General features: G+C 44.8%; 45 protein-coding genes, 1 tRNA gene and 3 rRNA genes (1 of these 49 only partly in view). 38 read left to right on the top strand and 11 right to left on the bottom strand.

Features of this window, described 5'->3' with window-relative positions; all coding sequences use genetic code 11:
- The first annotated feature begins 90 nt into the window (after positions 1-90).
- The 22 genes from SVI_RS20610 (at position 91) to cyoE (ending at position 22487) form a co-directional block, all read left to right on the top strand.
- On the top strand, positions 91-879 hold the full coding sequence (locus SVI_RS20610; protein WP_013053597.1) for a ParA family protein: 789 nt from the start codon (positions 91-93) through the stop codon (positions 877-879).
- Between the two features lie 15 nt (positions 880-894).
- The gene (locus SVI_RS20605; RefSeq protein WP_013053596.1) at positions 895-1782 is read left to right on the top strand and encodes a ParB/RepB/Spo0J family partition protein; all 888 of its coding nucleotides are present in this window, start codon (positions 895-897) and stop codon (positions 1780-1782) included.
- 224 nt (positions 1783-2006) lie between these two features.
- Positions 2007-2390 carry an ATP synthase subunit I gene (locus tag SVI_RS20600; protein ID WP_013053595.1) on the top strand — a complete coding sequence of 128 codons (384 nt, stop codon included), beginning with the start codon at positions 2007-2009 and terminating at the stop codon, positions 2388-2390.
- Positions 2391-2402: 12 nt separating this feature from the next.
- The gene (atpB, locus tag SVI_RS20595) at positions 2403-3185 is read left to right on the top strand and encodes a F0F1 ATP synthase subunit A (protein WP_013053594.1); all 783 of its coding nucleotides are present in this window, start codon (positions 2403-2405) and stop codon (positions 3183-3185) included.
- Positions 3186-3251: 66 nt separating this feature from the next.
- On the top strand, positions 3252-3503 hold the full coding sequence (gene atpE / locus SVI_RS20590) for a F0F1 ATP synthase subunit C (protein ID WP_011639455.1): 252 nt from the start codon (positions 3252-3254) through the stop codon (positions 3501-3503).
- A 38-nt stretch (positions 3504-3541) separates the two neighbouring features.
- The gene (gene atpF / locus SVI_RS20585) at positions 3542-4012 is read left to right on the top strand and encodes a F0F1 ATP synthase subunit B (protein WP_013053593.1); all 471 of its coding nucleotides are present in this window, start codon (positions 3542-3544) and stop codon (positions 4010-4012) included.
- 16 nt (positions 4013-4028) lie between these two features.
- A complete protein-coding gene (atpH, locus tag SVI_RS20580) occupies positions 4029-4562 on the top strand; it encodes a F0F1 ATP synthase subunit delta (protein WP_013053592.1) in 534 nt (177 codons plus the stop codon).
- Positions 4563-4576: 14 nt separating this feature from the next.
- Positions 4577-6118 carry a F0F1 ATP synthase subunit alpha gene (gene atpA / locus SVI_RS20575; protein ID WP_013053591.1) on the top strand — a complete coding sequence of 514 codons (1542 nt, stop codon included), beginning with the start codon at positions 4577-4579 and terminating at the stop codon, positions 6116-6118.
- Positions 6119-6166: 48 nt separating this feature from the next.
- A complete protein-coding gene (gene atpG, locus SVI_RS20570; protein WP_013053590.1) occupies positions 6167-7027 on the top strand; it encodes a F0F1 ATP synthase subunit gamma in 861 nt (286 codons plus the stop codon).
- A gap of 35 nt (positions 7028-7062) precedes the next feature.
- The gene (gene atpD / locus SVI_RS20565; RefSeq protein WP_013053589.1) at positions 7063-8439 is read left to right on the top strand and encodes a F0F1 ATP synthase subunit beta; all 1377 of its coding nucleotides are present in this window, start codon (positions 7063-7065) and stop codon (positions 8437-8439) included.
- 43 nt (positions 8440-8482) lie between these two features.
- Entirely contained in the window at positions 8483-8911 is a 429-nt protein-coding gene (locus SVI_RS20560) for a F0F1 ATP synthase subunit epsilon (protein WP_013053588.1), read from the top strand.
- A gap of 368 nt (positions 8912-9279) precedes the next feature.
- The gene (locus SVI_RS20555; RefSeq protein WP_013053587.1) at positions 9280-9636 is read left to right on the top strand and encodes a DsrE/DsrF/TusD sulfur relay family protein; all 357 of its coding nucleotides are present in this window, start codon (positions 9280-9282) and stop codon (positions 9634-9636) included.
- Between the two features lie 319 nt (positions 9637-9955).
- Entirely contained in the window at positions 9956-11320 is a 1365-nt protein-coding gene (glmU, locus tag SVI_RS20550; RefSeq protein ID WP_013053586.1) for a bifunctional UDP-N-acetylglucosamine diphosphorylase/glucosamine-1-phosphate N-acetyltransferase GlmU, read from the top strand.
- 256 nt (positions 11321-11576) lie between these two features.
- A complete protein-coding gene (locus tag SVI_RS20545; RefSeq protein ID WP_041420142.1) occupies positions 11577-13754 on the top strand; it encodes a TonB-dependent receptor in 2178 nt (725 codons plus the stop codon).
- Positions 13755-13947: 193 nt separating this feature from the next.
- Positions 13948-14718 (top strand): DeoR/GlpR family DNA-binding transcription regulator, encoded by a 771-nt coding sequence (locus tag SVI_RS20540; RefSeq protein WP_013053584.1) that lies wholly within the window; start codon positions 13948-13950, stop codon positions 14716-14718.
- Positions 14719-14769: 51 nt separating this feature from the next.
- Positions 14770-16599: a glutamine--fructose-6-phosphate transaminase (isomerizing) gene (gene glmS / locus SVI_RS20535; RefSeq protein ID WP_013053583.1), complete on the top strand. Its 1830-nt coding sequence runs from the start codon at positions 14770-14772 to the stop codon at positions 16597-16599.
- Between the two features lie 524 nt (positions 16600-17123).
- Positions 17124-17510, top strand: a complete 387-nt coding sequence (locus tag SVI_RS20530) for a hypothetical protein (protein ID WP_041420141.1) — start codon at positions 17124-17126, stop codon at positions 17508-17510.
- A gap of 188 nt (positions 17511-17698) precedes the next feature.
- Positions 17699-18601 carry a ubiquinol oxidase subunit II gene (cyoA, locus tag SVI_RS20525; RefSeq protein WP_013053581.1) on the top strand — a complete coding sequence of 301 codons (903 nt, stop codon included), beginning with the start codon at positions 17699-17701 and terminating at the stop codon, positions 18599-18601.
- A gap of 2 nt (positions 18602-18603) precedes the next feature.
- Positions 18604-20589, top strand: a complete 1986-nt coding sequence (gene cyoB, locus SVI_RS20520) for a cytochrome o ubiquinol oxidase subunit I (protein WP_013053580.1) — start codon at positions 18604-18606, stop codon at positions 20587-20589.
- A complete protein-coding gene (gene cyoC / locus SVI_RS20515) occupies positions 20586-21209 on the top strand; it encodes a cytochrome o ubiquinol oxidase subunit III (RefSeq protein ID WP_013053579.1) in 624 nt (207 codons plus the stop codon). The genes cyoB and cyoC overlap by 4 nt, the downstream gene beginning before the upstream one ends.
- Positions 21209-21544, top strand: a complete 336-nt coding sequence (cyoD, locus tag SVI_RS20510) for a cytochrome o ubiquinol oxidase subunit IV (protein WP_013053578.1) — start codon at positions 21209-21211, stop codon at positions 21542-21544. The genes cyoC and cyoD overlap by 1 nt, the downstream gene beginning before the upstream one ends.
- A gap of 10 nt (positions 21545-21554) precedes the next feature.
- Positions 21555-22487 (top strand): heme o synthase, encoded by a 933-nt coding sequence (gene cyoE / locus SVI_RS20505; protein ID WP_041420140.1) that lies wholly within the window; start codon positions 21555-21557, stop codon positions 22485-22487.
- Between the two features lie 34 nt (positions 22488-22521).
- Here the strand turns inward: cyoE and SVI_RS20500 are convergent, their stop codons facing one another.
- On the bottom strand, positions 22522-24420 hold the full coding sequence (locus SVI_RS20500) for a M1 family metallopeptidase (RefSeq protein ID WP_157608740.1): 1899 nt from the start codon (positions 24418-24420) through the stop codon (positions 22522-22524).
- 42 nt (positions 24421-24462) lie between these two features.
- A complete protein-coding gene (locus tag SVI_RS20495; protein WP_013053575.1) occupies positions 24463-25842 on the bottom strand; it encodes a sodium-dependent transporter in 1380 nt (459 codons plus the stop codon).
- A 426-nt stretch (positions 25843-26268) separates the two neighbouring features.
- Between SVI_RS20495 and SVI_RS20490 the strand changes: the two genes are divergently transcribed.
- Positions 26269-28938, top strand: a complete 2670-nt coding sequence (locus SVI_RS20490; RefSeq protein ID WP_041420139.1) for a collagenase — start codon at positions 26269-26271, stop codon at positions 28936-28938.
- A gap of 316 nt (positions 28939-29254) precedes the next feature.
- Positions 29255-31954, top strand: a complete 2700-nt coding sequence (locus tag SVI_RS20485) for a TonB-dependent receptor plug domain-containing protein (protein WP_013053572.1) — start codon at positions 29255-29257, stop codon at positions 31952-31954.
- A gap of 167 nt (positions 31955-32121) precedes the next feature.
- Here the strand turns inward: SVI_RS20485 and SVI_RS20480 are convergent, their stop codons facing one another.
- From SVI_RS20480 to SVI_RS20460, 5 genes are all read right to left on the bottom strand, one after another.
- Positions 32122-32871: a LytR/AlgR family response regulator transcription factor gene (locus SVI_RS20480; protein ID WP_013053571.1), complete on the bottom strand. Its 750-nt coding sequence runs from the start codon at positions 32869-32871 to the stop codon at positions 32122-32124.
- Positions 32864-33940 carry a sensor histidine kinase gene (locus SVI_RS20475; protein WP_013053570.1) on the bottom strand — a complete coding sequence of 359 codons (1077 nt, stop codon included), beginning with the start codon at positions 33938-33940 and terminating at the stop codon, positions 32864-32866. The genes SVI_RS20480 and SVI_RS20475 overlap by 8 nt, the downstream gene beginning before the upstream one ends.
- Positions 33941-34266: 326 nt before the next feature.
- Positions 34267-34461 carry a DUF2061 domain-containing protein gene (locus SVI_RS20470; RefSeq protein WP_013053569.1) on the bottom strand — a complete coding sequence of 65 codons (195 nt, stop codon included), beginning with the start codon at positions 34459-34461 and terminating at the stop codon, positions 34267-34269.
- 254 nt (positions 34462-34715) lie between these two features.
- Positions 34716-35621, bottom strand: a complete 906-nt coding sequence (locus SVI_RS20465; RefSeq protein WP_013053568.1) for a 1,4-dihydroxy-2-naphthoyl-CoA synthase — start codon at positions 35619-35621, stop codon at positions 34716-34718.
- A 145-nt stretch (positions 35622-35766) separates the two neighbouring features.
- Complete coding sequence (locus tag SVI_RS20460; RefSeq protein ID WP_013053567.1) at positions 35767-36120, bottom strand: hypothetical protein; 354 nt, start codon at positions 36118-36120, stop codon at positions 35767-35769.
- Between the two features lie 86 nt (positions 36121-36206).
- Between SVI_RS20460 and ccoG the strand changes: the two genes are divergently transcribed.
- The 7 genes from ccoG (at position 36207) to SVI_RS20430 (ending at position 45402) form a co-directional block, all read left to right on the top strand.
- Complete coding sequence (gene ccoG / locus SVI_RS20455; protein ID WP_013053566.1) at positions 36207-37640, top strand: cytochrome c oxidase accessory protein CcoG; 1434 nt, start codon at positions 36207-36209, stop codon at positions 37638-37640.
- Between the two features lie 611 nt (positions 37641-38251).
- Positions 38252-39796, top strand: a 16S ribosomal RNA gene (locus SVI_RS20450).
- A 306-nt stretch (positions 39797-40102) separates the two neighbouring features.
- Positions 40103-43007, top strand: a 23S ribosomal RNA gene (locus tag SVI_RS20445).
- 152 nt (positions 43008-43159) lie between these two features.
- A 5S ribosomal RNA gene (gene rrf, locus SVI_RS20440) occupies positions 43160-43275 on the top strand.
- The 16S, 23S and 5S rRNA genes sit together here with 1 tRNA gene alongside, the layout of an rRNA operon.
- 104 nt (positions 43276-43379) lie before the next feature.
- Positions 43380-43456, top strand: a tRNA-Asp gene (locus SVI_RS20435).
- 1214 nt (positions 43457-44670) lie between these two features.
- Positions 44671-44922 carry a YkgJ family cysteine cluster protein gene (locus SVI_RS20855; protein ID WP_013053565.1) on the top strand — a complete coding sequence of 84 codons (252 nt, stop codon included), beginning with the start codon at positions 44671-44673 and terminating at the stop codon, positions 44920-44922.
- Between the two features lie 21 nt (positions 44923-44943).
- On the top strand, positions 44944-45402 hold the full coding sequence (locus tag SVI_RS20430) for an Rrf2 family transcriptional regulator (RefSeq protein ID WP_013053564.1): 459 nt from the start codon (positions 44944-44946) through the stop codon (positions 45400-45402).
- A gap of 26 nt (positions 45403-45428) precedes the next feature.
- Here the strand turns inward: SVI_RS20430 and SVI_RS20425 are convergent, their stop codons facing one another.
- From SVI_RS20425 to gpmM, 4 genes are read right to left on the bottom strand one after another with little or no spacing between them, the layout of a single operon-like run.
- The gene (locus SVI_RS20425) at positions 45429-46199 is read right to left on the bottom strand and encodes a divergent polysaccharide deacetylase family protein (protein ID WP_013053563.1); all 771 of its coding nucleotides are present in this window, start codon (positions 46197-46199) and stop codon (positions 45429-45431) included.
- Between the two features lie 44 nt (positions 46200-46243).
- On the bottom strand, positions 46244-47464 hold the full coding sequence (locus SVI_RS20420; RefSeq protein WP_013053562.1) for a S41 family peptidase: 1221 nt from the start codon (positions 47462-47464) through the stop codon (positions 46244-46246).
- A gap of 32 nt (positions 47465-47496) precedes the next feature.
- The gene (locus SVI_RS20415) at positions 47497-48582 is read right to left on the bottom strand and encodes a murein hydrolase activator EnvC family protein (protein WP_157608909.1); all 1086 of its coding nucleotides are present in this window, start codon (positions 48580-48582) and stop codon (positions 47497-47499) included.
- A 58-nt stretch (positions 48583-48640) separates the two neighbouring features.
- Positions 48641-50185: a 2,3-bisphosphoglycerate-independent phosphoglycerate mutase gene (gene gpmM / locus SVI_RS20410; protein ID WP_013053560.1), complete on the bottom strand. Its 1545-nt coding sequence runs from the start codon at positions 50183-50185 to the stop codon at positions 48641-48643.
- Between the two features lie 240 nt (positions 50186-50425).
- Here gpmM and SVI_RS20405 point away from each other — a divergent pair, with 240 nt between their 5' ends.
- The 7 genes from SVI_RS20405 to SVI_RS20375 all read left to right on the top strand — a co-directional run.
- Positions 50426-50860: a rhodanese-like domain-containing protein gene (locus SVI_RS20405; RefSeq protein ID WP_013053559.1), complete on the top strand. Its 435-nt coding sequence runs from the start codon at positions 50426-50428 to the stop codon at positions 50858-50860.
- Between the two features lie 106 nt (positions 50861-50966).
- On the top strand, positions 50967-51458 hold the full coding sequence (gene secB / locus SVI_RS20400; RefSeq protein WP_013053558.1) for a protein-export chaperone SecB: 492 nt from the start codon (positions 50967-50969) through the stop codon (positions 51456-51458).
- A gap of 106 nt (positions 51459-51564) precedes the next feature.
- The gene (gpsA, locus tag SVI_RS20395) at positions 51565-52584 is read left to right on the top strand and encodes an NAD(P)H-dependent glycerol-3-phosphate dehydrogenase (RefSeq protein WP_013053557.1); all 1020 of its coding nucleotides are present in this window, start codon (positions 51565-51567) and stop codon (positions 52582-52584) included.
- A 1025-nt stretch (positions 52585-53609) separates the two neighbouring features.
- On the top strand, positions 53610-54794 hold the full coding sequence (locus SVI_RS20390) for a BaiN/RdsA family NAD(P)/FAD-dependent oxidoreductase (protein ID WP_013053556.1): 1185 nt from the start codon (positions 53610-53612) through the stop codon (positions 54792-54794).
- A 158-nt stretch (positions 54795-54952) separates the two neighbouring features.
- A complete protein-coding gene (locus SVI_RS20385; protein WP_041420495.1) occupies positions 54953-55444 on the top strand; it encodes an NlpC/P60 family protein in 492 nt (163 codons plus the stop codon).
- Between the two features lie 167 nt (positions 55445-55611).
- Positions 55612-56145, top strand: a complete 534-nt coding sequence (gene mog / locus SVI_RS20380) for a molybdopterin adenylyltransferase (protein ID WP_013053554.1) — start codon at positions 55612-55614, stop codon at positions 56143-56145.
- Between the two features lie 794 nt (positions 56146-56939).
- Positions 56940-57671, top strand: the 5' portion of a protein-coding gene (locus tag SVI_RS20375; RefSeq protein WP_041420138.1) for a methyl-accepting chemotaxis protein. The gene runs 927 nt beyond the window's last position; only the first 732 of its 1659 coding nucleotides appear in the window; its start codon is at positions 56940-56942; the stop codon falls past the right edge of the window.

Below are 57671 nucleotides of genomic sequence, written 5' to 3'. Positions count from 1 at the left end.
TGTTTCAGTTGCTTTCTTTTAGTGATTCAAGCAACTTGGTATTGAATTCTATTGCGTCGATAATATATACGCGACATACAGGATGGTATTGTGGGTAAAGTGATTGCCGTGGCTAACCAGAAAGGTGGCGTCGGAAAAACAACAACTTGTGTCAACTTGGCAGCATCTTTGGCTGCCACAAAGCGCAAGGTGCTCTTAATTGATCTCGATCCCCAAGGTAATGCGACCATGGGAAGTGGTATAGACAAGTACAGTGTCGAAAATACCGCTTATGAGTTGTTAGTCGACGAAAAACCTTTCGATGAAGTTGTCTATAGAGATACGAGCGGGAAATATGATCTGATCGCGGGTAATGGTGACGTTACAGCTGCAGAGATTAAGTTAATGGAGTTCTTTGCTCGTGAAATTAGATTAAGAAATGCATTAGCACCGATAAAAGACGATTACGACTTCATCTTTATCGATTGTCCCCCCTCACTGAACATGCTGACAGTGAATGCTATGTCTGCTGCCGATTCGGTTCTGGTTCCCATGCAGTGTGAATATTATGCACTGGAGGGCTTAACGGCCTTAATGGATACCATCAGTAAGATCGGCGCCATGATTAACCCTGGTCTGCATATCGAAGGGATTCTTCGTACCATGTACGATCCAAGAAATCGTCTGTCTAATGATGTGTCCGATCAGCTCAAGCAGCACTTCGGTGAAAAAGTCTATCGTACCGTTATTCCAAGAAATGTCAGGTTGGCTGAGGCTCCTAGCTTTGGTGCTCCGGCCATGTATTACGACAAATCGAGTGCGGGTGCTAAGGCATATTTAGCCTTGGCCGGCGAAATAATTCGCAGAGCTGAACAGCATCAAGATCTAGAACAAGCTTAAATAAAGGCAGTGGAAATGACATTGAAAAAACGTGGGCTGGGTAAAGGTCTGGATGCACTACTCAGTACTAGCCATGCGGCAACTAAGAAGCTGAATGCAGTTGAAAATGCCGCTGAAGTGACTGTTAAAACAGATGACTTATTAATGCTAGACATAGATTTGATGCAGCCTGGTAAGTACCAACCGCGTAAAGATATGTCGCCCGAGGCACTGGAAGAGCTTGCCGAGTCGATAGTTGCTCAAGGCATAATACAGCCGATTGTTGTGCGTAAAGTTTCAGCTAGCATGTTTGAAATTATCGCCGGTGAACGTCGCTGGCGTGCGGCTCAAATAGCTAAGTTGGATAAGGTGCCCTGTATCGTTAAGCAGGTGGCTGATGAAGCCGCCGTTGCTATCTCACTAATTGAAAATATTCAGCGTGAAGACCTCAACGCGATGGAAGAAGCGATTGCGTTAGATCGATTAATGCGCGAATTTGAGCTGACTCATCAACAAATTGCTACGGCAGTGGGTAAATCTCGTGCGACAGTGTCGAATTTACTGCGTCTCAATGGCCTCAATGAGCCTGTAAAACGCATGTTAGAATATGGTGATATAGATATGGGTCATGCCAGAGCATTACTCGCCATAGAGGGTGATGAACAAACAAATATTGCCAGATTAGTAGCTGCTAAAGAACTAACCGTCCGCGAAACTGAGCGTTTAGTCACAAAAACATTAAACCCACCCCAAATAGCGGATAAACCCGCGAAAGATCACGATGTCACTCGTCTTGAAAGCCTATTAATCGAAAGATTAGGCGCTAAGGTTTCAATTACCCATAATAAAAAAGGTAAGGGCAAACTGGTAATTAATTATCAGGATCTCGACGAATTAGACGGTATTATCAATAGAATCAACTAAATATCTTAAGTTAACGCTATATTATGTAATTTTGTGACAAGTGTTAACTTTTCGCTTTTGCATATTTGGCGTTAGATCACGTTAAAAGAGTCGATTATCCTCAGCTTAAACTTGCTTTGAAGGCCCGAAAAGGTATACTTTCGCTAGCTTTTTGTCATTCGTCATCGTCTGGGTTTTTGTAGTCCGGTCATCGAAACAAAAAGTATTAATGCGGAGAAGAAGAATTGAGTAAGATTTTAGCACGTCGTGGCCGGTGGTCTGCCTATAAATTGGTTTTGATGCAGGCGGCGGTGGCTGGGGGTGCTTCAATTGTCTTTTTCGCTTTGTGGGGAGTTCAGTATGGTTTATCTGCTTTGGCAGGTGCTGCTATCGCTGTTCTCCCTAATTTTGTATTCGCAACCCTAGCTTTCTCTCATACGGGAGCAAGTTCATCGGTGAAAGTTGTTAAAGATTTTTACTGGGGGGAAGCGGTAAAGTTGCTGTTAACCATAGCTATGTTTTCGCTGGTGTTTATCAATTGGAAGGTCGGTTTTATGCCACTTTTCGTTTGTTATACCTTAGCGCTAATCGTGCATTGGACGGCTCCTTTATTTTTCAAGCAAAGTTAAGTGGGATGAATCATGGCTGCACAAACATCGCAGGGCTATATCCAGCATCACCTAACCAACTTAAGTGTTGGTGAAGGCTTCTGGACATGGCACATTGATTCGTTGTTCTTTTCGGTTGGGCTTGGTGTTCTGTTCTTATGGCTATTCCGTAGCGTTGGTAAGAAGGCTACTACTGGTGTTCCTGGCAAACTTCAATGTTTTGTCGAGATGATCATTGAGTTTGTCGATTCTAGCGTGAAAGAAACCTTCCATGGCCGCAATCCTGTTATTGCTCCGTTGGCACTGACTATTTTTGTTTGGGTATTCATGATGAATTTCATGGATATGGTTCCAGTTGACTGGATCCCATCACTAGCTGCTGCAGCTGGTATCCCTTACATGAAAGTCGTACCTACGACCGACTTAAACATTACCTTTAGCATGGCTATCGGTGTGTTTTTGCTGATTATTTATTACAGCATTAAAGTCAAAGGCGTTTCAGGTTTTGTTAAAGAGCTGACTATGCAGCCTTTTAACCATTGGACAATGATACCCGTCAACTTCCTGTTAGAGTCTGTTACCTTGATTGCTAAGCCAATTTCATTGGCACTGCGTCTGTTTGGTAACTTATATGCAGGTGAGTTGATATTCATCCTTATTGCGTTGATGTACGGTGGAAATATGGCGCTTTCAGCTCTAGGTGTAACATTACAGCTAGGTTGGTTGATCTTCCATATTTTGGTTATTACCTTACAGGCGTTTATCTTCATGATGTTAACCATTGTTTACTTAAGCATGGCACATGAAGATCATTAAGGATTGCTGTAAAACTTTTTTTACTAAATCATAAACTAACTAGATTTAGAATATTTGGAGATAGAGATGGAAACTGTATTAGGCATGACAGCTATCGCTGTTGCTCTACTAATTGGTATGGGTGCTCTTGGTACCGCTATCGGTTTTGGCCTACTAGGTGGCAAGTTCTTGGAAGGCGCTGCGCGTCAACCAGAAATGGCTCCTATGCTGCAAGTTAAAATGTTCATCGTTGCGGGTCTTTTAGATGCAGTAACTATGATCGGTGTTGGTATCGCATTATTCATGCTTTTCACTAACCCTCTTGGTGCAATGCTGTAATAAAACGCTTCTGTCTTTAAACTAAATAGGAGGCTGTTGTGAATATCAACGCTACCCTAATCGGTCAGACGGTTGCCTTTATTCTCTTCGTGTGGTTCTGCATGAAGTTTGTTTGGCCACCTTTGATGAATGCCATCGAAGAACGCCAAAAAAGGATTGCCGACGGTTTAGCTGATGCTGACCGCGCCGTAAAAGACCTTGAGTTGGCACAGGCGAAAGCCACTGACCAGCTAAAAGAAGCTAAAGCTACTGCTAACGAGATCATTGAGCAAGCGAACAAACGCAAAGCTCAGATCGTCGATGAAGCAAAAGCCGAAGCAGATACTGAGCGTGCGAAAATCATCGCTCAGGGTCAAGCAGAAATTGAAGCTGAACGTAATCGCGTTAAAGAAGACTTGCGTAAGCAAGTTGCTGCTCTTGCCATAGCTGGTGCAGAGAAGATTCTTGAGCGTTCGATTGATGAAGCCGCCCACAGTGACATAGTTAATAAACTAGTTGCTGAACTTTAAATAAGGAGTTTGAGTTATGGCTGAAATAACTACCATCGCTCGTCCTTACGCAAAGGCAGCTTTTGACTTTGCCATTGAACAAAATGCAGTAGATAGTTGGGTAGAAATGCTCAACTTCGCGGCTATGGTTAGTGAAAACGACACCATTAAGCCTCTGCTATCTGGCGCACTTTCCAGTGATAAACTGGGCGAACTCTTTATCGGAGTTTGTGGTGAGCAGATCAATGTGCAAGTTCAAAACTTGTTAAAGGTAATGGCTGAAAACGGTCGTTTAGTTACACTACCTGCTGTACTTCAACTATTTGTTGAAATGAAACATGAATGGGCAAAAGAGATTGAAGCTAATGTAGTTTCAGCTATTGAGCTTACTTCAGTTCAGCAACAGGATATTAGTGTTTCTTTAGAGAAACGTCTAGCACGCAAAGTTAAGCTTAATTGCAGCATAGATGCCAGCCTTATTGCTGGTGTAATTATCACGGCAGGAGACCTAGTCATAGATGGCTCGGTTCGCGGAAAACTTTCGCGTCTGTCTGATTCGCTGCAATCGTAATTGGGAGTTTGAGCATGCAACTGAATTCCACTGAAATCAGCGATCTGATTAAACAGCGGATCGAGCAGTTCGAAGTCGTTAGTGAAGCTCGCAACGAAGGTACAATCGTTGCAGTAAGTGACGGCATCATTCGCATCCACGGCCTAGCCGACGTGATGCAGGGTGAGATGATCGAACTGCCTGGTAACCGTTATGCAATCGCGTTGAACTTAGAACGTGATTCTGTAGGTGCCGTAGTAATGGGTCCTTATGCCACTTTGGCAGAAGGCGATAAAGTTAAAACAACTGGTCGTATTTTGGAAGTCCCAGTTGGCCGTGGTCTATTAGGCCGCGTAGTCAACACATTGGGTGAGCCAATCGACGGAAAAGGACCTATCGACAACGATGGTTTCTCTCCTGTTGAAGTTATCGCACCAGGTGTTATTGAACGTAAATCAGTATCTCAACCAGTGCAAACTGGTTATAAAGCCGTTGATTCTATGATCCCAATTGGTCGTGGACAACGTGAATTGATTATTGGTGATCGCCAAATCGGTAAAACCGCTTTAGCAATCGATGCCATCATCAATCAGAAAAATACTGGTATCAAGTGTGTATACGTAGCTGTAGGACAGAAAGCTTCTACTGTTGCTAACGTTGTACGTAAGCTTGAAGAGCACGGCGCATTAGCGAACACCATTGTTGTTGTTGCTACAGCTTCTGAAGCTGCTGCACTGCAATACTTGGCTCCATACTCTGGTTGTTCAATGGGTGAGTACTTCCGCGACCGCGGTGAAGATTCACTGATTGTCTATGATGATCTTTCTAAGCAAGCAGTTGCTTACCGTCAGATCTCATTGTTGCTTAAGCGTCCACCAGGACGTGAAGCATACCCAGGTGATGTATTCTATCTTCACTCTCGTCTGTTAGAACGTGCTTCACGTGTTAACGTTGAGTATGTTGAGAAGTTCACTAAAGGTAAAGTTAAAGGCCAGACTGGTTCTTTGACTGCTCTACCGATTATTGAAACTCAAGCGGGTGATGTATCTGCATTCGTACCGACTAACGTAATTTCGATTACCGATGGTCAGATCTTCCTTGAAACTGACTTGTTTAACTCTGGACTACGTCCTGCTGTTAACCCAGGTATCTCGGTTTCTCGTGTTGGTGGTGCGGCTCAGACTAAGATCATCAAGAAACTGTCAGGCGGTATTCGTAGCGCACTTGCACAGTATCGTGAGCTTGCTGCGTTCTCACAGTTTGCTTCTGACTTAGATGAGGCTACTCGTGCTCAGCTTGAGCATGGTGAGCGTGTTACCGAACTTATGAAGCAAAAGCAATACGCACCTATGAGCGTTGCCGACCAAGCTGTGTCTATTTTCTCAGCTGAAAAAGGTTACCTTCAGAGCGTTGAGCTGAATAAAATCGGTGATTTCGAAGCATCTCTGCTCTCATATATGAACAGCGAGCATGCTGACCTGATGAAGACCATCAACGATACTGGCGACTACAATGCCGACATCGAAGGTGAGTTGAAGGCTGGCCTCGATAAGTTCGTCGAAACCCAAACCTGGTAAATCGAAGAGGTGTCGTAAGGCGCCTCAGGTCCAGATTGGAGAGTAAAGATGGCTAACGCTAAAGAGATTAAAACCAAGATCGCGAGTGTGCAAAACACTCAGAAGATCACGTCTGCAATGGAGATGGTTGCTGCGAGCAAAATGCGTAAAGCACAAGAGCGCATGGCAGCGAGTCGTCCATATGCAGAAAATATGCGTAAAGTTATCGGTCACGTGGCGCAAGGTTCTCTCGAATATAAGCATCCATATTTGGAAGTGAGAGAGGCTAAGCGTGTTGGTTACATAGTAGTGTCAACCGACCGTGGTCTTTGTGGTGGTCTTAACGTCAACCTTTTCAAAAAGGTTGTCGCAGACGTGAAGAAGCAACGTGAAGCCGGAGCAGAAGTTGAATTCTGCGCCATTGGTGCACGTAGCATACAATTCTTCAATAACTTTGGCGGCCCTGTATCTGCTTCTGCATCGGCTCTTGGAGACGCTCCGGCGTTGAAAGATCTGATTGGAACAGTACGTGTCATGCTAGAAGCATACAACGAAGGCAAGCTGGATCGTCTGTACGTGGTATTTAACAAATTCGTTAATACCATGAGCCAGACTCCTGTGATCGAGCAGCTGCTACCTTTGCCTAAGTCAGAAAGTGATGTGAAAACGCATCGCTGGGATTACCTATACGAGCCAGATCCAAAAGAACTTTTGGATACCTTACTGGTACGTTATGTGGAGTCTCAAGTTTACCAAGGTGTTGTCGAGAATATTGCATCTGAACAGGCGGCTCGTATGGTCGCCATGAAAGCTGCAACAGACAATGCTGGTGATCTTATCACTGACTTGGAGTTGGTCTATAACAAGGCCCGTCAGGCTGCGATTACGCAGGAACTGTCGGAAATTGTTTCAGGTGCCGCTGCCGTTTAGGCTAGGTAACGAATACAAGTTTTAGAGGATTAATCATGAGCACAGGTACTGTTGTCCAAGTTATTGGCGCGGTTGTGGACGTTGAGTTTCCACAAGATGCCGTACCTCAGATATATGACGCTCTAGAGATCAAAAGTGAAGGCTTGGTGCTGGAAGTCCAGCAGCAAATCGGTGGCGGTGTAGTTCGTACTATCGCCATGGGTTCTTCAGATGGTCTGCGTCGTGGTCTTGAGGTGACAAATACAGGTTCACCAATTACTGTTCCGGTTGGGTCTGTGACCCTAGGCCGTATCATGAACGTATTGGGCGAGCCTATTGATGAAGCGGGTCCAATTGGTGGAACAGATCACTATGTGATCCACCGTGAAGCTCCTACATTTGAAGATCAATCAAGCTCGACTGAACTTTTAGAGACTGGCATCAAGGTTATTGACCTTATCTGTCCGTTTGCTAAGGGTGGTAAAGTTGGTCTGTTTGGTGGTGCTGGTGTTGGTAAGACCGTCAACATGATGGAACTTATTAACAACATCGCTAAAGCACACTCAGGTTTATCTGTTTTTGCCGGTGTAGGTGAGCGTACTCGTGAGGGTAACGATTTCTACTACGAGATGAAAGATGCTGGTGTTCTCGATAAGGTGGCCATGGTTTATGGTCAGATGAACGAGCCTCCAGGAAACCGTCTACGTGTGGCATTGACCGGTCTGACTATGGCTGAGAGATTCCGTGACGAAGGTAAAGATGTTCTTTTCTTCGTTGATAACATCTATCGTTACACCTTAGCAGGTACTGAAGTATCTGCACTGCTAGGCCGTATGCCTTCAGCAGTAGGTTACCAGCCAACTTTGGCTGAAGAGATGGGTGTACTTCAGGAACGTATTACATCGACTAAATCAGGGTCTATTACCTCTGTGCAAGCCGTATACGTACCAGCGGATGATTTAACGGATCCGTCACCAGCAACAACTTTCGCTCACTTAGATGCGACTATTGTATTGTCACGTAACATCGCTTCTATGGGTATTTACCCAGCGGTTGACCCATTGGATTCGACTTCACGTCAATTAGATCCTCTGGTTGTTGGTCAAGAGCATTATGATGTTGCTAACGGTGTACAAACCGTACTTCAGCGCTATAAAGAGCTGAAAGATATTATTGCGATTCTAGGTATGGATGAATTATCTGATGAAGATAAGACTACCGTAGCTCGTGCTCGTAAGATTGAAAAATATCTTTCACAGCCTTTCTTCGTAGCTGAAGTCTTCACCGGTTCTCCAGGTAAGTACGTTTCTCTTAAAGACACCATTCGTGGCTTTAAGGGCATTCTAGAAGGTGAGTTCGATCATCTTCCTGAGCAAGCGTTCTACATGGTTGGTTCTATCGACGAAGCCGTTGAGAAAGCTAACAAAAAATAACTAGGTGCTCTGCAAATGCAGGGTACTAGTTTAAGGAGAACTGATGGCAGCCATGACAGTACAGCTTGATATTGTAAGTGCAGAAAGCAGCATCTACTCTGGTCTTGTAGCACACCTACAAGTTACCGGTGGAGAAGGCGACCTGGGTATTATGCCTGGTCACGCACCACTGCTTACTAATATCAAACCTGGCATGGCGCGCATCGTCAAGCAAGACGGAAAAGAAGAGGTGTTCTACCTTTCGGGTGGTATCCTGGAAGTACAACCTTCTTCTGTTTCAGTATTGGCTGACGTCGTTATGCGTGCCGATGAAATTGACGAGCAAGCAGCTGTAGAAGCTAAACGCCACGCCGAAGCCGCTATGGCCGAAGCTGGTGCAGACTTCAATTATGCAGCAGCAGCAGTTGAGTTAGCTCAGGCTATGGCTCAGTTGCGCGTTGTCGAAACCATCAAGAAGAACTTTGCCAGATAAGGTTATTGTTTGATGAAAAAGGGCGCTTATCGAAAGGTAAGCGCCTTTTTTGTGTCTGGAACACTCATGTAAATTTCTCATGGATGGAAAAAAATTGACCTTGTGTCTAAAGGAAGGACGCTTGCTGCGCTCTCTGTAAGTAACAGCATAGCCAAATTATGAGTGACCTCGTCTTTCTCGTCTTTCCGGCGTAGGCCGGAATCCATGCTTTAGCCAGCTCGTAAGCGTCGAACAGGCGCAGCCGTCGTCGTAACCTTTCTCCCTATAGCTTCTTATTTCTTGTTTTATTAGCGTGATCTAGGCTGAGACCTGACAAAGGGTTGGGTGTTACCATTTAGCCACTAATTTAAGGCAAGAGTATTTCTCCTATGCAACAGGTTTTAATTATCGTCAACGACGCTCCTTACGGCTCAGAGCGGTTATTTAATGCTTTGCGTTTAGCTATTCAGCTTAATGAGCAAGAGGAGTCACTAGCTAAGGTGAGTTTGTTTCTGCTGTCAGATGCTATTACCGCTGTTCTACCAAAACAGTTACCGGCAGAGGGCTATAATATTCAGCAAATGTTGGAGATTCTTATTGCACAAAAGAGTGAAGTTAAGTTCTGTGGTTCCTGTATGCATGCCCGTGGTTTGACTGATTTGAGTGTGATCGAAGGCTGTGAAGTGGCGACTATGGATGACTTGGCTGTTTGGGTACTCGCAGCGGATAAAACGTTAACCTTTTAATGTTAAAAAAGGACGCTTGCGGCGCAAGCTGTAAGGACGGGATTTGCCCTTTAAGACGCTTCGCTATAAGGACGTTCGCTGTGCTCTCTGTAAGTAACAGCATAGCCAAATTATGAGGGAGCTTGTCATACTCCTCTCTCTCGTCTTTCCGGCGCAGGCCGGAATCCATGTTTTAGCCAACTTGTAGACGTCGATTAGCCGTAGCCCTTGTCATTACCTTCTTCTTAGCTTTTCCGGCGATTTTCCGTTAAAATCAGCCCCACAAAATTTATACCTCATTTTCTTTATTTTTTATAAGCATTAGCTCAAGGATAACTCCATGGCATTGAACGTAGTGATTTTGGCCGCAGGCAAGGGAACCCGCATGCGCTCAGATCTTCCTAAAGTCTTACACCCTATTGCACATAAAAGCATGGTGCAGCATGTGATCGATACCGCTCATAACGTGGGCAGTGATGGGATCCAGTTAGTGTATGGCTATGGTGCGGATAAGCTACAGAGTGTCTTAGGTGAGCAGCAGCTTAACTGGGTGCTTCAAGCCGAACAGTTAGGTACTGGCCATGCGGTGGCTCAGGCTAATAAAAATATCAATGATGACGATACCGTACTTATTCTTTACGGTGATGTGCCGCTTATTCAAGCTTCTACATTGGAAGCTCTGCTGATGGCGCGGGAAGATAATGGTCTGGCGATTCTTACCGTTAACCTGCCAAATCCAACAGGCTATGGCCGCATCGTACGTGAGGAAGGCAAGGTCGTAGGTATTGTGGAGCAGAAAGATGCCAATGCAGAGCAGTTACTGATCCAAGAGGTCAATACCGGCATTATGGCGGCTCCAGGTAAGAAACTTAAAGATTGGCTTGGACAGTTATCATCAGATAATGCTCAAGGTGAATATTACCTGACAGATATCGTTGCTATGGCGAAGAAAGACGGTGTTGCTATCACAACGGCTCAGCCAGAATCGGCAGTCGAAGTGGAAGGTGCCAACAACCGAGTACAGCTGGCTCAGCTAGAGCGTGCTTATCAGGCTCGTGAGGCGGAGAAGTTGATGTTGGCTGGTGCCAACTTACGTGATCCTGCTCGTATCGACATTCGTGGTGAAGTATCTGTAGGCATGGATGTGATGATAGATATTAACGTCATCATCCAGGGAAAAGTAACCATAGGTAATAACGTGACTATCGGTGCCGGCGCCATTCTTATCGATTGTGAGATTGGCGATAACGCCGAGATTAAGCCTTACTCTATCGTAGAGAGTGCCAAGGTAGGCGTTAAAGCCAGTGCCGGACCATTTGCGCGTCTGCGTCCTGGTGCCGAGTTGAAAACAGATGCTCATGTGGGTAACTTCGTCGAGATAAAGAAGGCCGTGTTAGGTGAGGGCTCCAAGGCGGGCCATCTGGCCTATATTGGCGATGCTCTAATCGGCGCCGGTGTGAATATAGGTGCAGGTACTATCACCTGTAACTATGATGGTGCTAACAAGCATCTCACTGTGATCGAAGATAATGTGTTTGTCGGCAGCGACACTCAGCTCATTGCTCCTGTGACTATCGGTAAAGGCGCTACCATAGGCGCAGGTTCAACGATTACATCTAATGTGGCCGAGAATGAGTTGGTGATCACTCGGGTTAAGCAACGTCATCTGAGTGGTTGGGTTAGGCCGGTCAAGAAGCCTAAATAGGGCAGCTAAAACGAGTATTTGAACGTAAAAAAGCGACCTAATCGGGTCGCTTTTTTATTTCATGCTATTCGATGCAAACAAAGCTGCACGATACAAGATGATGCTTTTGTTGTATTTTTTCTTCTTTATGTTTTTATTTTTCTTTTGTTCTACCTGTATTCAGTTTGTATTGTAAATTTATGCAAAGAAACATAAATGCAAATCGTTTTCATTTATATTGTTGCCAACTTTTGTGATATCCATTTTGAGGTTGGCTATGTCATTACTTTCTCGTTCATTCAGAGTTTCACCAATTTGTGTGGCAGTTGTCTCTGCTTTTACCCTTGCGCCAGCTGTTGCTGAAGAGACAAAAACTGAAGAGGTATCTTCAGCAAACATAGAGCGCATCTCGGTGATGGGACGTAGCTTCAATGACTACAAGGTTGGTAGCGCTTCTGGTGCCATGCGTGGCAACATCAGCCTTATGGATACACCACAATCTGTTACGGTAATTCCTGATTTTATTACCGACGAACAACTAGCAACCAACTTATCTGAAGTCTTGGTAAATGATTCCAGTGTCACTGGTGGCTCGGAGAAGTGGAATCGTCAGGTATTCAGTATTCGAGGTTTCGAACTATCTTCTGGTTCAGGCTACTTGATCAATGGTCAGCAACAGTGGTCTCACTATGTGCAGCCTATCGAGACACTGCAGCAGGTCGAGATACTTAAAGGACCATCGAGTATGCTCTATGGTCAGTCAGGTCCAGGTGGCTTGATTAACATGGTCACCAAGAAACCTACCTATGACACTATTTTCGATCTAGGATTTGATACCGACGAGCATGGTTCTACTCGTTTTCAGCTAGATGCCGGTGGCAGCCTGAATGAAGATCAAACCATTCGTTATCGCACTGTGCTGGTTAAGCAAGATACTCAATATTGGCGTACTTATTCTGCCGAGAATGGTCAAGACGGCGCTAACCAGGAGCGTGATCGTTGGTTAGGCTATCTGAATCTTGAGTTCGATTTAAGTGATGACCTCTTGTTATCACTTAAATACGATCATACCCAAGATAAGACAGGTATAGATCGTGGTGGCTGGTTAGACAGCAGTGGAGACCTGATAGGTGGTAGCGATATCATCTGGGATCAGCCTTGGGCTTTCACCGATAACACTATCACTAATATGGGCGCGGATATTACTTATCACATCAGTGATGATTGGCAGGTAAAAGCGGGTTATAACGATCAGCAATTTAATCGTCAGCGTCTGGACTCTTCACCTAATCAGTGTGGAAAAATAGATGGCCAATCGGTTTGCTTCGACGATCCTATTACTGATGGGTATTTTGTTAGCCCATTCGATCGTTATGATGACTGGCAACATAAGACTGGTTATGTCGACTTTGTTGGTAATTTCTCAACAGGCGAGTTAGAGCATCAGTTTCTACTGGGTGCCAACATGCTGGATTACTACTATGGCCAACTCAAGGAGTCTGGTGAAAAGTACCAACATGTGATGCCTGGTCAGCCCCAACCTAAGCCAGATCTTGATTACAACCGAGATGATACTAAATATGAGAGTGACTATAAGCACTATGGTTTTTATATTCAGGATCTGATGACGATTAACGATCAATGGCAAGTGCTGGCCGGTATGCGTTATGACGAGCAGAAGAAGGATGGGACGGGTAATAACAGTTACGCGGTTTCGCCTAAGTTTGGTGTTATCTACTCACCGGCGGCAAACGGCAGTATCTATGTCAATTATTCTAAGAGCTTCACGCCTCAAGGTATGGTGAATGATTTAGAAGATGTTAATGACAAAATGAATCTGGATCCTGAATACGGTGAACAATACGAGATCGGTACTAAGTGGGAGCTGTTCGATGGCAGCCTGCTATTAACCGGTGCTGTTTTCGATATCACAGTTTCAAATGTCACAGTTACTGAAGATCTTGATACTTCAATCGATGGTGGATATCAAACTATCACCACTCAAAGTGGTGAGCAACGTCATAAAGGTTTCGAGATGGGCGCCCAGGGTCAGGTTAGCGACAGCTGGTTCCTGACTGGTTCCATGATGTATCTTAATGCCGAATATCAGAGACCCGAAAGTAATAGCTTGAATGGTAAGACACCAGTAGATGCGCCTGAGTGGTCGGCTAACGTCTGGACTCGTTATGAGATGACAGATGATCTGGCGCTCAACTTCGGTGCCATCTATGTGGGTGAGCGTTTTGCGAACACCAGTAACACGGTCACCAAAGATGCTTATGTTCGCTTCGATATGGGCACGGCATACACTATGGATGTTATGGGTAGCGATGTTAGCGTTCGCTTGAACGTTAAGAACCTATTCGATACCGATTACTTAGCGGGTGGCGGTGTGACAGATGTGACTGTGGGTGAAGGACGTCACTTGAGTCTGGCACTGGAAGCTAAGTTCTAAGCTTGATTCACATATATCTAAGGCAGCCAATTGGCTGCCTTTTTTATTTGTGTTCTGCCATAGCTAAAATCTGTTTTACTATTTATGAAGAAAATATAATCGAATTAGTTGACTATAATTTGTCTAATTAATTGCAAATATGTTTCGTTTGTCTATAATTCCGCTTTCGAAACGAAACCAAAGTGAAACTTTAATGATTAAACGTAATACTCAGCAGCGACGTCATACCATAATCACCCTCTTAAATGAGCACGGTGAGGTAAGTGTCGATGAGCTGGCATTACGTTTCGAAACCTCAGAAGTCACTATTCGTAAAGATCTTGGTGCGTTAGAAAAAACGGGCTTGTTATTACGTCGTTATGGTGGCGCCGTTTCGGTTCCCCGAGAGATGACTCAAGCCACAACCGAAGCTATTTCCGCTAACAAGCAGAATATTGCCAAGGCGGCCGCCAGACTGATTAAAGATCACAATCGCATCATCATAGATAGCGGCAGTACCACATCTGGTCTAGTTCAAGAGCTAGGCAATAAACGTGGTTTGGTGGTGATGACTAATGCTCTGCAACTCGCCAGTGCCATCCATGAGTTAGAGCATGAGCCGACACTCTTGATGACAGGTGGAACCTGGGATCCCCATTCTGAGTCTTTTCAGGGCCAGGTTGCCGAACAGGTATTGCGTTCCTATAACTTCGATCAGCTATTCATTGGTGCTGACGGTATCGATATCGAGCGTGGCACCACCACTTTTAATGAGCTAACTGGGCTTAGTAAGGTGATGGCAGAAGTGTCCCGCGAAGTCATAGTCATGCTGGAATCCGATAAGATCGGCAGACGCATTCCAAATCTTGAATTGCCCTGGAGCAATATCAGCGTGCTAGTCACAGATGACAAGCTTCCCGATGAGGCAGCTGAAAAAATTTCTGAACAAGGCGTACATGTGATCGTGGCGCCTTATTCAAACTAATCCAAATTTTCGATTTTAACTTTTAATTTAGATAAAACTTTAGGTATTAATATGTGCGGAATTGTTGGCGCGGTAGCGCAAAGAGATGTGGCCGAAATACTGGTCGAAGGTTTACGTCGTTTAGAGTATCGCGGTTATGATTCTGCAGGTGTTGCGGTAATTAACAATGCAGAGCTAACCAGTACTCGCCGCGTGGGTAAGGTTCAAGAACTCTCTAGCGCATTGGACGCCGTGCCTTTAAGCGGTGGAACAGGTATAGCTCATACTCGTTGGGCTACTCATGGTGAGCCTAGTGAACGTAATGCACACCCACATCAATCACAAGGTGATATTGCGGTTGTTCATAACGGCATCATAGAAAACCACAACAAGTTGCGTGAGATGCTAAAAGGCTTAGGTTATAGCTTCTTATCAGATACAGATACCGAAGTTATCTGTCATCTAGTACACCATGAGCTTAAGTCACATAAGACTCTACTAGCTGCGGTTCAGACAACGGTTAAACAGCTGGAAGGTGCCTACGGCACTGTGGTTATCGATCGCCGTGACAGTGATCGCATGATAGTAGCTCGCTCGGGTAGCCCCTTGGTTATCGGTTATGGCTTAGGTGAGAATTTCGTTGCCTCGGATCAGCTGGCACTACTTCCTGTTACCCGCTCTTTTTCTTTCCTAGAAGAGGGAGACGTTGCCGAAGTGACTCGTCGCAGTGTAGATATCTATGATATCGACGGTAATGCGGTTGAGCGTGAAGTTAAAGAATCTGAAGTGACCCATGACGCCGGTGATAAGGGCGAATACCGTCACTATATGCTCAAGGAAATTTATGAGCAGCCATTGGCTTTGAGTCGCACCATAGAAGGACGTATCGCCAATAAGCAGGTATTAGATACTGCATTCGGTGACAATGCTGCCGAGTTCCTTAAAGATATTAAACATGTGCAGATCATCGCCTGTGGTACTAGTTATCATGCTGGCATGGCTGCACGTTACTGGTTAGAAGATTGGGCCGGTGTTTCATGTAACGTGGAAATAGCTTCCGAGTTCCGTTACCGCAAGTCACACTTGTTCCCTAACAGCTTGTTGGTGACCATTTCTCAGTCAGGTGAGACTGCCGATACCTTAGCCGCGCTACGTCTGGCGAAAGAGATGGGTTACAAGGCCACCATGACCATATGTAACTCAGCTGGGTCATCTCTAGTACGTGAGTCTGATATGGCTTATATGATGAAAGCGGGCGCCGAGATAGGTGTTGCTTCGACTAAGGCCTTCACGGTTCAGTTAGCCGGTCTGCTTATGCTAACGGCTGTTATCGGACGTCATAATGGTATGTCAGATGATATGCAGGCTAAGATCACTCAGAGCCTGCAGTCCATGCCAGCGAAAGTAGAACAAGCACTTGGGCTAGATGCCGCTATTGCCGAATTGGCCGAAGATTTTGCCGACAAGCACCATGCACTTTTCCTCGGCCGTGGTGATCAGTACCCAATCGCCATGGAAGGAGCACTCAAGCTTAAAGAAATCTCCTATATTCACGCCGAAGCTTATGCATCGGGTGAGCTAAAACATGGACCATTGGCGCTTATTGACGCTGATATGCCTGTTATCGTAGTAGCCCCCAATAATGAGCTATTAGAAAAGCTTAAGTCGAATGTCGAAGAGGTGCGTGCTCGTGGCGGCCTGATGTATGTGTTTGCCGATGTAGATGCCGAGTTTAAATCTGATGACACCATGAAGGTAATTCCTGTGCCTCATTGTGATGAGTTCATGGCAGCCTTGATGTACACAATTCCTATGCAGTTATTGTCATACCATGTGGCTCTGATTAAAGGTACCGACGTGGATCAACCACGTAACTTGGCTAAATCTGTGACGGTTGAATAGACCCATTTGTGGAGATATGTGTGTCATCGCTTATGGCGCACATTGACCACACTGAATGTACACCATTCCTATGCAGTTACTCTCGTATCATGTGGCTCTGATTAAAGGTACCTACGTGGATCAACCAGGTAACTTGGCTAAGTCAGTGATGGTTGAATAACTTGTCTCCTGTAGCATCATAAAAACCGCCTAATTGGCGGTTTTTTTACTGTTATAAATTGCTTTTTTATCAGCTAAAAAGCACCTACAGAAGGTGATGCTAGTCACCTTAAGCTTGTGTTGATGCATGCGCGCCATCACGGCCGCCCCTGTTTTGTGAACTTAAGGTGTTTGATTTTGGTTAAATTTGATCTAAACGTGTATTTATTAGGTGTTAATTAAGCTTTATTTAATGTTAAGTCCACTTTGTCAGGAGTATTTACTTTCATTCGATAGCCTCTTCTTGTTATTCTCCGCGTCACATCACACTCTGAATGTTTTTTATTCGATCAACTTAACCTTTTAGGTTCAATCGGACAGGTTCATTGAAATTAACCCTTTACCAATCTCTTATTGAAAAGTTGAGCTCTGTAGCGAGCTTTTCCATTATAGGTAAGACAAATTTAACTCTATTTCTAGGAACAGCGTTTTTGCTGTCTCTGTCTGACGGCTTATCTGTGTTTGTTGGTGGCTATGTTGATATCAGCGAATTGGTGGTTTTGAGTGATAGTTTGTTTGCCGAATGCTTGGGGATTAGCTTATTTAGTCTCTTGATTCATCCCTTAGTGATTGAGATTTTGTGGCGATTAATCCACTTGATTTTCAAGTATCTTAACAGCTTAGGCTTAAGTAACTTTTTCCCAGTATTATCTTCTCCAGAACTAAGCACCGTCGATCACATGGCGCACGGTTGCCGTGCACCTCCCGCATAAACTTATCTTTCTTGTTCAACATTTAGCTATTCGCTAATAAAACTGATCGTTGAATTACTGATTCGAGCCTATTTAGGTTGGAATAATATGGATCACCTGTCTGTTTTATCTGTGTTTAGCGACTACTGTACGGCTAGCCAATATCTATGGATTGAGCCGTGAACTATTAAGGTTAGAGGAATCTTCCTTTGTTAATTAGAAATTTAAGTAAGGCAGCACTGGCCGCATTGACATTTTTGCTGGCTGGTTGTGAAGGCGGTGTGCTGGACCCCAAGGGTCAAATTGGCATAGATGAGAAACATCTCATCATTGTGGCCACCCTCTTGATGCTGATTGTCGTTATCCCAGTTATTTTCATGACGTTATATTTTTCATGGAAATATAGGGACGGTCGAGATCACGAAATTTATGCGCCAAAATGGGCACACTCGAAAACGATTGAAATCGTTGTCTGGGTGGTTCCTATCGTAATTGTTATTGTGTTAGGAGTGATCACCTGGACCTCTACACAGGATCTGGATCCTTATAAGCCGTTAGATCACGAGGCAAGACCTATCACGGTTGAAGTTGTATCTCTCAATTGGAAATGGCTGTTTATCTATCCAGAACTGGGCATAGCCTCGGTTAATGAGCTGGCTTTTCCCGCCAATGTGCCGGTTAATTTTAAAATCACCTCTGATACGACAATGAATTCATTCTTCATTCCTCAGTTAGGCAGCCAAATTTACTCTATGGCGGGCATGGTGACTCAGTTGCATCTGATTGCTAATGAACCGGGTACCTTCGATGGTATCTCGGCTAACTATAGCGGTGCAGGATTTGCTGGTATGAAATTTAAAGCTATCGCGACGCCAACAGCCAAAGACTTCGATGTCTGGGTATCCAAGCTTAAACAGCATGGAAGTAGACTCGATCCCCAAAGTTATCAGCAACTGGCTAAGCCAAGTGAGAATAACCCTGTTGAATATTACGGCTCAGTGAGCAAGGGTATGTTTAGTCATATCGTGATGCAGTATATGCATCACGATAACGATATGGACATGTCACATCATTCTGAACATTCATCCTCTAAACTTGAGGGGGCGGAGTAGTTATGTCTTTTTTCGGTAATTTAACATTAGAATCAATCCCATACGATGAACCAATCATAATGGTGACCCTAGCGGCCGTCGCTATGATTGGGGTGAGCATCGCGGCTTTGATCACCAAATATAAAAAGTGGGGCGTGTTATGGAACGACTGGTTCACCTCAGTCGATCATAAACGCTTAGGGATCATGTATATAGTGCTGGCATTGGTGATGCTAATCCGTGGTTTCTCTGATGCCATCATGATGCGTACACAGCAAGCACTGGCTACCAATGGTGCCGCCGGTTATTTACCGCCTGAGCACTATGACCAGATCTTCACGGCTCACGGCATCATCATGATTATCTTTATGGCTATGCCATTTATGATCGGCCTGATGAACATAGTGTTGCCATTGCAGATTGGTGCCCGCGATGTTGCCTTTCCATTTCTGAACAACTTAAGCTTCTGGCTCACCGCCTCGGGTGCCCTGTTGATCAATATCTCATTGGGCTTAGGTGAATTCGCTAAGACAGGCTGGGTCGCTTACCCACCGTTGTCTGAGCTGTCATTCAGTCCTGGAGTCGGAGTCGATTACTATATTTGGGCCTTGCAGATATCCGGGATAGGAACGACCTTAACCGGGGTTAACTTTATTGCTACTGTGCTCAAGATGCGTGCACCTGGGATGAAGTTGATGCAGATGCCTATCTTTACCTGGACCTGTACCTGGGCCAACATTCTGATTGTGGCATCTTTCCCAATCTTAACCGCTGTGTTGGGCATGCTGACCTTAGATCGTTATCTGGGCTTCCACTTCTTTACCAATGACGGTGGCGGTAACGCCATGATGTACATCAACCTGTTTTGGGCTTGGGGTCATCCGGAAGTCTATATTCTGATTCTACCTGCCTTTGGTATATTCTCCGAGGTGATATCGACGTTCACTTCTAAGCGTCTGTTTGGTTATAAATCTATGATTTGGGCCAGTGGTGCCATCTCCATCTTAGGTTTTGTCGTCTGGTTGCATCACTTCTTCACCATGGGATCGAGTGCTAACGTTAACGCCTTCTTTGGTGTGATGACCATGGTCATTGCAGTGCCAACCGGGGTTAAGTTATTCAACTGGTTGTTTACTATCTATCGCGGTCGGTTACGACTAACTGTGCCTGTGCTGTGGACATTAGGATTTATGACGACTTTCACCATAGGGGGCATGACTGGAGTCTTGTTAGCCTTGCCGGGAGCTGATTACGTATTGCATAACAGTTTGTTCTTAATTGCTCATTTTCATAACACCATCATAGGTGGTGCGGTATTTGGTTACTTCGCGGGCTTCGCTTACTGGTTCCCGAAAGCCATGGGTTTCAAGCTTAATGAGCGCTTAGGTAAGGCATCATTCTGGTGTTGGCAGATAGGTTTCTACGCCGCCTTTATGCCTCTGTATGTGCTTGGTTTTATGGGGATGACTCGTCGTATCAGCCACACAGATAATCCTGCTTGGAATTTCTGGATCTATTTTGCGGCAGTGGGCGCCTTTATCATCTTCATAGGCATCATATTGCAGTTTGTACAACTGTATGTGAGTTTCCGTGATCGTGAGCAAAACCTGGATACCACAGGCGATCCATGGAATGGCCATACATTAGAGTGGTCAACCTCATCACCGCCTCAGTTCTATAACTTTGCTAAGGACCCTCAGGTGTCGGATATCGATAGCTTTACCGACATGAAGGAGAAGGGGGAGGCTTATCAGCGTCATGACAGTTATCAGCCAATCCATATGCCTAAAAATACCTCTAGCGGTATCTTGATGGCCTTAGGTATTACGGCCGCAGGTTTTGCCGCTATTTGGCACATTCTTTGGTTGGCTATCGCTGGAATGCTGGGTGCCTTCGTGGTGTTCCTGTTCCGAGCCTATAGCAATGACCATGATTATTACGTTCAACCTGATGAAATTGCCAGAATTGAAAATGCGCACTTAGATAAGGTTGCAAGGGGGCTAACATGAGTATTGCTATCCGAGCAGATTTAGAAGTTGTACAGGCCGATGAACATCATGACGAACATCATGATACCAGTGGTAACACGTTATTTGGTTTTTGGCTCTATCTGATGACCGATTGCATCTTGTTTGCTTCGGTTTTCGCGACCTATGCCGTGCTCTACATGAATACCGACGGTGGTGTTTCCGGTAAAGATATTTTCGAATTAAATTTCGTCGCAATCGAAACTGCTGTACTGCTGATCAGTAGTATTACCTTTGGCTTCGCATTAATTTGCGCTAAACACCAGAAGAGAACAGCAACCTTGATCTGGTTGTTGATCACTTTTGCCTTAGGTTGTGGGTTTATCTCCATGGAAGTCTATGAGTTTTATCATCTGATTGAGCAGGGTAATGGACCTCAGCGTAGTGCCTTCCTGACAGCTTTCTTCACCTTAGTTGGCATGCATGGTCTGCATGTGACAGCTGGACTTATCTGGATGGCGATCATGATGTTGGAAGTCACTAAGTCAGGTTTAAATAACCGCAGCATCACACGTTTGGGCTGCTTAAGCTTATTCTGGCACTTCCTGGATGTGGTTTGGATCTGTGTATTTACCTTGGTTTATTTATTGGGGATGCTGTGATGAGTCAAGCACATACAAGTGAAAGTCTTACTTCAGATGATTTCATGGCTAGCGTTAAATCTTATCTCGTAGGATTTTTGCTGTCGGTTATCTTAACCGGCATTCCATTTTGGGCGGTCATGACACATCACTTCGAGAAACCTATCACCTTAGGTTTAGTGCTAGTGATGGCCGTAGTGCAGATAGTGGTGCATTTAAAGTACTTCTTGCACTTGGACTTCTCTAAAGAAGGCAAGATCAATACATTCTCATTCCTGTTCACTGCCTTGATTATGGTCATGGTCATGGGCTTATCTGTGTGGATTATCTATGCAGCTAACGCTTTGATGATGTAGGACAATAATCATGAATAATCAAGGTTTGAGTATGTCTGCAAAATTGAAGTCACGTCTACAAGCTTATGTTCAGGTCACTAAGCCTGGCATCATCATGGGGAATCTGATTTCTGTCGCAGGTGGCTTCTTATTAGCCGCTAAAGGCAACGTGGATTCGACCTTGATGTTGACAACCATGATTGGCTTGTCCTTGGTGGTGGCTTCGGGGTGCGCGATCAATAATTGTATCGATCGCGACATAGATGCCAAGATGCAGCGTACTCGTAATCGAGTCACTGTGACCGGAAAGCTCTCTGTGCGTGCCGTGATGATTTATGGCATAAGCTTAGGTGTTATCGGTTTTGGCATGTTGGCGATATTTACTAATAGTCTGGCGGTTCTGTTTGCTGCCATTGGCTACCTGGTCTATGTGGGTGTTTATAGCCTATATATGAAGCGTCACTCGGTATATGGCACCTTAGTCGGTAGTTTTTCGGGTGCCGTGCCGCCGGTTGTTGGCTATTGTGCCGTCAGAGGTGAGATGGATGCGGGAGCTGTCATCTTGCTGCTGATGTTTAGTCTATGGCAGATGCCACACTCCTATGCTATTGCCATTTTCCGTTTCAATGATTATGCCGCCGCAAATATTCCAGTGTTGCCGGTGGCGGAAGGGATCACTAAGGCGAAATTACATATCGTGCTCTATATTGCTGTGTTTGCCTTAGTTAGTGCCTTGTTACCTTTGGCGGGTTATACGGGTATCGCCTTTATGGCGGTGACCTGTGCCACCAGCTTGTGGTGGTTAGCCATGGCATTGAAAGGTTATCGCCATGGCATTAATCTGCAGAGTTGGGCACGTCAGGTGTTTGGTTTTTCTATTGTGACCATTACAGCCTTGAGTGTGACCATGGCACTGGATTTTCAATCTGTTGTGCAAACACCTCTATTGAGCTTGGTAAATTAGAGATATGTAGCGGAATATCTAATAAAAATACCGCCTAAATGGCGGTTTTTTTAACTCTGTTGGTTAGCCTAGATATATTGATATATACCAGATCTGTGTTGACCTTAAACTCAGATTCTAGAGGCAGAGATTGCCAGCTATCGGTTACCAGTAGTTTGCGCTTCTTACCGTCTAAGGTGATTGGAACTGGCATAGTAAAGTCGCTCACATCTGCTTGCCAGCGATACTCAATACTATCTTGGCTACGGTAAAGCTCCAATGTCGGTAACTGATTAAAATAGAGGTACTGGTCGAATACCTTCTCAAAATCCCTATCGAAATAATTATTGAAGAAATTTAGCACGTCGAGAGTATCTAGGTTCTGCCTGTTAAATTTAGAGGTGAAAGCCCTGATGCCGTCCCACCACTTCTTATCATCATTGATGATATGTCTCAGGGTATTGATAAATAAGGTCCCTTTGAAGTAGATATCTGAAGTTGGCCAATGACCTATGCTAGGAGGGCCTATCATGGGGTAGCGGTTTTTTACCTTGTCCTTATAGCCGTTGATGTATTTTATTGCCTCCGGATAGCCAAACTGATCTTCAACATAAACCGATTCGGCGTAAGTACACCAAGCCTCATGGATCCAGGCATCCGAGAAATCATTGCTGGTGAGACTGTTACCGAACCATTCATGGCCAGATTCGTGAATGATGATGAAATCAAATTTTAGACTTATTCCCACTCCGGTCCAGTCTGGATCTGAGCCATCCCCCCGGTTATAGCCATTTTTAAATTGATTGCCATAGGTGATGGCACTTTGATGCTCCATGCCAGTATAGGGCGCTTGAATTAACTTATAGCCATCCTGGATAAATGGGTATTGGCCAAAATGCTTTTGATAACTCTTCATCATGGGGATGACTTGAGTAAATTGTTGCTTAGCTTTGGCGAGATCTTGCTCCAATACATAATAATCTAGGCTGAGTTCACCTAAGTTTTCACCGAAATGGACATAGTTACCTATGTTGAGTGAGACACTGTAATTATTAATGGGATTATTGGTTTGCCACACATATTCTGTATAGCCATCGGCTAAAATATTGGTGGCAATCAGCCTACCATTGGAGATGTTTTTCAGGTGTGAAGGCACAGATATCCGCATTGTCATCGACTCTACCTCATCCCTTTGTTGATCCTTGTTGGGCCACCAGACCATAGAACCTGTGCCCTGACAGGCTGTGTTAACCCAATCTAATCCCCTGCTGTCCTTCTTGAAGGTGAAGCAACCGAAGCGCCCCTTAGTGCTGGGCTGACCCGAATAGTGAAAGTCGATCTCGTTAACTGAGCCTAGTTCCAGAGCAGCTGGAAAATGAATGTAGACGGCGTTGAGATCTCGTTCATATTCAAGAATCTGATCTTTATAACTTATCTTGTCTATTTGTAAGTTTTTATAGAGATCGATGCGAATGGTGTCATCCCTTTGCAGCATCCTGAAACGGATCTTGTTGTGACCCGTCAGATAACGCTTGTCTATATCAACCTTGAGGGTGAGATCGTAACTCAAGAGGTCGTTATTCTCTCGGTGCTGGCGATAACTGCCCCATTGAATATTATCTTTTGGGTGGGGCAGTGCCTGTTCATCGGCAAGAAGCTTAGGATCATATTGCAAGACGATAGGCTCGCTGGTCACCTGAGAGTGAGTCAGCATTATTGGCTGGTGATATTTGGCTTTCACTTGTATGTCTGAAAACTGCCTATTAATGTTAGCCAGGCCGAGCCTGTCTGTACCATAGGCCGTACGGCTTGAAGGGTTATAGATCACGGCGCCTTCAATGGCTTGGCCGTCTTTAGAGCTAATGACGCTGATCTGTTTATCACTGGCGTTCGCAGCTGTCGAACTTAAACAGATACAAAGCAAATACAGGATTCGAGTTAAAATTGACTTCATTTATTCGGATCTCAAGTTAGGTATGGTGAGCAGATACAGACCTTAGAGGCTGAAACCTGATAGGAATACGAGTGTGATAGCAACGGGTATCAGGTATCGAATAAGCAGTTGCCATACCCTGAAGCTGGATTTATTCAAACCAAGCGCTGCCTGCATGGTTGCGGGGGGCAGTCGCCATCCGACGAATATGGCGGTGAGTAAACCACCTAAGGGAAGTAAAATACTGGCGGAGATATAATCCAGAGATTCGAAGATTGTTTTATTTTCTAAGAAAGGTAGCAAGGCCAAAGGATGATAACCACTCAATTGATTGAGGGATAACACTGAGCCTATACCCAATAACCAAATAGTTAAGCCACTCAGCAAGGTAGCCTTAGCCCTGCCTAGCTTAAACCGATCGCTGGTCCAGGCAATAATAGGTTCAAAATTACCGATACAAGAGGTGAATGCCGCCGCGATTAACAGGAGGAAGAATATGCCACTGAATATTTGCCCTCCAGGTAGATCGCTCAGGGCTATGGGCAGCACCTGAAATACTAATCCTGTTCCCGTATCTGGTGTTAACCCATTGGAAAATACCAGAGGGAAAATTGCAAAACCTGCCAGCATAGCGACAAGTGTATCGGCAACGACGACTATGATGGCATTACTTGCAATGGAGGTTTTGGGGTCTAGGTAGGAGCCATAGGTGACCATCACAGCCATGGCTATGCCTACGGAGAAAAATGCCTGTCCCAGAGCGAGCAAGAATGTCTGTCCTGAAACTTGTGAAAAATCTGGCTTGAGTAAAAAATCCACAGTGGCTGACATATCGCCAACCATAGCGGCATAACAAACCATGGCAATAAGGCAAATAAACAATGCTGGCATTAACACAGTTACGGCCTTTTCTATCCCGGCTTGTACCCCACGTATATTAACCATGATTATGATGATAACCACTAGCGTGTGCCAAAATATGAGCCTGACTGGGCTTGCCATTAAGCTTTCAAAATGTTGTTTAGATTCCTGGCTGTTGATGCCAACAAATTCGCCGGCAATAGCCATGGTGAAATAATCTAATGTCCAACCTGTGATCACCGTATAGGTCAGCATCATCATAAACACAGCTAGAATGGCCATGGCTCCGACTTTTGACCACTGGGGCGAGAGATTATTGTCGGTGGCGAGTAACTTGAAGCTTGTTGCCGCCGAAGCGGCTTGTTTCGTTTGTCGGCCAATTGCCCATTCTGACATGACCAGGGGGACACCGATGCAGAGCGCACAGGCAAGGTAGATTAATACGAAAGCGCCACCGCCATTTTCTCCTGTTATATATGGAAACCTCCATATATTTCCCAACCCAACTGAAAATCCAATCGACGCCAGCAGAAAAGTGAGTCTCGATGACCAATTATTGTTATTACTTATTGATGTGGCCATATATTCCTCTATGTTTTTTCATTGTATTACTTCTTTATTTATTGGTTTTAATGAAGATTGTTAGCAAAAAAAACAGTGCGGAATATGGCAATGGTTTTTAGTGGTTGATTTGAGGTTATGGAGTGAGTCTAGAGTGTCATAGGATTATGGGGTGTTAAATAATTGTTTGATTATGAAGGTTATTTACGTTTTTCGTTTTAGGTTTTTTAGCCTGTGCCGACTTGAAATTTATCTCTTTTTATATATTTTTAAATATGCGTAATCGCAAATTTTAAATATTTGATGTGATGTTTGTACTTAATTTTAAGTATGTATATCTTCATCTTTTTAACTTCTTAAAAATATAATTCAAATTTGGTTATCCATGATGTTTTGAGTCGTTTGTATTTAAAGATAATAAATAACCCAATTTTAAAGGGTACTAGAATGATAAATATAAAAAATACCAGCAAGCGAGTAACGGCTTATGGTTCTGCGCTAGTCGCGGTCTCACTTTTTAGCGGTGCTGGAGTTGCAGCTACTGTGAATACACCGCCAACAGCGGAAAGTATCAACACCTTAAGTAAACCTAGTTCACATATTCATCAGGCTGCCATGCCCATGTCGACTCAGGCACAAATGGCACCGGGAGACTCTGTATTACGCTATCAATATAGCTGTAGTAGTGCGATATCGATTCGCTCCGAGTCCTACATAAGTCCTGAAAATCTACAGGCTGTGTGTGATGAACTCGTCACTGAAGAGGCTAGGTACCACCTCTTGATGAAAACCAATCAGCAGCCCCTAGCGGGGGATTATAGTCAAACTGTTGAGATTAATGCATTTAAAGACTATGCCTCCTATCAATACAATGCTGCACAGATATTTGGTATCGACACCAATAACGGTGGTATGTATCTGGAGGGTGATCCTTCAATACCTGGTAATCAGGCCAGATATGTGACCTATATTACCGATGATGCTAATAGCTGGTGGATCATGAATCTATCCCATGAGTTTAATCATTATCTCGATGGTCGATACAATATGGCCGGAAATTTCGAAACCTATATGTCGAGCTCTAATAATGTGGTTTTTTGGTTAGAGGGCTCGGCTGAATATATAGCTTGGGTCGACTGGCCCTATGATTATATTGGTGAATTGGCAGCATCGGCGGCATTGAGTCTATCCGATGTGGTCAATACTACTTATGAACATGATACTGGTCGAATCTATCAATGGGGATATTTGGGCGTAGCCTTCATATTCGAGCGTCATCCTGAAGCGTTAGATAGCATACTAGCCGCATTTAGAAGTGGAGATTATGCATCCTACAACAGCTTCATTCAGAATTTTGCTTACCAAAATAGCAGCGAGTGGTACGAGTGGTTAACTTGTACAGCCAGTTATCATGATAGTCCGAATAAGGAATGTTGGGATCATACACCTACAGATGGTGGCGGAGGAGGAGATGGCGGCATCCCCGCAGATGCCTCATGCAATGCCATGGGCCCCTATAGCGGAAGAACCTCGACAGCAACGTCTATCACTATCGAAAACTTAACCTCTCAGCACCTGAAAATTCGTTGGTTACAAGCAGATGGTAGTCTCTACTCAACTATTTATGATAGTGATTTTGAACCTGGTGAGCGTTGGAGTCACAGCGCCTCGGTTGGTGATAAATGGGTGGTAACCGATAACTCAGGCAGTTGTAAGAAGCTGTTCACTGCGGAACTTGATGGTGCTTACAGCATAGGTGATCAACAAGCTGGTATAACAGATCTGGTTAAGGGGGTGGCGGCATCAATACCCGCTGCGAATGCCGGCGATGAATACCGTTTTCGTTTGAGTGTGCCTGCAGGCGCGACGGATGTTAGTTTTAGCGTCAGTGGTAATAACGGTGATGCCGACCTCTATGTGAAAAAAGGCAGCCAGCCGACATCAAAGGCCTACGATTGTAAGTCTGATAGCTCAGGCAGTGTTGAAACTTGTATCGCAGGTAATGGTGAGGGTGATTTCTATGGACTGGTGTCTGCTTATTCAGCCTTCTCTCAAGCCCAGATCACCGCTGATTATCAACTTGCTAATACAGGCGGTTTAACACCAGATGCATCCTGTGCCTTAGAGGGACAGGCTTACAGCAGAAATGGTACTCAGACTCAATTTACCATCAATAATAACAGTGACACTAATCTGAAAATACAGTGGCTACAGGCCGACGGTAGCCGATATGCCAATGTCTATAATGATAGTTTTGCCCCCGGTGATAGTTGGAGTCGCAGCAGCTATACCCAAGATAGGTGGGTGATCACAGATCAGTCTGGTCAATGTATGAAAGTTATCACTGTTAGCGCTAATGCCAGCTTTGATATGGTTGGAGATGGCGGCGGTGATGGTGGCGGTGGTGGGAATACGCTTCAAGCTTGTGCCGGTGGTATTCAGGCATACCCAACTAGTTATCCAAACAGCTGGTATTACACTAGGTTATGTACCTCAGGTACAGGTATCCCAATTGTGTCGGCCAATGTTGCTTCGGCTGCATCTATCGAGCGTACGGCTTACTTGTTAGATGGTGTAATGCAGACCGTAGACAGTCGAGTGGTTCCACAGATGGTTGCCAATGGATTTCGTCATGCTGTGATGGGCAGATATCCCTATGAGCTAACGACTCAGTTACCCGAATATAGCCATCTGGATTCTGCCTATTGGGATGAACGTGCTCGAGGTTTGGGAGGCATGCCTTCTGTGCCTGTAGGCTCGAGCGCCGAAGAGAATGCTATGTGCTATTCAGATGATCGCTATCTTGGCGAAGACATAACTATTCATGAATACGCTCACTCCTTGCACCTCTTAGGGTTAGATTATGTATTCCCTGGTTTTAGTAGCCAATTGCAGTCGGCTTACTCCAATGCTAACTATTATAATCTTTGGGGCGCGGGTCATTATGCCATGACAGATTATAAGGAATATTGGGCCGAGGGAGTGCAAAGCTTCTTCAATTCGAATATGGGAGGTGGGCCGAATACCCGCAGTGCACTACAAGCACAAGATCCTACTCTATACGGCATCGTCTATGGGATTTTCGGTAATAGTCCGTTTTATCGAACCTGTCCTTAGAGACTAAATAGCATCAAAAAGGGTTGTTCTTATTCAACCCTTTTCATTTAAAAATTTATTTTTATTAAATATTTATGCATCTCTAGTTACTAGTTGCTTGATTATTGTCACCAATTCACCGATAGATGTCACCAATAACAGCCCCGTCTCTTGATTAAATAATAACAATACAAATCAGTGTATTACCTCTCGCCTCCCGTCGATTTTTTACTTGCTTACCTGTGTATATTGTATACAGTTGTATTTGTTTCGAGTTTGTTAATTATGCGAATTCGGAATTCATGGAGTGAGATATAAATACAAATAATAAGGAAAAATGATGAAATGCGAACCTAGATTGAAGCTAACTCAGCTTTCAATTGTTATGTTGTCTATTGGATCAAGTTTGGCTTTCCCCGCTCTGGCTGAAGAAGAGCAGAGTTTTGAAAAAATAATGGTGACTGGCTCACGTATTGCGCGTACTGAGCTTAGTTCCTCATCACCGATAACCGTTATCACTAAAATTCAGATGGAACGCTTAGGTATCACAGATATAGGTGAAGCGCTGCGTAAGCTACCTTCGCTTACGGGTAATACTTCCAACTCACAATCAGACAGTGGAGCAGGCTCTACTGCGACCGTGACACTGCGTGGTATCGAAGCAAGTAATACTCTCATTCTAATAAATGGTCGAAGAACGATTGCTGCCAATGCCAATAATGAGGTCGACCTATTATCGATTCCATTTGAGGCGGTGAGCCAAATTCAAGTGCTGAAAGATGGTGCCTCGGCCATTTATGGCTCCGACGCTATCGCTGGTGTGGTGAATATCATCACCCGAACAGATTATGATGGTGTCAGAGTGAATGCCAGTTACGGCATTTCAGGACAGGGAGATGCGTCAGAAACCAGAATAGGCATGACTCTGGGGACAAGCTCGGATAAAGGCAGTTTGATGTTAGCCTTGTCCCACAATAATACCGATGGCTGGCAATCAAGGGATAGAACGCGTACCCAAGACGCGGACTTTACCCATGTTGGTGGCCAGAACATGCGCTCAGGTACAGCTCCCAATGCCAAACTATCAGGCTTTGGTTTAGGTGATGGAAACTGGACAGTATTAGATGCAAATAACCCGGGTGCAGTTGTGCCTTGGGAATACAGCGAAATGGGCTATAACTACCATGACGTTACTTCTGGGGCCAATACCCTCAGTAATACAGCTATGTTTTTCTATGGTGACTATGAGTTAACCGATGAGATAAATATTTTTGCCGAAGTCAGCTCTTTTCAGGGATGGAATCGAGGCAATCAGGCTCCTCCAGGTGTAGATACCGGTTGGTACGGTGGCGGTTCTGGGACGCCGGCATTTCATCGTTATAATGCAGATGGTTCTCAATATGGTGTAGGCGCTAATCAAAAGTATAATCCCTTCGGCGAGACGGGTAACGTCTCTCGCCGTTTCGTAGAGTATGGACCTAGGGTATATACCAATGAAACAGAGATCACTCGCTATACCTTAGGGCTTAACGGTAGCTTAGGTGAATACGATTGGGATCTGACCTATTCGAGTCAAACCGGTCGCGTGACATCTGATGGCGGTTTACAACCATCCTTGATGCGTATCGATGCAGCATTAGCTGATGAGTGTGGAACCTCTGCGGATCCAAGCTGTGTACCTATGAATGTATTTGGCCCGCCAGGCTCAATTACGCAGGAGATGTTAGATTATATAAATGTCACTAAGCCATTGGTTATTAACGACAACTCATTAGATTACATTCAGGCAAGTTTTGCTGGTCCAATCATGGAGTTACCCAGTGGAACTATTGAGTTTGCTGTCGGTTATGAGCATAGAGAAGAGCAGGCCTCTCAAAGAGCTGACATTAGCCAGCAAACAGAAACCTTTGATGTTTCCTGGGGCGGTGCAAAGCCGGATGTGGTCACACCGGTAAGAAAGATTGATGAAGTCTATGCCGAAGTAAATATCCCAGCATTGGATAGTTTAGAGCTACAGCTCGCAGTACGCCACTCTAAATATAGTGATCTGGGTGAAAGCACCACCAATCCTAAGTTTGGCCTGATCTGGAAGCCTCTAGACGAGATAACCGTGCGTGGTAGCTACTCTACCGGTTTCCGTGCGCCGACTATGTTGCAAATGTACTCGGGGCAATCAGCGGGTTTCACCGAAGGAATCGCAGACCCCTGTGATCCTACTGGTACAGGAGTAGTAGCATCATTGCCTGGTTGTGCGGGTCTTGAAGACGGTTTGATTCAAAATACGGTAAAAGGGTTTAATGTAACCTCAGGTGGCAATAAAGAGTTAAAGCCGGAAAAGGCGCAGAACTTAACCCTTGGACTGGTTTATGAACCGTTAGATCGCTTGTCTTTCACCTTGGATTACTTCCGAATTCTACAAGAGAACGTGGTTTTCCAAAGCCCTGAATATGTCATAGACCAAGCATATGTAGCTCAAAATCCTAGTTATATCGATGATGTGGTTCGTGCCGAAGGTGGTAAGGGTTACATAGTCTCTGTGTATGCACCTAACGATAACATCGCGGAGCGCACATTAGATGGTCTCGACTTTGCTGCCATGTATGGTTTCGAGTCTGAAATCGGTGAATGGACCTTTAACTTAGAGATGTCTCATTTCCTCACTTTCGATGTGCAGGATACTGCCGACTCACCCTCACGTTCCATAGTGGGTACCTATGATAATTCATTCGGTAACATTCCACAGGATCGTGCCAACCTGACTCTAGGCTGGAATAAGGATTACTTGGCGGTTACCTATAACCTTGAGTATATCTCGGCGACCGATGAGCCTGGTGGTCACACCATGGACTCCTCTAACTTTCATAATGCTCAGGTGGATTACCACTTAGAAGCCTTAGGTTTAGATCTCAATTTAGGTGTTAAGAATCTTTGGGATCAAGAGCCACCATTGAGATTTGAGGGGACGAACGGTGTTGACTATAACACTTACTCCTTACGTGGCAGGTTCTTCTATATGGGAGTCGTGAAAGAGTTTTAAGTAATATCAATTGTAATACCCCTCTCCATTAAACCTTTACCAGGTCCCACCTGTGGTATTCACAAGGTGGGTTTTTTTATTCAATGGATTCTGCTTTATGGGCTCTGGTTCCCATCCTAGGGATTTACTCTGACTTGGCCATCCACTTCTAATGATCTAGATGCTCGTTAGCTATCCATGCTTAAACTACGAAAAAGATATGAGTAACTCCTACTAACTGGCAAGGGCTCATCTAGTTTTTTCATCAAAGCGTATAGTTGCTCTCCATCTGCGGTCTGAACATGATCTAAGTGTTCGACATTGATCACTGTACTTCTGTGTATCTGCCAAAAAATATCCGGGTTAAGCTGAGATAACAGATGTTTAAGTGGCAGGCGAACTAAGGCTTCTCGATCTTTAGTAAGCACCCTTACATATCGGCCACAGGCTTTAAAGCAGATGATGTCGTCAACAGATAATAACCAGAACTTATTTCCTATCTGAATTTTTATTCTATTTAGAAAATGCTCCCTGTTACCTGGTATAGCCGATAATAGCTGTTTAATATCTGCTGGAACTGAGGATAATCTGGCGTTTACTCTTTCAATACAGTCTTTTAAACGCTGATCTGAGTAAGGTTTTAAGAGGTAGTCTATGGCGCCTGCATCGAATGCTTCGATGGCATATTTATCATATGCCGTGATAAAAACGGCATGAAAATTATGGTTAGTCTGTTGGACTACCTCGATTCCCGTTAGATCCCCCATCTGGATATCCAGAAATGCAACGTCTGGCTTCAAGCTATTGAGTGCCTTGAGTGCGTCCGTTCCGGTAGCAACCGAAGAGATAATATTTGCCTGAGGCCAATACTTGTTCAGTTTGAATTGTAGGCTGGTTCGTAGGATTTCTTCATCTTCTGCAATTAAAATATTAGCCATTTGCGGGAACCTCTATGTTTGAATAGGTTTTCTTATTGGTATCGCAATTTATTGAAAACTTATAGTTTTTATTATATGTAACATCTAGTCTAGCGATTAGATTTCTAATTCCTGTGCCATATGGAGAGGGTTTATATCTTCCTATGTCATCGATTACCGAGAGGACTAAAGTGTCTTTATTGATGACTTCTGCGGTAATAGTGATCTTGCCAACACCGTTATTTTTTTCAATCCCATGTTTTATCGAGTTCTCAACCAAGGTGAGGATGGAGATAGGTAATATGGGATGATTAAGTAACTTTTCATCTATGATCATCTCGAATCTTAGCTGTTTACCGAAACGTATCTGTTGAATATTAAGGTACCTATGTATCATCTCCAGCTCCTCGGACAACATAATAAATTTGTGGCGAAACTGATGGACAGTTGAACGTAGGTATTCGGTTAACTCTTCGAGTAAGTTCTTAGCTTTATCTGGATCTATATCGATTAAATTATGCAGGTTGGCCAATGTGTTGTAGAAGAAGTGTGGCTCTATTTGCGCCTGTAATAGGTGCAGTTCCATCTCGATTCTGTCTCTCTCGATGGATTGCTCTGCGATCTCTTGTTTCAACATCTGAAATTTTGGCTGGGACTCCCTGCTCTGTAGGTAGATGATCAGCATGATGGCCCAGGCTGAGAATATCAGGGTTGAAAGTGAGTAGACGGTAACTTGAAAAACCGGGTGTAAGCTACTCTGATCCCAGGGAGTGTTAGTCGTATAGATAAATGGGAAGCTGACGGTAAAGGCCAGTAAGCCGATCATGGCTATCCGTGAGATAGACATCTTGCTATCTGGGCCCTTAGACAGGATAAGATATGAAAAGGCGAGAGAGAATCCGAGTATGTTCATCGCCTTGAAGTAGCCCAGTAGCTCAGCAAAGAAAAACTCAAAACTGCTTTCAACTACGGTTAAGTGGTAGATGGTTTTTAAAAATGCACAGATAGAATTAATAGCGAAAACCGTGAGCACACTCTTGAAGGTGATTATAGATCTGAGGGTCTTAAAGCGCAAAATACTAGTGTGCATCTTAGCTCCTGATAGTAAGATTTATTCTTACTTTTTATTATGTTATTGGCTAGTTGTAGATTAATGCAAATGGGTTTTATGTACACTTATATATGAATATGCCAGCTCAACATTAAGATAAACTTGATTCTTAATCTTGTGAGTATGTATATAAGAAGCTAAGACCATGGCAGGTTTAAAGACGTTATGTCATCAATAGCTGGGATTGTGGTGTCAGTGGCCGTATAGAGGGTGTGAAATTATCTTGTCGAGCAGGTCAATCTCGCCATTGACATAGTTTTGGCTGCAGTTGTCGTCGGCTATTAGATTTTCTCCAAGTGAGCTATCTAGCTTACGAGTAGACTTTCTTGTTGTTGCTCAATTTTTTTCCATACTTTCTCATGGAAGTAAAAAACAACAGTATTAATAGCAGGCTCTATTAAGGCTATGGCTCCACCTAAGATCACACTGCCGGTTAATAGATAGGTAACAGTAAATGCGACGGTGAAATGTAATATTGCAAAGGTGAATGTTTTAGTCATGGTGAAAGCCTCTCAGTAATATCTATCTAAATAATAACTATTATCATCTGTGTGATAAAGAGGATTGGTTAGATGAGTCTAATTACATTTACCGATTAGGCTTTGGTTATAACGTCAGTGTTGTCGATTTTGTGAAGAGGCTGGATGATTACCTTATTTGGTAAATAATAGAACCATAGATATCCATGGCTCTATTTATACCGCTAGGTATTAGATAAAAAGTTAGCTAGTAGTTAAAGTACAATAAACAGGGCTTAGTAGTGCCAAGGGAACTGACTGAAATCTTTTTCACGCTTCTCCAGAAATGCATCTCTTCCTTCTTGGGCTTCTGCGGTTGCATAGGCTAAACGTGTAGCTTCTCCGGCAAAGAGTTGTTGCCCGACTAAGCCATCATCGGCCATGTTGAAACCATATTTCAGCATGCGCATTGCGGTTGGCGATTTAGAGTTGATCTCTCTTGCCCAATTTAGCGCTTCTGTTTCAAGTTCTGCATGGGGAATAGAGCGGTTAACCATGCCCATGTCGAAGGCTTCGTCGGCGCTATAGTTAAAACCAAGGAAGAAAATTTCTCGAGCGCGTTTCTGACCTATCATCTTAGCAAGATAGGCACTGCCATAACCTGAGTCGAAACTTCCCACATCTGGATCTGTCTGTTTGAAGATGGCATGTTCTTTCGAAGCCAGAGTCAGGTCGCAAACGACATGTAGACTATGACCACCTCCCACGGCCCAACCGGGAACCACTGCGATAACCACCTTAGGCATGAAACGAATTAAACGCTGTACTTCGAGTATATGTAGGCGACCCATACGTGCAGGATCTGGCTTACCGTCTTCGGCACCTTCATATTTATAGCCGTCTTTACCACGAATACGTTGATCTCCACCGGCACAAAAGGCCCAGCCTCCATCTTTAGCCGAGGGACCATTACCTGTAAGTAGTACACAGCCTACGTCTGACCATTGCCTAGCATGATTCAAAGCCGTGTATAGCTCATCGACTGTTTTAGGTCTGAAAGAGTTTCTGCACTCGGGACGGTTAATTGCAACACGTACCGTTCCCTGATCTTTAGCCCTGTGGTAAGTAATATCTTCGAAATCAAATCCGGAAACTTGTTCCCACAGAGTGGGATCAAATATGTCTGAAACCTGTTGGGTCATAGCTCTAGCCTTTTCAACTTGGTATCTAATGGCATTTATGCCCAAAGGCTAGGCGCAAACCTAACCTAGGTCAATAATAGGCAGAGGGAAATGCCGACTGAGCCTAGAATCAACAAGAAAACCATCAGGAATTATCTGATTGGGGTTACCTGAGTTTGTCGCAGATATATTGTAGGTTATCTCGGCTGAAACTCTCGTGTCTTGGAGCTGCTCCACTACAATATTCATCCTTAAAGTCTTGAACACTGTATTCAGACTCCAAAATACCATCGAGTGCACTGAGTTCCCCGCTCGACATGCGTTGGGATATCTCTTTCTTAAGTTGAGATGCCTTATTATCCACCTTGATAATCTTAGTGCCTCTCATGGCATCTAGCTTACGTTCTATTTTAAGCAGCAGGGCATCTGTCTGCGCCATAGGTTCATCTAGCTTATTGGTCTCGGTTGCTAGGTAATAAAGTACACCAACTCCTAACCCTAATATGATCCAGCCTCTCATTTTAAATCCAACTTTGTTTCATAGATGTGCTATAGAGGTATAATAAGCTAATTTTCGTGCAAGATTAAAGCGGTAAGGTTACAAAAATGAGCGCAGAGTCTAATAATAAGGATTATTCGAAGGAAAAACGGATTAAAATCCACCAACCTGATGCTAGTAAAGCGGATAGATTTAACCCTCGTAATAGAATTTATGTTAGAGCTGTCAACGGCCTGTGGACTAAACTCAGAAGAAGACTAGGTTGGATCACCATGTCATTCTTTCTTATACTTCCTTGGATACCTTGGGGGAACCGTCAGGCGGTGTGGTTTAACTTGGCTGAGCAGAAGTTCCACATCTTTGGACTCACCATCTGGCCTCAAGATCTGACTCTCCTGGCTGCACTATTTACTATAGCCGCATTTGGCCTCTTCTTTGTGACTACTTACCTAGGTCGGGTCTGGTGTGGATTCACCTGCCCCCAGACGGTTTGGACCTTTATCTTTATCTGGTTCGAGGAGAAATTGGAGGGGGCAAGAAATAAACGTATGAAGTTAGATCAGCTGCCCTGGAATTTTAATAAGCTATGGCGTAAGACAGCTAAGCATGCGGCATGGATAGCTATCTCCTTACTGACGGCAATGACCTTCGTGTCTTACTTCGTCCCGAGTAGAGAGGTATATATAGAAGTCTTTAGCCTTAACGCGACCGGAGGCATCTATTTTTGGGTGGTACTCTTTACCTTAGCTACTTATGGTAATGCTGGCTGGATGCGAGAGATTATGTGCATTCATATGTGTCCCTATGCTCGTTTCCAGGCTGTGATGTTTGATAAGAACACCTTTATAGTCGGTTATGATACTAAGAGAGGCGAGACCCGAGGTCCTAGATCTCGTAAGGCAGATCCTAAAGACCTGGGTTTAGGGGACTGCATTGATTGTGATCTGTGTGTTCAGGTTTGTCCTACAGGAATCGATATTAGGAATGGACTCCAGTATGAGTGTATTAACTGTGGCGCCTGTATTGATGCGTGTGACAACACCATGGATAGAATGGGATATAAGAAAGGTTTAATCTCATATACCACGGAGAATAAGCTCGACGGTATTAAAGAGAAGGTCATTAGGCCTAAATTAGTCGGCTATGGTGTGGTGTTAACGGCGATGATATTGGTATTTGTCTATGCTAGTGCAACCATAGCACCGGTTAGAATCGATATCATTCGAGATCGTAATCAGTTATTCAGGGAGAATAACGATGGACTGATCGAGAATACCTTCACCATCAAGATCCTCAATAAAACCGAACAGGCTCACGAATATAAATTGTCGGTGCAAGGTTTACCTGAGTATCAATGGTTTGGTCCGCAGCAAGTTAAAGTCGCAGCAGGGGAAGTGTTAACCGTGCCAGTCAGCGTGGCCGTAGACCCTGTAGACTTATCTCGACCTATGATTAACATCGATTTCAAAGTTACCACGACAAATACAGCAGACAATGAACTAATAGAAGCAACGCAGGAGTCCCGCTTCTTTAGCCAATAGTATTAGTTAATAGTATAAGTAAGACTCGCTATTGGTTAAATCAATAGCGAGTAAAGAGAAACATAGAAGGAGCTTTGGCTCCTTTTTCGTTTATACAGTCTATTATAAGTGCGTATTTGTATTTTAAACGAGCTTATCGATTGTAAACTATCCACTCAGTAGCTATTCGCTTACTTTCTTAAGATTAGCCCTTGTGCTCACATCGAAATCCCCTATAATGCGCATCCACTGACACGGCAAACCAGTCTTCTAAACGAAAGCTGAAACCCAGTCAGGGCAACAAGTAAGCAGTTGAAAATTAAATTTTTAAAAGCCCTTGACGCCAACCACGGAGAGTGTAGAATACGCCTCCTCAAGCCAACGACCTAGCGTCAACGGCGGTGCTACTTAGCACCACGCTCTTTAACAATACAAAACAAGAAATCTGTGTGGACACTCACAGGTGTTGAGTTATTCGAAATTGCTTCTTAGGAAGCAATCAAAAATTTAACTCGATGAACCACTGAGTGACCATAGCAATATGTAAACTTCGAAAGTCTTCGGGCTTTTGAAAAACAGTATAATTCATTGAGCCGATGTCATCTTCGAAAGAGGATGCATCAAAAGAACTTTAATTGAAGAGTTTGATCATGGCTCAGATTGAACGCTGGCGGCAGGCCTAACACATGCAAGTCGAGCGGAAACAGAAAGTAGCTTGCTACTTTGCTGTCGAGCGGCGGACGGGTGAGTAATGCCTAGGGAACTGCCCAGTCGAGGGGGATAACAGTTGGAAACGACTGCTAATACCGCATACGCCCTACGGGGGAAAGGAGGGGACCTTCGGGCCTTTCGCGATTGGATGTACCTAGGTGGGATTAGCTAGTTGGTAAGGTAATGGCTTACCAAGGCGACGATCCCTAGCTGGTCTGAGAGGATGATCAGCCACACTGGAACTGAGACACGGTCCAGACTCCTACGGGAGGCAGCAGTGGGGAATATTGCACAATGGGCGAAAGCCTGATGCAGCCATGCCGCGTGTGTGAAGAAGGCCTTCGGGTTGTAAAGCACTTTCAGCGAGGAGGAAAGGTAGGTAGTTAATAACTGCTTACTGTGACGTTACTCGCAGAAGAAGCACCGGCTAACTTCGTGCCAGCAGCCGCGGTAATACGAGGGGTGCAAGCGTTAATCGGAATTACTGGGCGTAAAGCGTACGCAGGCGGTTTGTTAAGCAAGATGTGAAAGCCCCGGGCTCAACCTGGGAATTGCATTTTGAACTGGCAAACTAGAGTCTTGTAGAGGGGGGTAGAATTTCAGGTGTAGCGGTGAAATGCGTAGAGATCTGAAGGAATACCGGTGGCGAAGGCGGCCCCCTGGACAAAGACTGACGCTCAGGTACGAAAGCGTGGGGAGCAAACAGGATTAGATACCCTGGTAGTCCACGCCGTAAACGATGTCTACTCGGAATTTGGTGTCTTGAACACTGGGTTCCCAAGCTAACGCATTAAGTAGACCGCCTGGGGAGTACGGCCGCAAGGTTAAAACTCAAATGAATTGACGGGGGCCCGCACAAGCGGTGGAGCATGTGGTTTAATTCGATGCAACGCGAAGAACCTTACCTACTCTTGACATCCATAGAACTCGCTAGAGATAGCTTGGTGCCTTCGGGAACTATGAGACAGGTGCTGCATGGCTGTCGTCAGCTCGTGTTGTGAAATGTTGGGTTAAGTCCCGCAACGAGCGCAACCCTTATCCTTATTTGCCAGCACGTAATGGTGGGAACTTTAGGGAGACTGCCGGTGATAAACCGGAGGAAGGTGGGGACGACGTCAAGTCATCATGGCCCTTACGAGTAGGGCTACACACGTGCTACAATGGTCGGTACAGAGGGTCGCAACGCCGCGAGGTCAAGCTAATCCCACAAAGCCGGTCGTAGTCCGGATCGGAGTCTGCAACTCGACTCCGTGAAGTCGGAATCGCTAGTAATCGTGAATCAGAATGTCACGGTGAATACGTTCCCGGGCCTTGTACACACCGCCCGTCACACCATGGGAGTGGGCTGCACCAGAAGTAGATAGCTTAACCCTTCGGGGAGGGCGTTTACCACGGTGTGGTTCATGACTGGGGTGAAGTCGTAACAAGGTAGCCCTAGGGGAACCTGGGGCTGGATCACCTCCTTACCTATACGACTAACTCAATATTTGCTGAGTGTTCACACAGATAACTTGTTCTTGTTAGAGCGAGAAACGCACCTTTACGGTGTTGTTTGTTCTTTAAAAATTTGGAAAGCTGATAGTGTTAATGCGAAAGGGATAATGACTTACTTGTAGGTTGTTATTAATAGCATTAGCGCGAAAAATAAATAAATAATTGAGTTCTCAAACACTTAAATCAAGTGCCGAAGCATAGCGATATGCTTCAAGAGTATTCTTTTGGCGAAAGTAAACACCATTAGTTGCGATACAACAAACTTATGTGGGTTGTATGGTTAAGTGACTAAGCGTATACGGTGGATGCCTTGGCAGTCAGAGGCGATGAAGGACGTAGTAACTTGCGAAAAGCGTTGGCGAGCTAGTAACAAGCATTTGAGCTAACGATATCCGAATGGGGAAACCCACTCACATAAGTGAGTATCACATACTGAATACATAGGTATGTGAGGCAAACCCGGGGAACTGAAACATCTAAGTACCCGGAGGAAAAGAAATCAACCGAGATTCCCCTAGTAGCGGCGAGCGAACGGGGATTAGCCCTTAAGTCTATAGGGTGTTAGTGGAATGAGTTGGAAAGCTCAGCGGCACAGGGTGATAGCCCCGTACATGAAAACTAACTATAGATGAAAACGAGTAGGACGGGACACGTGACATCTTGTCTGAACATGGGGGGACCATCCTCCAAGGCTAAATACTCCTGACTGACCGATAGTGAACCAGTACCGTGAGGGAAAGGCGAAAAGAACCCCTGTGAGGGGAGTGAAATAGAACCTGAAACCGTATACGTACAAGCAGTGGGAGCGGTTCTTGAGACCGTGACTGCGTACCTTTTGTATAATGGGTCAGCGACTTACATTTTGTAGCGAGGTTAAGCGAATAGCGGAGCCGTAGGGAAACCGAGTGTTAACTGCGCGTTTAGTTGCAAGGTGTAGACCCGAAACCCGGTGATCTATCCATGGGCAGGTTGAAGGTTGAGTAACATCAACTGGAGGACCGAACCGACTTATGTTGAAAAATGAGCGGATGACTTGTGGATGGGGGTGAAAGGCCAATCAAACCGGGAGATATCTGGTTCTCCTCGAAAGCTATTTAGGTAGCGCCTCGAGCGAATACCATTGGGGGTAGAGCACTGTTAAGGCTAGGGGGTCATCCCGACTTACCAACCCTTTGCAAACTCCGAATACCAATGAGTACTACTCGGGAGACACACGGCGGGTGCTAACGTCCGTCGTGAAAAGGGAAACAACCCAGACCATCAGCTAAGGTCCCAAAGTTATTGCTAAGTGGGAAACGATGTGGGAAGGCTTAGACAGCTAGGAAGTTGGCTTAGAAGCAGCCATCTTTTAAAGAAAGCGTAATAGCTCACTAGTCGAGTCGGCCTGCGCGGAAGATTTAACGGGGCTAAGCAATACACCGAAGCTATGGGTTTGCTAGTTTACTAGCAAGCGGTAGAGGAGCGTTCTGTAAGCCGTTGAAGGGAAAGGGGTAACCCATCCTGGAGGTATCAGAAGTGCGAATGCTGACATGAGTAACGATAAAGGGAGTGAAAAACTCCCTCGCCGAAAGACCAAGGTTTCCTGTCCAATGTTAATCAGGGCAGGGTAAGTCGACCCCTAAGGTGAGGCCGAAAGGCGTAATCGATGGGAAACAGGTTAATATTCCTGTACTTCTGCTAACTGCGATGGAGAGACGGAGAAGGCTAGGCTAGCGCGGCGTTGGTTGTCCGCGTTTAAGGTTGTAGGTTGTATTCTTAGGCAAATCCGGGAATACGCATTAAATTGCAAGACTGAGGACTGATGACGAGTCACTAAGGTGATGAAGTAGTTGATGCCATGCTTCCAGGAAAATCTTCTAAGCTTCAGGTTAGTAGGAATCGTACCCCAAACCGACACAGGTGGTTGGGTAGAGAATACCAAGGCGCTTGAGAGAACTCGGCTGAAGGAACTAGGCAAAATGGTACCGTAACTTCGGGAGAAGGTACGCTCCCAGCGGTGATGAGACTTGCTCTCTAAGCTGCCGGGAGTCGCAGATACCAGGTGGCTGCAACTGTTTATCAAAAACACAGTACTGTGCAAACTCGCAAGAGGAAGTATACGGTATGACGCCTGCCCGGTGCCGGAAGGTTAATTGATTGGGTTATCTTCGGAGAAGCTCATGATCGAAGCCCCGGTAAACGGCGGCCGTAACTATAACGGTCCTAAGGTAGCGAAATTCCTTGTCGGGTAAGTTCCGACCTGCACGAATGGCGTAATGATGGCCACGCTGTCTCCAGCCGAGACTCAGTGAAGTTGAAATTGCGGTGAAGATGCCGTATACCCGCGGCTAGACGGAAAGACCCCGTGCACCTTTACTATAGCTTGGCACTGAACATTGAACCTACATGTGTAGGATAGGTGGGAGACTTTGAAGCAGAGACGCTAGTTTTTGTGGAGTCAACCTTGAAATACCACCCTTGTAGTTTTGATGTTCTAACTTAGGCCCCTGAATCGGGGTTGAGGACAGTGTCTGGTGGGTAGTTTGACTGGGGCGGTCTCCTCCCAAAGAGTAACGGAGGAGCACGAAGGTTGGCTAAGTACGGTCGGACATCGTACGGTTAGTGCAATGGCATAAGCCAGCTTAACTGCGAGACATACACGTCGAGCAGGTACGAAAGTAGGTCATAGTGATCCGGTGGTTCTGTATGGAAGGGCCATCGCTCAACGGATAAAAGGTACGCCGGGGATAACAGGCTGATACCGCCCAAGAGTTCATATCGACGGCGGTGTTTGGCACCTCGATGTCGGCTCATCACATCCTGGGGCTGAAGTCGGTCCCAAGGGTATGGCTGTTCGCCATTTAAAGTGGTACGCGAGCTGGGTTCAGAACGTCGTGAGACAGTTCGGTCCCTATCTGCCGTGGGCGTTGGATGATTGAAGGAAGCTGCTCCTAGTACGAGAGGACCGGAGTGGACGAACCGCTGGTGTTCGGGTTGTTATGCCAATAGCATTGCCCGGTAGCTACGTTCGGAATCGATAACCGCTGAAAGCATCTAAGCGGGAAGCGAGTCCTAAGATGAGTCATCCCTAGGAATTTAATTCCTCTAAAGAGCCGTTCGAGACTAGGACGTTGATAGGCAGGGTGTGTAAGCGTTGTGAGGCGTTGAGCTAACCTGTACTAATGACTCGTGAGGCTTAACCATACAACCCAGATGGGTTTGTAGCGTTAATGATGATTACTTTACAAGCACAAAAGAATACGAACTTGATTTAAGTCGAACTGAATTATTTATAAAGCTATTTAGAATATTTTAAAAGATTCTGAATAGACAGCTTTTCAAATTTACCAAATTAGTCTGGAAACCATAGCATTGTGGCACCACCTGAACCCATCTCGAACTCAGAAGTGAAACGCAATCGCGCCGATGGTAGTGTGGGGTCTCCCCATGTGAGAGTAGGTCATTTCCAGGCGCCTAATTAGCTTTGATCTTGAATAAAGATAAAGCGAGTCTCCTAGCCATGACAAGCTAGCGACTTAAAAAGAATTTAGCAATATGCGTAAGCACTTTGCTAAAGGAGCGGTAGTTCAGTTGGTTAGAATACCGGCCTGTCACGCCGGGGGTCGCGGGTTCGAGTCCCGTCCGCTCCGCCAACATTACGATAAGCCCTAACAGCAATGTTAGGGCTTTTTCGTGTCTGAATTTTGAGTAGAAAAAAGATAAAAACAGAGCGGTAGTTCAGTTGGTTAGACTCTTTATTAAACGGAGAGCGGCCTGTCCCGCCGGGGGGGCGCGGGTTCATCTTTTAAAAAGAGATAGTCCGCCCCAGCTACGCGCTCGAAAGCTTGTGCCTGACGCCACACTCGCCCACAAACATTACGATAAGCCCTAACAGCAATGTTAGGGCTTTTTCGTGTCTGAATTTTGAGTAGAAAAAAGATAAAAACAGAGCGGTAGTTCAGTTGGTTAGACTCTTTATTAAACGGAGAGTGGCCTGTCCCGCCGGGAGGGCGCGGGTTCATCTTTTAAAAAGAGATAGTCCGCCCCAGCTACGCGCTCGAAAGCTTGTGCCTGACGCCACACTCGCCCACAAACATTACGAAAAAGCCCTAACACTTCTTATAAAAAAAGAGTGTTAGGGCTTTTTCGTGTTCACTTTTTGAGTGAGAATGACGAAAAACATTCAGCATTATGCAAAAGCAATTTGCTAAAAGAGCGGTAGTTCAGTTGGTTAGCTTCTTTTGAATAGAAAGCGGCCTGTCACGCCGGGGGCGCGGGTTCATCTTTTAACAAAGTGCTAGTCCGCTTCGCCAACATTACGATAAGCCCTAACGCTTCTTATAAACAGGGAGTGTTAGGGCTTTTTGGTGTCTGAATTTTGGTTGTTATATGTGTCGCGAGTTAGTTTTTTAATAAGAGATAGTCCAACAGCATCCATGCTTAAAAGCCCTGCTCGGCTATATACATCCGTGTACAGAAGCCAGTTCGGCAGTCCCTGCCTCTCGTTCGCAAGCTTATGGCTGGCCATGCTTACCAAACCTCTCGTTCATGAGCACATCACTGTGTGATATTCATCCGCCAACACAAAGACGAAAGCCCGCTCTTCTTTTATGGAGTGTGTTTGGCCAGACTTGGCTGCCATCTGTATGTAGATTCATACCTGTTAAGTTAGCTACCGATTGGTTTTCGACTTATTCACGGCTTATTCTCCCTAGCCTATGGGCTGCTTTTGTTGTGAATCAAAGACGGCAGGGCTACAAAAAGAGTAAACTAGTCTAAATGAATTCGCTTTATTAGAAGATGCTGTGATCTTAACGGCGACTAGACTACTTAATAATAGGTATAATGTGCTGAAAGGAATGATGTTATGAATTGCCGACTTGGGTGTGGAGCCTGCTGTATTGCCCCATCTATTACGAGTTCCATTCCTGGAATGCCTGAAGGTAAGCCGGCGGGTGAGCGGTGCATTCAGTTATCAAATGACAATTTATGCATGATTTTTGGGATGAAAGAACGCCCGGACGTGTGCAGCTCTTTCTCTGCTACTATTGATGTTTGTGGCAGTACTAATACCGAAGCTATTCGTTTGATCTCTTTTTTAGAGGCTCAAACCAGTTAGATTAACTTTGTAAGGTGCTTAATGCAGTTAACTCATTATACTGATTTTGGTATTCGTACCTTAATGTATCTGGCTATTCAGCCTGATAGAGAGACTCTATTTCGAATTGCTGAGATCACTCAGGTCTTTGACTTATCACCTAACCATGTATCTAAGATAGTGCACCGCCTAGGTAAGCTAGGTTACTTAGAAACTATTCGTGGTAAGAGTGGTGGTTTTCGTTTAGGCAAGTCACCGCAAGATATCAATATTGGTCAACTGGTGAGAGTGTTAGAAAATTCACTTGCACCTATTGATTGCAGTAAACCTTATTGTCGCCTAACACCCTCCTGTCAGCTAAGAGGCGTATTAGCCGAGGCTGTTACGGCTTATTTAACTGTATTAGATCAATATTCACTGGCGGATATAGTTAGTAATAATCGGGAATTGATAAAGCTGCTGCCTGAATTGTCTATTCCTGTACTTGAACTCTGTTCATAGAAGCTGTTCTAGAATTATATCTGCGACTACTTCAATCTGATGGCGGCGTCTTTGCCTGCTCTTTGCTGTTTTTTGTTTGCTGCTAGTCTATAAGCTAGCAGATCTGAGGTTTTAACTAGGCTGACACCTGCCTGCTGTAACCGTGGTAGATTTAGTTTTAAATATTCTATTGTCTCAGGATATGGGTGAGCTATAGCAACGACCTGACCTTGCCTATGTGCCAAGGCGATAAGACGTTCAAATTGTTGGTTTAAGGCCGCTGGTGATAGATCATTATCTAAGAATATCTGTCGTTTTAACTGAGGGATCCCTAGTTTTTCAGCGGTACTGCCAGCCTTAGAAAAGCGCGTTGTCATACTATCTACGAAGTAGACTTGCTTCTGCTTTAGACTTTCCATAACCCAGCGCATGGGCTCATCGAGTTGAGTCAGTAAACTACCCATATGGTTGTTGACGCCTTTAGCGAAAGGGATGCTCTCGAAATCCTGCTGTATGATCCGCTTAACATCTATTTCACTCATGTCATTGGTTATGCCACCTGGGCCAAGTTTCTTGCCGTTAAGTGCCTGCATCGGCAGGTGTAGCATAACCTCGTAGCCTCTTTGATGTGCAGTATGTGCAACTGAACGGCCTAGAGGTGTATGAGGAAGCACGGAGAGGGTTATGTTATCTGGCAGGCTCAGTACGGCTTCATCGGAATGACGATAGCCGATATCGTCAATGATGATTGCAACTTGAGCTGCATTTACATAACTAGATGCAAAAATTGAAGCTAAAAAAAGTATTAAAAAGCGCACAGTGTTAAGTATTTTCCATACCTTTTACACTAAGGGTAAAGGCGTTATGAATTAGTTTTAATCCATGTAATTGCTGAATTTAGTATTAGATCTGCTTCAGCATTATTTTTTTCAATTTTATCATGGATATGGGTTCCGTCGATTATAGGCACAGTTTGTTCTTTTGTGACAGCATCTAGATGAAGTTTTATATCTGGCTCGATACCTTTGCGATTGATGTCACGGCCATTGGGTGTAGTGTACTTAGCGATAGTGAGCTTTATTGCGTTTCCTTCCATTAATGTAGGTATTAGACTTTGTACGGTTCCCTTCCCGAAACTAGTTTGACCTATCAACTTGGCTCTTTTGTTATCCTGTAGTGCGGCGGCAAGTACCTCAGAAGCCGAAGCCGATCCCTTATTGATCAATACCAACATAGGGACGTCCAGAAGCATAGTTTGTGGTGAAGCATAATAGTCTGAATTGGCATCGAAGAATCGTCCTTCGGTTGAGACTATTCTGCCTTTTTCAAGAAATATGTCGGCAATTTTTATGGCTTGATCGAGTAAGCCTCCTGGGTTATTCCTGAGATCTAAGATGAGTCCCTGCAATTTTAGAGGTTGCCACAGGGTTAATTGCTTGACCATCTCCTCGGTGGAATTGTCCTGAAAGCTAGCAAGCTTGATAAAGCCAATATTGCCTTCCAGCAATTTTGCCGTGACCGAGTGAACTGAGATGAGACTTGGGGCAAGGGTGACTTCATAGACAGTGTTCATATTATGGTGAGTTAGAGCGAGTACAATGGATTGATTATTCTGGCTATGGTTTTTAATCTCCTTAAGCAAATCGTCTAACTTGCTGTAATCGACTTTCTGATTGTTGAGTTTCACTATTCGATCGCCAGGTCTTATGCCCGCCTGTTCGGCGGGAGAATCTGGGAAGGGGGTTATTATGGTTATCTTGTTATCTTCAGTGGCTATCTCTATGCCAAAACCAAAATATTCACCCTTGTTGGCATTTCTGATATTGGAGAATTCATCTTTATCGAGAAAGTTAGAATAAGGGTCTAACTTAGCAAAAATACCTTCGATTGCTGCAGCGATAAGCTCATCCTGGCTTAATTCTGTAACATAGTAAGTCTCAACAGTATCGATGACGTCGAGTAGGAGTGGATAGTTGAAATTGTGATGATACTGTTCGGCATTTTCTTGTCCCGATAGGGTAACGGATATGCCTAGACCTACACCAACGAGAATACTACAAAGATAGCGAATATATTTTGACATGGCAGCCCCTATATTTAAGGGCTGCATATCTCCTAGCGTCTACAGTATCTCGCTGGATCGACAGCTTGCCCTTTATGCCTTACCTCAAAGTATAGGCCAGGCTCTGTCTGTCCACCCGAGCGACCGACTAATGCAATGGATTCTCCTTTAGTTACAGAGTCTCCTGGATTTTTTAGCAAGGTTTGAGCATGACCATACAGGCTCATGTAACCTTTACCATGATCGACAACTAGCACCATACCGAAGCCACGCAACCAGTCTGCATAGATGACCTTTCCCGCTGCGATAGCCGTTATTTTCTGTCCTTCCGGAGCCGAGAGGGTTACGCCTTTCCATTTTACCTGACCAGAACGTCGACTGCCGAAGCCTGACTTAATACGACCCTTAGTCGGCCATCTCAGGGTTCTGCTTCTCGATAATCCTTCCATCTTAGGATTATTTCTCATGGCAATGATGGCTTGCTCGACGACATGTTTGAGACTGGCTTCTTCTATTTGTAATTGCTCTAATTTGGCGCCACTAGTATTGAGTGTTCTCTGTAGTTGGGTCAAAGTTCTTTGTCTTTGGCTCTGTTCCAGATTGAGTTGTTTAGCCTGTTGTTGCTGGTTGAGGATCAGTTTATTAAGCTGAGTCTTCTGGGATATTTGTTCAATTTGAATATCATTGAGCTCTTCAATGGTTTGTTTTAACTCATTGATAGATGCCATGCGGGCATTATTCAAATATTGATAGTAGGCGAGTAGACGTTCGATACTTGCAGGGCTCTGCTGGTTGAGTAGCATCTTAGTGTAGTCATGATTACCCGCTAAATACGCACTGGTTAACTGATGAGCTAATGTTTCCTGCTGGCTCTTCTTTAGTGTATCCAGCTTGATTTGGCTCTTATCTAATTCAGCTAGTTTTTTATCTGTTCTGGATAGTGAATTTTTAGTTTCATTGACTTTTCTAGCGGCGGAGGCGATCGCTTTTTCATCTTTCTTCAGCAATGAGGTTAACTTCTCTCGTTGCTTCGTGGAGTTTTTTAGAGCCGATGCTTGCCTGTTTATCTGTGATTGCAGTGTCTTAAGATCGGATTGACGCTGCTGTAGGTCTGAGGCCAGCAGTGGTGTTGAAAGCATGATAAAGCCAGCAAGAATGCTGGCTTTACTGAAAAAACGAATATTCACGTGTCAGTGGTTACTCTTTTATTTTAATGATGGAGCGCCCTGTCATCTCTGATGGCACAGTTTCTCCCATCAAGGTTAACATGGTTGGAGCAAGATCGCTCAAGCGACCGCCATCTTCGATACTTGCATCACGTCCAACGTAGATTAGTGGTACAGGTTCACATGTGTGAGCCGTGTGTGCTTGACCTGTTTTTTCATCTGTCATCTGCTCGGCATTACCGTGATCGGCAGTGATTAAACACTCTCCTCCCACCTTAGCTAGCGCCTCCACTACGCGACCAATACTGAAATCTACAGCCTCACAGGCTTTAACTGCGGCTTCGAAGCTACCTGTATGGCCAACCATATCTCCGTTTGGATAGTTACAGATGATGACATCATAATCAGTAGACTCTATGGCTGCGACTAACTTGTCGGTTAGTTCTGGAGAGCTCATTTCAGGTTGCAGATCATAGGTCGCCACCTTAGGTGATTGGATCAGTATTCTGTCCTCTCCCTTAAATGCTTCCTCTTTACCGCCGTTGAAGAAGAAAGTCACATGGGCATATTTCTCAGTCTCTGAGATACGCAGTTGCGTCTTATCTCGACTCTGTAGGACTTCACCTAATGTATTGACTAATTCCGTGGACGGATAAGCTATCGCGGCCGGGATATTCGCGGCGTACTGAGTCAGCATCACGAAATGTGCTTGGGTGGTCACTTTACGTTCGAAGCCATCAAAATCTGGGTCGACGAAGCTGCGAGTGATCTGACGTGCGCGGTCGGCACGGAAATTCATGAAGATAAGCGCATCATTATCGTTAAGCTTAGCGACATTACCTTGGTCATCTGTGATCGCCGAGCTTGCGACAAACTCATCGTTTTCGTTACGTTCATAAGCCGCTTCCAGTGCGTCGACTGCATTGGTGTATTGATGCAGAGACTCGCCTTGGGTGATCAAATCATAGGCTTGAGTCACACGATCCCAGCGATTATCACGGTCCATTGCGTAATAGCGACCGATTAATGATGCTATGCGGCCGGTACCTAATCTAGTAAACAGATCATCAAAATGAGCCAAGCTAGATTTTGCACTGCGTGGTGGAGTGTCGCGACCGTCGAGGAAAGCGTGTAGATATACTTGCTTAGCACCGCGTTCGACAGCCAAGTGGCACATGGCTTCTATGTGACTTTCATGGCTATGTACGCCACCGGGAGAAAGTAGTCCCATTATGTGTACAGCACCCTCTTTGGCGATAGCCAGATCTATGGCTTCGAGTAGTGCCGGGTTTTGCTGAAACTCACCATCATCAATCGCCTTACCTATTCTTGTAAGTTCTTGATAAACAATGCGTCCTGAGCCAATGTTGATATGGCCTACTTCGGAATTACCCATTTGACCATCTGGGAGTCCCACATCTAAACCTGAAGCTGAGATTAGGTTGTTAGGGTATTGGGCATTGAGTCGATCCAAAACCGGGGTTTCAGCATGGAAAACAGCATTTTGGTGCGTATTTTCGCGGTAACCCCAGCCATCGAGGATCAGCAATGCCAAGGGGCGTTTGCGTGTCGTCATGGTAGTACCTTTTTAAGTTTGAAAGATAAAATTGAAAATGAAATTGGATAAATATTACTACGGAAGGCCTAGTTGAAAAAGAAATTTACCTAGATTGAGACCATCGAGTTTGCATCTCTGTTATTAAGACTCTCCATTTACCGAATTTTCGTCTTTCAACAAGATGCTGCAATCTCTAATCGCGGTGGTATACTCTGTGCCCTAATTGTATTTTCAGCCCTAAGAAGTAGGCAGATCACCATGCAAGAATATATCGAATTTTTGAAAGCGCACCCTATGCTCAGTTTAGCCTGGATAGGTCTTTTGATTGGCCTTATCGTTAGCGTTTTCAAAGCCAGTATCTCTAAAGTCACTACGGTCGATAATCAACAGGCTACCTTGTTGATGAATAAGCAAGATGCCAAAGTGATAGACGTAAGAGAAAAATCTGAGTTTAAGAAGGGTCATATCGTTGATGCTTTGAATGTGCCTTTATCTGAAATTAAAAATAATCAACTTTCAGCCCTTGAAAAGTTTAAAGCAAGTCCCATTATAATGGTATGCAATGCGGGGATGGTGTCTTCACAAGCTTCGCAGCTGATGGTTAAAGCAGGTTTCGAATCTGTACATAACCTCAAAGGTGGCATGGGTGAATGGCAGTCAAGTAATCTGCCAGTAACAAAAAGTAAAAGATAACAATAACCCGGGATGGTGTTTGAGAGCGAATTACAGGTCTCAAGTAACCAAAGCCCTTTAAATTGGCTTCAATTTTGAAGCCTAATAAATTGGATAGGTAAATATTATGGCTGAAGTAGTAGCAAACAACGAACAACAAGATCCTCAATTCAATATCCAACGTGTATACACCAAGGATATCTCCTTCGAGACTCCAAACAGCCCAGCTGTTTTCCAGAAAGAGTGGAATCCAGAAGTTAAGCTAGATCTTGATACTCGTAGCGCTAAGCTAGCAGACAATGTTTTCGAAGTTGTCCTGTCTCTGACTGTTACTGCTAAGAACGGTGATGAAACTGCATTCCTTTGTGAAGTTCAGCAGGCTGGTATCTTCGCCATCAATGGTCTGACTGAGCAGCAACTTGCTCATTCACTAGGTGCATATTGCCCTAACATCCTATTCCCATATGCTCGTGAAGCAGTGGGTAGCTTAGTTTCTCGTGGTACTTTCCCACAGCTAAACCTAGCACCAGTTAACTTCGACGCACTTTTTGCTCAGTACGTTAACCAGCGTCAAGCCGGTGCAGAAGAAGCTGCTAAGACTGAAGAAGCAAGCGCGTAATTAAAAACTGAACGTATCTGTTCAGCATTTTTCAGTCGCTGCTCAGATAGTGGCTGATTCATTCGAACATTAGTCTCGAATGAATTGGCATTGAGCGAGTAGTTATATGAAAAATACTGCCGATATTACGGTATTAGGGGCGGGGTCTTATGGCACCGCCCTTGCTATTTCTTTAGCCAGTAACGGCCATCGAACCTTGCTGTGGGGTCATAACCCTGAGCATATCGAAAACCTCAAGCGTGACCGCGCTAATGAGGCATTTCTCCCTGGGATCACTCTCCCCGACCTGCTTATTCCTGAAGCCGACTTGGCGACGGCGCTAGCCGCATCGAATAACATCTTAGTCGTAGTTCCCAGTCATGTCTTTGGCATGGTACTGAGTCAAGCTAAGCCTCTGCTACGTGAAGATTCACGTATTGTCTGGGCGACAAAAGGGCTTGAACCTGAGACCGGGCGACTATTGCAAGAGGTTGCCGAAGACGAGTTAGGCGATAAATATCCCTTGGCGGTAATTTCAGGGCCTACCTTTGCTAAAGAGTTAGCCGCTGGAATGCCCACGGCAATCTCTGTTGCCGGAACAGATGACGTATTTACCCAAGATCTTGTCGAGCTGTTACACAGTCCTAAGCGGCTACGTGTTTATGCCAACAATGATTTCATTGGCCTGCAACTCGGCGGTGCGGTTAAAAATGTCATCGCCATCAGTGCAGGCATGTCGGATGGGATAGGCTTTGGCGCGAATGCCAGAACAGCACTGATCACCCGAGGCTTGGCCGAACTGACTCGTTTGGGCGAAGCTATGGGAGCGCAAACCAGCACTTTCATGGGGATGGCAGGCTTAGGCGATCTGGTACTTACTTGTACAGATAACCAATCCCGTAATCGTCGTTTCGGTCTGGCTTTAGGCCGGGGGCAAGGTGTCGAAGAGGCTCAGGAAGAGATTGGTCAGGTGGTCGAAGGCTACCGTAATACCAAAGAAGTTTATGCTCTAGCTAAGCGACTAGGTGTAGAGATGCCGATCACCGAGCAAGTTTATCGTGTGCTCTATGAGGGCGGTACGCCCCGCGAGGCTGCTGTAACCTTGTTAGCCAGAGAGATAAAATCTGAGACCCAAGATAGCGAGTAATCAAATCTTAGGCTCGCGTTGCTAGGCATGTTAAAGATAAAAAAGGGTGCTAAAATAGCGCCCTTTTTGTGTCTGGAACACTTATGCCGCAGCCCATGGATGGGAAGTTGAGGTGTTTGTGTCTGGAACACTTATGCCAGATACCATGGATGGGAAGTTGAGGTGTTTGTGTCTGGAACACTTATGCCAGATACCATGGATGGGAAGTTGAGGTGTTTGTGTCTGGAACACTTATGCCAGATACCATGGATGGGAAGTTGAGGTGTTTGTGTCTGGAACACTTATGCCAGATACCATGGATGGGAAGTTGAGGTGTTTGTGTCTGGAACACTTATGCCTGATACCATGGATGGGAGGTTGAGGTGTTTGTGTCTGGAACACTTATGCCAGATACCATGGATGGGAAGTTGAGGTGTTTGTGTCTGGAACACTTATGCCTGATACCATGGATGGGAAGTTGAGGTGTTTGTGTCTGGAACACTTATGCCAGATACCATGGATGGGAAGTTGAGGTGTTTGTGTCTGGAACACTTATGCCAGATACCATGGATGGGAAGTTGAGGTGTTTGTGTCTGGAACACTTATGCCAGATACCATGGATGGGAAGTTGAGGTGTTTGTGTCTGGAACACTTATGCCAGATACCATGGATGGGAAGTTGAGGTATTTGTGTCTGGAACACTTATGCCAGATACCATGGATGGCTAGTTGAGGTATTTGTGTCTGGAACACTTATGCCAGATAGCATGGATGGGAAGTTGAGGTGTTTGTGTCTGGAACACTTATGCCAGATACCATGGATGGGAAGTTGAGGTATTTGTGTCTGGAACACTTATGCCAGATACCATGGATGGGAAGTTGAGGTATTTGTGTCTGGAACACTTATGCCAGATACCATGGATGGCTAGTTGAGGTATTTGTGTCTGGAACACTTATGCCAGATTCCACGGATGGGAAGTTGAGGTATCTTGTGTCTGGCCAAAATTATTCTGGTTCAGTATTTATATTTAAAGTTGAGGCAATAAAGTGAAACATCATGACGTCATAATTATCGGTGCGGGTGCTGCAGGCCTGATGTGCGCGGCTACAGCGGGTTACCGTGGGCGTGATGTCTTGGTGCTGGATGCAGCAAAGCAAGCGGGGAAGAAGATTCTCATCAGTGGTGGAGGACGATGTAACTTCACTAATCAGAAGGTTGAGCCGAGTAACTTCATTTGTGGCAATGGACACTTTGTAAAATCAGCCCTGGCAAGATATCGCAGCAGCGACTTTATCGATCTGGTGGAGCGTCATGGTATCGAGTACCACGAGCGAGACCATGGTCAACTGTTCTGTAATGACTCGGCCAAAGAGATAGTCACCATGCTATTGACCGAGTGTGAGTGGGCCGGTGCCAAGATAAAACTCCGCACCGAAATTGGCAAGATCACTCAAGCTGATTCTGGGAAATTTGAAATTGCCACCGACAACGAGATCTATAGCTGCGATTCGTTAGTGGTAGCCACTGGTGGTCTCTCCATGCCTAAGCTAGGCGCTAGCCCATTGGGTTACCAGCTTGCCGAGCAGTTTGGTTTAAAGGTGTTGCCGACCTATGCCGGTCTGGTGCCTTTTACCTGGCAACCCGAGCAGAAAGTCAAATTTGAACCTCTGTCTGGCATAGCCGTACCCAGCACCATAACGGCAAAAGACGGTACTCAGTTTAGTGAAGCCTTACTCTTCACTCACCGCGGCCTATCAGGCCCTGCAATTCTGCAGATATCAAACTTCTGGAAGCCGGGTGAGACAATTAGCATTAACTTACTTCCGGGTATAGATGCTAGAGCCGCAATTGAACTCGTGCTGGCTAATCATCCAAAGCAGAACCTGAGAAATACCCTTAGCCATTGGCTACCTAAACGTCTGGTGGAGGCTCTATTCGATGAAGCCCTGCTAAGCAAGGCACTGAATCAGTTGATTCATAAAGAGCTGGAACAGCTTGCTGTGGATCTCGAGTCATGGGAAATCCTAATGAATGGCACCGAAGGATACCGTACAGCCGAGGTCACACTAGGCGGGATAGATACAGATGAGCTGTCGTCGAAAACCATGGAAGCTAAGTCTGCTGCCGGGCTTTTCTTTATCGGAGAGGTGATGGATGTCAGCGGCTGGTTAGGCGGCTTTAACTTCCAGTGGGCATGGTCATCAGGTGTAGCGGCAGGACAAGCGGTTTAACCTTGCCAGCTATAAGGAAATATTAAGGAATCATACTGAGTTCTCTTTTTGTGAATCCCTCCAGTGTTAACATAGCTTTAAGCTACTTATCTCTGTTTATTTTTTGATACTTTCTTTGAGGCACTGATGTGTTAAGACCCATTTCCATCTTAGTTATCATGCTTCTACTTTTTATGTCTGGGTGTTCGAGCCAATTGCCAGACGAGGTTGATGCAGACGAACCAACTAATCTAGCAGCCACTAAGGCTAGAATGTCAGCCGCTGCTCCGGTGAATATCAAGGAGCTGGCATTAAAAAAGAAGTTTATGGCATTTCATCATGAATGGAAGGGAACTCCCTACCGTTATGGTGGCATGAGTAAGCGTGGTGTCGACTGCTCAGCATTAGTGTATTTGGCCTATAAAGAGGTTTTGGGTAAAAATCTGCCAAGAACAACGGCAGATCAGAAAGATCTTGGACATCTAGTTTCTAAGGGGGAGCTGAAAACCGGCGATCTTGTGTTCTTCAAAACTGGCTGGTCGAGTCGTCATGTTGGCATTTACCTAGGTCATTCCAAATTTCTCCATGCATCGGCAAGCAAGGGGGTGATCATATCCACCTTAAATAATAGCTATTGGAAGCGTAAGTATTGGCAGTCCAGAAGTTTGTAGTTCAAGAATCCTTATCCAGTTTATATAAAGGTTGGAACAAGTCTCATTTTTGTCCATAAGCCAGATATAATGGGTGTGAATCATGCTAGTTTAGATGAAACTAATATCTCTAATTTCGGTGCCATTGATAGGGCTTGCCGAAGATAACCACACCAGTAGGACTTAAGATGACGAAAGCTAAAATCGGTATTGTAACTGTCAGTGATAGAGCTAGTGCAGGCATCTATGAAGATCTCTCTGGTAAAGCGATAATTGAAGTATTGAACCAATACCTGACTTCTGAGTGGGAGCCTGTTTATGAGGTTATCCCAGATGAACAAGATGTGATATCTGCGACGCTAATCAAGATGGCCGATGAGCAGAACTGTAGCCTAATAGTCACTACTGGCGGTACAGGTCCTGCAAAGCGAGACGTCACCCCTGAGGCGACGGAAGCCGTTTGTGACCGCATGATGCCTGGTTTCGGTGAACTCATGCGCGCTGAGTCACTCAAGTTTGTGCCGACCGCGATACTTTCACGTCAAACAGCGGGTCTGCGTGGCGATACCTTGATCGTAAACTTGCCTGGTAAGCCTAAATCGATTCGTGAGTGTCTCGATGCAGTGTTCCCAGCTATCCCTTATTGCATAGACTTAATGAACGGACCTTTCCTCGAATGCGATGAGTCTGTGATGAAACCATTCCGTCCAAAGGCTAAGTAGCATATCTTGAAAGTTAAGAGCGTCTCGATGCGCTCTCTATCTTGCCCTGCGATTCCCTATTGCATAGACCTAATGAACCGAATCCATATTCAACATCGAATGCGATGAGTCTGTGATCAAACCTTTTCGTCCAAAGGCCAAATAGCATATCTTGAAAGTTAAGAGCGTCTCGATGCGCTCTCTATCTTGCCCTGCGATTCCCTATTGCATAGACCTAATGAACCGAATCCATATTCAACATCGAATGTGATGAATCAGTTATGAAACCATTCCGTCCAAAGGCTAAGTAGCATATCTTGAAAGTTAAGAGCGTCTCGATGCGCTCTCTATCTTGCCCTGCGATTCCCTATTGCATAGACCTAATGAACCGAATCCATATTCAACATCGAATGCGATGAGTCTGTGATCAAACCATTCAGTCAAAGGCCAAGTAGCATATCTTGAAAGTTAAGATCGTCTTGATGCGCTCTCTATCTACCCCAGCGATTCCCTATTGCATAGACTTAATGAACGGACTCCATATTCAACATCGAATGTGCTGAATCTGTCACCAAACTATTCCTTCCTAAGGCTAAACAAATAGGTTTTTAACTTAGCTTACTAAGAGCCCGGCTCTTGCTGATTTTTTTATTGTCTGCTGTAGGTTTTTCGTAACCTTTAAGAATTTAAGCATTAAGTATTATTTGTCACCTAGTGTTTTAGCTCACTTGTTCTACTCTTATGGATCAAATGATGACCTATACTTTATTAGGTCGAAATTATATTGATTGGTAATTAGTGCTGAGGAGAGAGGGATGGGGTTTTTATCTTCATGGAGTATCAAGCGTAAGTTGATGGCTGTGATGTTGGTTTTTGGCTTGGCTGGGCTCACCATATTGGTCGATGTCTTAATGAATACTAACTTTGTAGCAGAGAAATTTGAGGAATATGATCAAGCAGCGGTGAGCAGCCAAAAGTACATCTTATTTATTAGCCGCGACATAAATTATGTCTCTCGCCTATCTCGTAGCATCATGCTTGGAGACGATTTTGATAAAAACTACTCTCTGTTAGATACTCGCATCCGTGCTATCTATAGCCATTTCGATAATCTTGAAGCTTCTGTAAGACTGGTTTCTGACAAAGAGGCTAGGAGCCGGCTTAATCAGTTGATAGCCCCCTCTAAGCAAGCGACAAAAGCATTTTTAGAGGATGGCCGTGCTCGAATGTTACAGCTTAAATCTGTTGATCGTACTCCGGAAGTTTTACAAGGGGCATGGATTTCATATCGTAAAGGAGCGAGCCCTTTCGCTAGTAAGGCAAGAATAAGTTTTAAATCGCTAGTTACAGCGGAGGAAGGTGTCAGAGAGGAGATACAGCAAGCTGCAATCTCTTCCATGGCTGAGATGAAACAGCAGCTAGTATTAATCATCATAGCCTCTTTTTTGTTTGGTGGTCTGCTGCTCTTCTTTGTTGGGCGAACCATTTTAGATTCGGTGCGAACCTTGACCCGCTCCATCAATGAGATAGAGAGCAACGCAGATCTA

The organism is Shewanella violacea DSS12, assembly GCF_000091325.1.
GTDB classification, from domain to species: domain Bacteria; phylum Pseudomonadota; class Gammaproteobacteria; order Enterobacterales; family Shewanellaceae; genus Shewanella; species Shewanella violacea.
This window is presented reverse-complemented; position numbering and strand designations above follow the sequence as displayed.

Coding starts and splice junctions, on each gene's coding strand:
- SVI_RS20470 (WP_013053569.1), bottom strand. CDS start 34,461: ATGACTAAAACATTCACCTTTGCAATATTACATTTCACCGTCGCATTT.
- SVI_RS20415 (WP_157608909.1), bottom strand. CDS start 48,582: ATGCTTTCAACACCACTGCTGGCCTCAGACCTACAGCAGCGTCAATCC.
- atpB (WP_013053594.1), top strand. CDS start 2,403: ATGGCTGCACAAACATCGCAGGGCTATATCCAGCATCACCTAACCAAC.
- cyoC (WP_013053579.1), top strand. CDS start 20,586: ATGAGTATTGCTATCCGAGCAGATTTAGAAGTTGTACAGGCCGATGAA.
- cyoB (WP_013053580.1), top strand. CDS start 18,604: ATGTCTTTTTTCGGTAATTTAACATTAGAATCAATCCCATACGATGAA.
- gpmM (WP_013053560.1), bottom strand. CDS start 50,185: ATGACGACACGCAAACGCCCCTTGGCATTGCTGATCCTCGATGGCTGG.
- gpsA (WP_013053557.1), top strand. CDS start 51,565: ATGAAAAATACTGCCGATATTACGGTATTAGGGGCGGGGTCTTATGGC.
- cyoE (WP_041420140.1), top strand. CDS start 21,555: ATGAATAATCAAGGTTTGAGTATGTCTGCAAAATTGAAGTCACGTCTA.
- glmS (WP_013053583.1), top strand. CDS start 14,770: ATGTGCGGAATTGTTGGCGCGGTAGCGCAAAGAGATGTGGCCGAAATA.
- SVI_RS20420 (WP_013053562.1), bottom strand. CDS start 47,464: ATGTCAAAATATATTCGCTATCTTTGTAGTATTCTCGTTGGTGTAGGT.
- SVI_RS20485 (WP_013053572.1), top strand. CDS start 29,255: ATGATGAAATGCGAACCTAGATTGAAGCTAACTCAGCTTTCAATTGTT.
- SVI_RS20495 (WP_013053575.1), bottom strand. CDS start 25,842: ATGGCCACATCAATAAGTAATAACAATAATTGGTCATCGAGACTCACT.
- atpH (WP_013053592.1), top strand. CDS start 4,029: ATGGCTGAAATAACTACCATCGCTCGTCCTTACGCAAAGGCAGCTTTT.
- atpA (WP_013053591.1), top strand. CDS start 4,577: ATGCAACTGAATTCCACTGAAATCAGCGATCTGATTAAACAGCGGATC.
- SVI_RS20605 (WP_013053596.1), top strand. CDS start 895: ATGACATTGAAAAAACGTGGGCTGGGTAAAGGTCTGGATGCACTACTC.
- SVI_RS20430 (WP_013053564.1), top strand. CDS start 44,944: ATGCAGTTAACTCATTATACTGATTTTGGTATTCGTACCTTAATGTAT.
- cyoD (WP_013053578.1), top strand. CDS start 21,209: ATGAGTCAAGCACATACAAGTGAAAGTCTTACTTCAGATGATTTCATG.
- SVI_RS20545 (WP_041420142.1), top strand. CDS start 11,577: ATGTCATTACTTTCTCGTTCATTCAGAGTTTCACCAATTTGTGTGGCA.
- mog (WP_013053554.1), top strand. CDS start 55,612: ATGACGAAAGCTAAAATCGGTATTGTAACTGTCAGTGATAGAGCTAGT.
- glmU (WP_013053586.1), top strand. CDS start 9,956: ATGGCATTGAACGTAGTGATTTTGGCCGCAGGCAAGGGAACCCGCATG.
- SVI_RS20465 (WP_013053568.1), bottom strand. CDS start 35,621: ATGACCCAACAGGTTTCAGACATATTTGATCCCACTCTGTGGGAACAA.
- atpG (WP_013053590.1), top strand. CDS start 6,167: ATGGCTAACGCTAAAGAGATTAAAACCAAGATCGCGAGTGTGCAAAAC.
- SVI_RS20490 (WP_041420139.1), top strand. CDS start 26,269: ATGATAAATATAAAAAATACCAGCAAGCGAGTAACGGCTTATGGTTCT.
- SVI_RS20385 (WP_041420495.1), top strand. CDS start 54,953: ATGCTTCTACTTTTTATGTCTGGGTGTTCGAGCCAATTGCCAGACGAG.
- SVI_RS20475 (WP_013053570.1), bottom strand. CDS start 33,940: ATGCACACTAGTATTTTGCGCTTTAAGACCCTCAGATCTATAATCACC.
- SVI_RS20560 (WP_013053588.1), top strand. CDS start 8,483: ATGGCAGCCATGACAGTACAGCTTGATATTGTAAGTGCAGAAAGCAGC.
- SVI_RS20405 (WP_013053559.1), top strand. CDS start 50,426: ATGCAAGAATATATCGAATTTTTGAAAGCGCACCCTATGCTCAGTTTA.
- secB (WP_013053558.1), top strand. CDS start 50,967: ATGGCTGAAGTAGTAGCAAACAACGAACAACAAGATCCTCAATTCAAT.
- SVI_RS20555 (WP_013053587.1), top strand. CDS start 9,280: ATGCAACAGGTTTTAATTATCGTCAACGACGCTCCTTACGGCTCAGAG.
- SVI_RS20500 (WP_157608740.1), bottom strand. CDS start 24,420: ATGAAGTCAATTTTAACTCGAATCCTGTATTTGCTTTGTATCTGTTTA.
- SVI_RS20480 (WP_013053571.1), bottom strand. CDS start 32,871: ATGGCTAATATTTTAATTGCAGAAGATGAAGAAATCCTACGAACCAGC.
- SVI_RS20855 (WP_013053565.1), top strand. CDS start 44,671: ATGAATTGCCGACTTGGGTGTGGAGCCTGCTGTATTGCCCCATCTATT.
- SVI_RS20540 (WP_013053584.1), top strand. CDS start 13,948: ATGATTAAACGTAATACTCAGCAGCGACGTCATACCATAATCACCCTC.
- ccoG (WP_013053566.1), top strand. CDS start 36,207: ATGAGCGCAGAGTCTAATAATAAGGATTATTCGAAGGAAAAACGGATT.
- SVI_RS20460 (WP_013053567.1), bottom strand. CDS start 36,120: ATGAGAGGCTGGATCATATTAGGGTTAGGAGTTGGTGTACTTTATTAC.
- atpD (WP_013053589.1), top strand. CDS start 7,063: ATGAGCACAGGTACTGTTGTCCAAGTTATTGGCGCGGTTGTGGACGTT.
- atpE (WP_011639455.1), top strand. CDS start 3,252: ATGGAAACTGTATTAGGCATGACAGCTATCGCTGTTGCTCTACTAATT.